The organism is Cohnella laeviribosi DSM 21336, assembly GCF_000378425.1.
In the GTDB taxonomy this organism is placed as follows: domain Bacteria; phylum Bacillota; class Bacilli; order Paenibacillales; family Paenibacillaceae; genus Cohnella; species Cohnella laeviribosi.
Genome location: NZ_KB899818.1, coordinates 1 through 57,671, shown reverse-complemented (window position 1 = coordinate 57,671; position 57,671 = coordinate 1). Strand labels below are relative to the sequence as shown.

At 59.2% G+C, this 57,671-nt stretch carries 54 protein-coding genes and 1 pseudogene (1 of these 55 running past the window's edge); 51 read left to right on the top strand and 4 right to left on the bottom strand.

What is annotated here, in order from left to right; translation table 11 throughout:
* The 36 genes from F560_RS0109115 to F560_RS0108935 form a co-directional block, all read left to right on the top strand.
* A protein-coding gene (locus tag F560_RS0109115) for an RNA polymerase sigma factor (RefSeq protein WP_019005422.1) crosses the window boundary here: on the top strand, positions 1-332 show its 3' portion. 235 nt of this gene lie to the left of the window's left edge; only the last 332 of its 567 coding nucleotides appear in the window; its start codon lies beyond the left edge, outside the window; the stop codon is at positions 330-332.
* On the top strand, positions 316-1,539 hold the full coding sequence (locus F560_RS0109110) for a hypothetical protein (RefSeq protein ID WP_019005421.1): 1,224 nt from the start codon (positions 316-318) through the stop codon (positions 1,537-1,539). The genes F560_RS0109115 and F560_RS0109110 overlap by 17 nt, the downstream gene beginning before the upstream one ends.
* A gap of 483 nt (positions 1,540-2,022) precedes the next feature.
* The gene (locus F560_RS0109105; protein ID WP_019005420.1) at positions 2,023-2,895 is read left to right on the top strand and encodes a 3-hydroxyacyl-CoA dehydrogenase family protein; all 873 of its coding nucleotides are present in this window, start codon (positions 2,023-2,025) and stop codon (positions 2,893-2,895) included.
* A complete protein-coding gene (locus F560_RS0109100) occupies positions 2,892-4,121 on the top strand; it encodes an acetate kinase (protein ID WP_019005419.1) in 1,230 nt (409 codons plus the stop codon). Before F560_RS0109105 ends, F560_RS0109100 begins: the two co-directional genes overlap by 4 nt.
* A 70-nt stretch (positions 4,122-4,191) precedes the next feature.
* Positions 4,192-4,917 (top strand): DnaD domain-containing protein, encoded by a 726-nt coding sequence (locus F560_RS0109095; RefSeq protein WP_019005418.1) that lies wholly within the window; start codon positions 4,192-4,194, stop codon positions 4,915-4,917.
* A gap of 238 nt (positions 4,918-5,155) precedes the next feature.
* The gene (gene dpsA / locus F560_RS0109085) at positions 5,156-6,055 is read left to right on the top strand and encodes a dipicolinate synthase subunit DpsA (RefSeq protein ID WP_019005416.1); all 900 of its coding nucleotides are present in this window, start codon (positions 5,156-5,158) and stop codon (positions 6,053-6,055) included.
* Positions 6,052-6,648: a dipicolinate synthase subunit B gene (locus F560_RS0109080; protein ID WP_019005415.1), complete on the top strand. Its 597-nt coding sequence runs from the start codon at positions 6,052-6,054 to the stop codon at positions 6,646-6,648. The genes dpsA and F560_RS0109080 overlap by 4 nt, the downstream gene beginning before the upstream one ends.
* Positions 6,649-6,685: 37 nt before the next feature.
* The gene (locus F560_RS0109075; protein WP_019005414.1) at positions 6,686-7,732 is read left to right on the top strand and encodes an aspartate-semialdehyde dehydrogenase; all 1,047 of its coding nucleotides are present in this window, start codon (positions 6,686-6,688) and stop codon (positions 7,730-7,732) included.
* A gap of 87 nt (positions 7,733-7,819) precedes the next feature.
* The gene (gene dapG / locus F560_RS0109070) at positions 7,820-9,109 is read left to right on the top strand and encodes an aspartate kinase (protein WP_019005413.1); all 1,290 of its coding nucleotides are present in this window, start codon (positions 7,820-7,822) and stop codon (positions 9,107-9,109) included.
* A gap of 4 nt (positions 9,110-9,113) precedes the next feature.
* On the top strand, positions 9,114-9,989 hold the full coding sequence (dapA, locus tag F560_RS0109065; RefSeq protein ID WP_019005412.1) for a 4-hydroxy-tetrahydrodipicolinate synthase: 876 nt from the start codon (positions 9,114-9,116) through the stop codon (positions 9,987-9,989).
* Positions 9,990-10,225: 236 nt separating this feature from the next.
* On the top strand, positions 10,226-11,905 hold the full coding sequence (locus F560_RS0109060; protein WP_019005411.1) for a ribonuclease J: 1,680 nt from the start codon (positions 10,226-10,228) through the stop codon (positions 11,903-11,905).
* 167 nt (positions 11,906-12,072) lie between these two features.
* Complete coding sequence (locus F560_RS0109055) at positions 12,073-12,819, top strand: ClpP family protease (RefSeq protein ID WP_019005410.1); 747 nt, start codon at positions 12,073-12,075, stop codon at positions 12,817-12,819.
* Complete coding sequence (locus F560_RS22895) at positions 12,816-13,094, top strand: YlzJ-like family protein (RefSeq protein WP_019005409.1); 279 nt, start codon at positions 12,816-12,818, stop codon at positions 13,092-13,094. Before F560_RS0109055 ends, F560_RS22895 begins: the two co-directional genes overlap by 4 nt.
* A gap of 4 nt (positions 13,095-13,098) precedes the next feature.
* Positions 13,099-15,777, top strand: a complete 2,679-nt coding sequence (locus F560_RS0109045) for an FtsK/SpoIIIE family DNA translocase (protein WP_156828939.1) — start codon at positions 13,099-13,101, stop codon at positions 15,775-15,777.
* 176 nt (positions 15,778-15,953) lie between these two features.
* A complete protein-coding gene (gene sleB, locus F560_RS0109040) occupies positions 15,954-16,721 on the top strand; it encodes a spore cortex-lytic enzyme (RefSeq protein ID WP_019005407.1) in 768 nt (255 codons plus the stop codon).
* A gap of 95 nt (positions 16,722-16,816) precedes the next feature.
* A complete protein-coding gene (gene yfmF / locus F560_RS0109035) occupies positions 16,817-18,112 on the top strand; it encodes an EF-P 5-aminopentanol modification-associated protein YfmF (protein WP_019005406.1) in 1,296 nt (431 codons plus the stop codon).
* Positions 18,102-19,388: an EF-P 5-aminopentanol modification-associated protein YfmH gene (yfmH, locus tag F560_RS0109030; RefSeq protein WP_019005405.1), complete on the top strand. Its 1,287-nt coding sequence runs from the start codon at positions 18,102-18,104 to the stop codon at positions 19,386-19,388. The genes yfmF and yfmH overlap by 11 nt, the downstream gene beginning before the upstream one ends.
* Entirely contained in the window at positions 19,385-20,158 is a 774-nt protein-coding gene (ymfI, locus tag F560_RS0109025) for an elongation factor P 5-aminopentanone reductase (RefSeq protein WP_019005404.1), read from the top strand. Before yfmH ends, ymfI begins: the two co-directional genes overlap by 4 nt.
* Before the next feature lie 94 nt (positions 20,159-20,252).
* Positions 20,253-20,504, top strand: a complete 252-nt coding sequence (locus tag F560_RS0109020; RefSeq protein WP_019005403.1) for a DUF3243 domain-containing protein — start codon at positions 20,253-20,255, stop codon at positions 20,502-20,504.
* Positions 20,505-20,745: 241 nt separating this feature from the next.
* Positions 20,746-21,516: a DUF3388 domain-containing protein gene (locus F560_RS0109015; protein ID WP_019005402.1), complete on the top strand. Its 771-nt coding sequence runs from the start codon at positions 20,746-20,748 to the stop codon at positions 21,514-21,516.
* 56 nt (positions 21,517-21,572) lie between these two features.
* Positions 21,573-22,448, top strand: coding sequence for a RodZ domain-containing protein (locus F560_RS24565; protein WP_019005401.1), 876 nt, complete (start codon positions 21,573-21,575; stop codon positions 22,446-22,448).
* Positions 22,449-22,553: 105 nt separating this feature from the next.
* On the top strand, positions 22,554-22,721 hold the full coding sequence (locus tag F560_RS25915) for a hypothetical protein (RefSeq protein WP_019005400.1): 168 nt from the start codon (positions 22,554-22,556) through the stop codon (positions 22,719-22,721).
* Positions 22,722-22,838: 117 nt separating this feature from the next.
* The gene (locus F560_RS0109000) at positions 22,839-23,330 is read left to right on the top strand and encodes a YajQ family cyclic di-GMP-binding protein (RefSeq protein WP_019005399.1); all 492 of its coding nucleotides are present in this window, start codon (positions 22,839-22,841) and stop codon (positions 23,328-23,330) included.
* Between the two features lie 215 nt (positions 23,331-23,545).
* Positions 23,546-24,172 carry a CDP-diacylglycerol--glycerol-3-phosphate 3-phosphatidyltransferase gene (gene pgsA, locus F560_RS0108995; protein WP_019005398.1) on the top strand — a complete coding sequence of 209 codons (627 nt, stop codon included), beginning with the start codon at positions 23,546-23,548 and terminating at the stop codon, positions 24,170-24,172.
* Positions 24,169-25,422, top strand: a complete 1,254-nt coding sequence (locus tag F560_RS0108990) for a competence/damage-inducible protein A (protein WP_019005397.1) — start codon at positions 24,169-24,171, stop codon at positions 25,420-25,422. The genes pgsA and F560_RS0108990 overlap by 4 nt, the downstream gene beginning before the upstream one ends.
* Before the next feature lie 257 nt (positions 25,423-25,679).
* Positions 25,680-26,741, top strand: coding sequence for a recombinase RecA (gene recA, locus F560_RS0108985; RefSeq protein WP_019005396.1), 1,062 nt, complete (start codon positions 25,680-25,682; stop codon positions 26,739-26,741).
* 87 nt (positions 26,742-26,828) lie between these two features.
* Entirely contained in the window at positions 26,829-27,614 is a 786-nt protein-coding gene (locus tag F560_RS0108980; RefSeq protein ID WP_019005395.1) for a regulatory protein RecX, read from the top strand.
* A 340-nt stretch (positions 27,615-27,954) separates the two neighbouring features.
* Positions 27,955-29,496, top strand: a complete 1,542-nt coding sequence (gene rny, locus F560_RS0108975; protein WP_019005394.1) for a ribonuclease Y — start codon at positions 27,955-27,957, stop codon at positions 29,494-29,496.
* 117 nt (positions 29,497-29,613) lie between these two features.
* The gene (locus F560_RS0108970) at positions 29,614-30,408 is read left to right on the top strand and encodes a TIGR00282 family metallophosphoesterase (RefSeq protein WP_019005393.1); all 795 of its coding nucleotides are present in this window, start codon (positions 29,614-29,616) and stop codon (positions 30,406-30,408) included.
* A 187-nt stretch (positions 30,409-30,595) separates the two neighbouring features.
* Positions 30,596-30,856 carry a stage V sporulation protein S gene (locus tag F560_RS0108965; RefSeq protein WP_019005392.1) on the top strand — a complete coding sequence of 87 codons (261 nt, stop codon included), beginning with the start codon at positions 30,596-30,598 and terminating at the stop codon, positions 30,854-30,856.
* Positions 30,857-31,042: 186 nt separating this feature from the next.
* Positions 31,043-31,984 carry a dipeptidase gene (locus F560_RS0108960; protein ID WP_019005391.1) on the top strand — a complete coding sequence of 314 codons (942 nt, stop codon included), beginning with the start codon at positions 31,043-31,045 and terminating at the stop codon, positions 31,982-31,984.
* Between the two features lie 209 nt (positions 31,985-32,193).
* The gene (locus tag F560_RS0108955) at positions 32,194-33,930 is read left to right on the top strand and encodes a 2-oxoacid:acceptor oxidoreductase subunit alpha (protein WP_019005390.1); all 1,737 of its coding nucleotides are present in this window, start codon (positions 32,194-32,196) and stop codon (positions 33,928-33,930) included.
* A 2-nt stretch (positions 33,931-33,932) separates the two neighbouring features.
* Positions 33,933-34,799, top strand: coding sequence for a 2-oxoacid:ferredoxin oxidoreductase subunit beta (locus F560_RS0108950; protein WP_019005389.1), 867 nt, complete (start codon positions 33,933-33,935; stop codon positions 34,797-34,799).
* A 113-nt stretch (positions 34,800-34,912) separates the two neighbouring features.
* Positions 34,913-35,491 (top strand): phosphate propanoyltransferase, encoded by a 579-nt coding sequence (gene pduL, locus F560_RS0108945; protein WP_019005388.1) that lies wholly within the window; start codon positions 34,913-34,915, stop codon positions 35,489-35,491.
* Between the two features lie 163 nt (positions 35,492-35,654).
* Positions 35,655-37,253 carry a tRNA (N6-isopentenyl adenosine(37)-C2)-methylthiotransferase MiaB gene (gene miaB, locus F560_RS0108940; RefSeq protein ID WP_019005387.1) on the top strand — a complete coding sequence of 533 codons (1,599 nt, stop codon included), beginning with the start codon at positions 35,655-35,657 and terminating at the stop codon, positions 37,251-37,253.
* Between the two features lie 25 nt (positions 37,254-37,278).
* On the top strand, positions 37,279-37,770 hold the full coding sequence (locus F560_RS0108935) for a YlbF/YmcA family competence regulator (protein WP_019005386.1): 492 nt from the start codon (positions 37,279-37,281) through the stop codon (positions 37,768-37,770).
* 349 nt (positions 37,771-38,119) lie between these two features.
* Here F560_RS0108935 and F560_RS0108925 read toward each other — a convergent pair whose 3' ends face one another.
* Entirely contained in the window at positions 38,120-38,740 is a 621-nt protein-coding gene (locus F560_RS0108925) for a biotin transporter BioY (RefSeq protein WP_019005384.1), read from the bottom strand.
* Positions 38,741-38,838: 98 nt separating this feature from the next.
* Here F560_RS0108925 and F560_RS22885 point away from each other — a divergent pair, with 98 nt between their 5' ends.
* The 3 genes from F560_RS22885 to F560_RS25545 all read left to right on the top strand — a co-directional run bounded on the left by F560_RS22885 (position 38,839) and on the right by F560_RS25545 (position 42,123).
* Positions 38,839-39,855, top strand: coding sequence for an energy-coupling factor ABC transporter ATP-binding protein (locus F560_RS22885; protein WP_019005383.1), 1,017 nt, complete (start codon positions 38,839-38,841; stop codon positions 39,853-39,855).
* Positions 39,836-41,656, top strand: a complete 1,821-nt coding sequence (locus tag F560_RS24560) for an ATP-binding cassette domain-containing protein (RefSeq protein WP_019005382.1) — start codon at positions 39,836-39,838, stop codon at positions 41,654-41,656. The genes F560_RS22885 and F560_RS24560 overlap by 20 nt, the downstream gene beginning before the upstream one ends.
* Positions 41,657-41,892: 236 nt before the next feature.
* The gene (locus tag F560_RS25545; protein WP_156828938.1) at positions 41,893-42,123 is read left to right on the top strand and encodes a hypothetical protein; all 231 of its coding nucleotides are present in this window, start codon (positions 41,893-41,895) and stop codon (positions 42,121-42,123) included.
* 143 nt (positions 42,124-42,266) lie between these two features.
* Here the strand turns inward: F560_RS25545 and F560_RS0108910 are convergent, their stop codons facing one another.
* On the bottom strand, positions 42,267-43,286 hold the full coding sequence (locus F560_RS0108910; RefSeq protein ID WP_019005381.1) for an iron-hydroxamate ABC transporter substrate-binding protein: 1,020 nt from the start codon (positions 43,284-43,286) through the stop codon (positions 42,267-42,269).
* A gap of 296 nt (positions 43,287-43,582) precedes the next feature.
* Positions 43,583-44,818, bottom strand: coding sequence for a helix-turn-helix domain-containing protein (locus tag F560_RS0108905; protein ID WP_019005380.1), 1,236 nt, complete (start codon positions 44,816-44,818; stop codon positions 43,583-43,585).
* 187 nt (positions 44,819-45,005) lie between these two features.
* On the opposite strand from F560_RS0108905, the gene F560_RS0108900 reads away from it, so the two are divergent.
* The 6 genes and pseudogenes from F560_RS0108900 to F560_RS0108875 all read left to right on the top strand — a co-directional run bounded on the left by F560_RS0108900 (position 45,006) and on the right by F560_RS0108875 (position 51,284).
* On the top strand, positions 45,006-46,061 hold the full coding sequence (locus F560_RS0108900) for an ABC transporter substrate-binding protein (protein WP_019005379.1): 1,056 nt from the start codon (positions 45,006-45,008) through the stop codon (positions 46,059-46,061).
* Entirely contained in the window at positions 46,058-46,936 is an 879-nt protein-coding gene (locus F560_RS0108895; RefSeq protein WP_019005378.1) for an ABC transporter ATP-binding protein, read from the top strand. Before F560_RS0108900 ends, F560_RS0108895 begins: the two co-directional genes overlap by 4 nt.
* Positions 46,929-47,765 carry an ABC transporter permease gene (locus F560_RS0108890; protein ID WP_019005377.1) on the top strand — a complete coding sequence of 279 codons (837 nt, stop codon included), beginning with the start codon at positions 46,929-46,931 and terminating at the stop codon, positions 47,763-47,765. Before F560_RS0108895 ends, F560_RS0108890 begins: the two co-directional genes overlap by 8 nt.
* Positions 47,766-47,789: 24 nt before the next feature.
* Positions 47,790-49,145 (top strand): annotated as a pseudogene (locus F560_RS24175) (LLM class flavin-dependent oxidoreductase).
* Positions 49,146-49,185: 40 nt separating this feature from the next.
* Positions 49,186-50,157: a TauD/TfdA dioxygenase family protein gene (locus F560_RS0108880; protein WP_019005374.1), complete on the top strand. Its 972-nt coding sequence runs from the start codon at positions 49,186-49,188 to the stop codon at positions 50,155-50,157.
* 212 nt (positions 50,158-50,369) lie between these two features.
* Entirely contained in the window at positions 50,370-51,284 is a 915-nt protein-coding gene (locus F560_RS0108875; RefSeq protein ID WP_019005373.1) for a glycerophosphodiester phosphodiesterase, read from the top strand.
* Between the two features lie 51 nt (positions 51,285-51,335).
* Here the strand turns inward: F560_RS0108875 and F560_RS0108870 are convergent, their stop codons facing one another.
* Positions 51,336-51,668, bottom strand: coding sequence for a winged helix-turn-helix transcriptional regulator (locus F560_RS0108870; RefSeq protein ID WP_019005372.1), 333 nt, complete (start codon positions 51,666-51,668; stop codon positions 51,336-51,338).
* Between the two features lie 192 nt (positions 51,669-51,860).
* Here F560_RS0108870 and F560_RS0108865 point away from each other — a divergent pair, with 192 nt between their 5' ends.
* The 6 genes from F560_RS0108865 to fur all read left to right on the top strand — a co-directional run bounded on the left by F560_RS0108865 (position 51,861) and on the right by fur (position 57,150).
* Positions 51,861-52,799 carry an aldo/keto reductase family protein gene (locus F560_RS0108865; protein WP_019005371.1) on the top strand — a complete coding sequence of 313 codons (939 nt, stop codon included), beginning with the start codon at positions 51,861-51,863 and terminating at the stop codon, positions 52,797-52,799.
* A gap of 27 nt (positions 52,800-52,826) precedes the next feature.
* A complete protein-coding gene (locus F560_RS0108860) occupies positions 52,827-53,678 on the top strand; it encodes an NAD-dependent epimerase/dehydratase family protein (protein WP_019005370.1) in 852 nt (283 codons plus the stop codon).
* A gap of 100 nt (positions 53,679-53,778) precedes the next feature.
* The gene (locus F560_RS0108855) at positions 53,779-54,108 is read left to right on the top strand and encodes an ArsR/SmtB family transcription factor (RefSeq protein WP_019005369.1); all 330 of its coding nucleotides are present in this window, start codon (positions 53,779-53,781) and stop codon (positions 54,106-54,108) included.
* 147 nt (positions 54,109-54,255) lie between these two features.
* On the top strand, positions 54,256-55,986 hold the full coding sequence (locus F560_RS0108850) for a SulP family inorganic anion transporter (RefSeq protein WP_019005368.1): 1,731 nt from the start codon (positions 54,256-54,258) through the stop codon (positions 55,984-55,986).
* Between the two features lie 103 nt (positions 55,987-56,089).
* Entirely contained in the window at positions 56,090-56,521 is a 432-nt protein-coding gene (locus F560_RS0108845; protein WP_019005367.1) for an NUDIX hydrolase, read from the top strand.
* 158 nt (positions 56,522-56,679) lie between these two features.
* Positions 56,680-57,150, top strand: a complete 471-nt coding sequence (gene fur, locus F560_RS0108840; protein ID WP_156828942.1) for a ferric iron uptake transcriptional regulator — start codon at positions 56,680-56,682, stop codon at positions 57,148-57,150.
* Positions 57,151-57,671 lie beyond the last annotated feature (521 nt).

The following is a 57,671-nucleotide window of genomic DNA, read 5'->3' as shown; positions in this document are numbered from 1 at the left end:
TCACGAGGAACACCGCCATCGATTTCAAGCGGTCGGCGTTTTTGCGAAAGGTTACCCTTACGGATCGGATCGGCGATTCCGGCGGGGTTCGTCCTTCGGCCGAGCATGAGGCGGTCGAGGAGCTGGCCGCGAGCGAGATGTGGAAGCTGGTGCTTCAGCTTCCGGTCAAATACCGGGAAGTCCTGATTCTATACGCTCATTATCAACTGTCGCTGAAAGAAATCGCGGACATGCTCGGGGTGACCGAAGGCACGGTCAAGTCGCGCATGTTTCACGCCCGCCGAAAATTATCGAAGATGAAGGGGCGACTCGGCTATGGATCTGATGGATAAAGAACTCAAAGACCAACTGGCTCGCGATCCGTTTAAGAGACATGGTTTCGACGATCGCCTGCGAAGGCAAATCGAAGAGCGGCTGGACGAACCCGTCCGCAAGCGGCGCGGCGTGTTCCGCCTGGGCTGGAGAAGCTCGGGCATTGCGCTTGCGGCTATGCTTCTGGTTCTGGCCGCCGTCTGGGCATGGAAAGGACCCGATATCCGGCCGCTTGCGGGCGACGGAGAAGAGTCCTTGCTCGTGACGGCGTCCGGAGAGCAGACGGAGCCGGCGCCGCTGGAAGCGGGCGAGGCGGTCGCGTCGGCGCTGCTTGTCGGTCTGCGCAACGATGCGGAGGAAAGCGGCGGCAACGGCAGTTCGTACCGCACCGTGCTGATCGCTCCCGATCGCGGCAAGCTTGCGGTCGTCGCGGAAGGCGGCGGGATCTTGATGCCGTACAAGCAGGATTTCTGGAAAATCGAACCGGTGAAGACCCGCAGCGGCGGCTCGCTGCGGCTGATCGCCTACAACGCCGAGAACGGCTCCGCGCCGAAGTCGGCGGAATCGCTCTCAGCGGAGCGGTCGTCCGTGAACGAAAAGCTGCTCTATGTCGGGAATCAATACGTTTCGCTGGCGCAACTGCGCGGGTCCGAAGACGGTTCGGCGGCCCGGGAATACCGGTTTGTCAAAACCGTCGAGCAGCTGGCCGCGGATTCGCTTCGTCCCGAGTCCGATCCGGCGGCGGAATCGCACGTGGCGTTCGAGGAGCTGTTTGCCGGCCGCAAGGTCGGGAAAGGAGCCGACGCCCTGCGGCAGGCGCAAACGGAGCAATGGTCGATCGTCCGGCAACCCGGCCGATGGGTCGGCGTCAAATTCGCCGGCTCCTCGTCGCTTAAACCGGTGGACGCCGCCTCCACGGAGCCGATCGGAACGGAGCTTCCCGAAACGGTCGTCAAAAGCGACCGGCTTGCGGTATCCTGGGAAGACATTTTGCGGCTCGAGCCTGCCGCGGAGGACGCGTTTACTTCCCCGAACGGGGATTTGCTGGCGGTTGTCCTGCAGAACGCAATCGACATTTACCCGTACAAGCAAAAGGACGCCGCGCAACAGAAGTTGACGCTGGAGCTTGCGCCGGCGGAATCGGTGATTATGGTGCAGTGGGCGGCTTCGGAAAGCTATGTGGAATCGTGGAAAGAACGGGTTTCGGCGATTTTGGAGGGCAGCTAAGCCGGGCGTAACGATTGAATACGGAGCGGCTTTGAAATGCGGTTCGCTCAAGCGCAAGCGGTTCGCCGGATATTCCGGAGACCGCTTGTTTGGTGGTTTAAAACTTTACTCCAATACAGAATTAACGTATTATATAAATACAGCAATAAAGGATCGGGAGAGGGGATGTTCCATGAACCACGCTGATGGGCGCCGGCACGGATCAACCGGGAGCTTCTTCAGCGGGGCATCATTCTCCGTCCGGGCCGGGGCTGGGGATACCCGGAATACGTCCGGATATCGGTCGGCAGCGAGGCGGAGAACGAGGCGCTGCTTCGCGCGCTGTCCGAATTGTGGCGAAATTTTGGAGAACGGCTCGAAGGATGTTAACCGTTTTGCCACGAGTCGTCGGTTTCGGCAACGTTTCGGGTATGTTAATATGGTATAGGTTGCGATTTTTGCAAGAAGAAAGAGATAAACGGATCTGTTGGAGGGACATACGTCATGTTTCGCAGCGTCGGTGTGGTGGGAGCGGGCACGATGGGCCAGAGCATCGCCGAGATGCTTGCCGTCAAAGGACTGGACGTGCATCTGGCCGAGAAAACGCCCGACCGTCTGCACAATGCGTTGAATGCGATCGAGATGAGCTTGGACAAGCAAATCGAGAAATGGGCAATCACGCAAGCGGAGAAAAAATTGATTCTCAATCGTATACATACAGAGCCTTCGCTGGGGCATCTGGCGAACTGCGATCTGATCATTGAAACGATCAGCGAGGATTTGGACAGCAAGCTGGACGTGTTTGCGCAGCTCGATGCCATTTTGCCGGAAGAGACGATCATGGCCAGCAACACGTCGACGCTGAGCTTGACGGAGCTGGCGGGGGCGACCCGGCGGCCGGAGCGGGTGATCGGCATGCACTTTGTCTATCCGGCGATGCGGGTGGACGTGGTGGAAATCATCCTCGGGCTGCAAACGTCGGACGACACGTTCCGGAAAACGAAAGATTTTATCGAAAACGTCTTGCACAAAAAAGGCATCATGGTGTACGAATCCCCGGGCTTCGTCACGACGCGGCTCATCTGCCTGCTGATCAACGAAGCGCTTCATCTGCTGGAGGAAGGGGTCGCGTCCGCCGAAGATATCGACAGCGCCATGCGCATCGGCTACCAGTTCCAGCACGGACCGCTGGAGATGGCGGACCGCTTCGGGCTGGACTCCATTCTTGCCGCCCTGGACCGGATGTTCCGCGAATACGGGGAACTGAAATACAGACCGTCGATTTTGCTGAAAAAGAAAGTGCGCGCAGGGCAGCTCGGCGTCAAGACAGGACGGGGATTTTTCACTTACGACAAGGACGGTGACCGGATTCAATGAACGTATTGGTCATCAATGCGGGCAGTTCTTCGCTCAAGTACCAGTTATACGACATGTCGACCGAGCGCGTTCTGGCCAAAGGACTGGTCGAGCGGATCGGCATGGATTCTTCGATTTTGACGCACGAGGTGGAAGGACAGCCGGAGGTTCGCGAAGTCAGCGAAATTCTCGAGCATACGACCGCCGTGCGCAAAGTGCTGGATATGCTCACGCACCGGAAATTCGGCGTAATCGATAGCGTCGACGAGATCCAGGCGGTCGGGCACCGGGTCGTTCACGGCGGCGAAACGTTCCGCGAATCGGTGCTGATCGATGCGAACGTCAAGCTGGAAATCCGCAAGCTGTTCGATCTGGCGCCGCTTCACAATCCCGCCCATATGATGGGCATTGTCGCGGTCGAGACGAATTTGCCGGACGTGCCGCAGGCGGTCGTGTTCGATACGGCGTTCCATCAGACGATGCCCCCGACATCGTATCTGTACGCGATTCCGATGGTGCTTTACCGCAAGCACAAAATCCGCCGCTACGGCTTTCACGGCACCTCGCACGATTACGTCAGCCAAACGGCCGCGGAGTTTCTGGGCCGGCCGCTGGAAAGCCTGAAGATGGTGAGCTGCCACATCGGCAACGGCGCAAGCTGCACGGCCATCCTGCACGGCAAATCGTACGACACGAGCATGGGCATGACGCCGCTTGAAGGGCTGATGATGGGAACGCGGAGCGGCGACTTGGATCCGGCGGTGGTTCCCTTTACGATTAATAAAGAAGATCTTACGCTCAATGAAGTCAATTCGATGCTGAACAAGCACAGCGGCCTGCTCGCGGTATCCGGCGTCAGCAGCGACATGCGCGAAGTGGTGCAGGCGATGAACGAAGGCAACGAATCGGCAAGGCTTGCGTTCGAGATGTATGCCTACCGCATCCGCAAGTATATCGGCGCGTACGCGGCCGCGATGAACGGGCTGGACGTGATCGTGTTTACCGCGGGCATCGGCGAGAATTCCGACCTGCTGCGCAAAAAAGTGTGCGAAGGATTGACGTTTCTGGGGCTCGAGCTGGACGAGGAGCGCAATCAGGCGCGCTCGAAACAGACGCGCCGCATTACGACGGACAGCTCGAAGGTGGACGTGCTGGTCGTGCCGACCAACGAAGAGCTGCTGATCGCCCGCGATACGTACCGGCTGGTGCAAAAAGCGGCGATGGCAAAATCCGAAACCCCGTCGTAAAAGCCGCGAAGGCTCCGGACCGACGGGCGACCGGGATGGATCGTGAAGGATCGGAAAGGAGGAGGCTTGAATGAGCGAACGCGCTGCGCTGGCCCGCGGGCTGGCGGAAGCTTATATGGACGGAGCGGTAAGCCTGCCGTACGCGCTGCTGCGAAGCTACCGGATGCTGGGTTTGACCGATACGGAATGCATGCTGCTGATTCAGTTGCTGGCGTACCGCCAATTGGAACAGAACGAGTTTCCGACGATGGAGCAGCTGCAGGAACGGCTCGGGATGTCCCAAGCGGAAGTGGGCAAAACGATGCAAAGGCTGCTGAAAATGGGCTTTATCGCCATCGACGATGTCGTCGATCCGATTTCCGGCGTGCAATCCGAGCGGTACAATCTGGCCGGCTTGTTCAGCCGGATCGCAGACTTGCTGTCGTCCGGGGAACTCCCCTTGCGGGCCGGAACGGCGTCCGAACGCCCGGGCGGCCCGCAGCCTGCCGTCCGCGGCTCGGCTTTGGGCGCCGGCCCGGCGAACCGCCCCGGCGGCGAGACCGATTTGTACAGCGTATTCGAGCAGGAATTCGGCCGGCCCTTGACGCCGATGGAGTGCGAGACGATCGCCAATTGGTACGATCAGGACGGGTACCCGGCCGAATTGATTTTGTTTGCGCTGAAAGAGGCGGTATTCGCCGGCAAGCTGCATTTTCGTTACATCGACCGGATTCTGCTCGAGTGGAGCCGCAACCGCGTCGAGAGCGTCGACGACGCCCGCGCCCACGTGCAGAAGTTCCGCAGCGGCAAAGGCTGATGCCGGGCCGATTCCGCTAGTCCCCGCAAAGCTGGTTTGCGGGGAATTTTTTTTGCGGCGAGAACCTTTCTTTCCCGTGTTTCCGTTTATGCCCATCCTTTTGCTTTTCCTTTCCGAACCTTCGAAAATAACGGACGGCCGCGCCCAAAAGCGCGGCCGTTTCCCTTGGCAGGCACCCGGTTTTAGGCGGCTGCATACTATGTGCTGTGCAAGGGTAGCGGAAAGGAGGGATGACGTCATGCTTACGGGGGTGGAGGTCGTTCTGGCCGGCGGAGACGCCCGGCAGCTGGAAGTGATCCAGAAGCTGACGGAGATGGACGCAAGCGTTTCGATCGTCGGATTCGACCGGCTGGACACACCGTTTCCGGGCGTCTCCAAAGCGGAATGGACGCCCGAACTGCTCCGGGCGGCCGATGCACTGCTGCTGCCGGCGGTCGGGACCGACGACGACGGAACGATCGCGGCCGTTTTTACCGATCGGGAGCTGAAGCTGTCCGATCCTTTTTTGGAGGCGATGCCCAAATGGGGCAAGGTGTATACCGGCATGGCGAAGCCGTATTTGCGGCGATTGTGCGAGAAGCACCAAATCGGCTTGGTCGAGCTGTTCGAACGCGACGACGTGGCCATCTACAACTCGATTCCGACCGCCGAAGGCGCCGTCATGATGGCGATCCAGAACACGGACATTACGATTCACGGATCGACTTGCATCGTGCTCGGCTTGGGGCGGACGGGGATGACGCTGGCGCGGACGCTGCAAGGGCTCGGCGCCAAGGTAAAGGCGGGAGTCCGGCGCGAGGAGACGTTCGCGCGGGCGTTCGAGATGGGCTACGAGCCTTTCTACATCGCGGATTTGGCGCGTCAGGCCGAAGGATGCGACTTGCTTTTTAACACGATTCCGAATATGATAATCACAGCGCAAGTGATCTCCCGACTTCCCTTGAACGCGGTGATTATCGATCTGGCCTCGAAGCCTGGCGGAACCGATTTCCGCTTTGCCGAGAAGCGCGGCATCAAGGCGATGCTGGCGCCCGGATTGCCGGGAATCGTCGCTCCGAAGACGGCCGGACGCATCATCGCCAACGGGCTCATTCAGATGATTCTGGAGGACAGCCGACAACGGGGGGAACAGCCATGAATTGGCAGGGAATCACTTTAGGTTACGCTTTGACCGGATCTCATTGCACGTTGCCGGAAGTCGTGCCGCTAATCCGGCGGTTCAAGGACGCGGGGGCGGATGTCGTTCCGATCGCCTCGCAGGCGGTCATGACGACCGATACGAGATTCGGCACCTCGGCGCATTGGCAATCGGAATTGCGCAATTTGACCGGAAACGAAATCATCAGCACCATCGTCGACGCGGAACCGCTTGGTCCCTCCAAGCGGCTTGACATTTTGCTCATCGCGCCCTGTACGGGGAATACGACGAGCAAGCTGGCGAACGCGATCACGGACAGTCCGGTGCTTATGGCCGCGAAAGCGCAGATGCGGAACGGCCGCCCCATCGTGCTCGCGATTTCGACGAACGACGGACTCGGCCTGAATGCCGCGAATATTGCGAAGCTGCTGGTGACGAAAAACATTTACTTCGTGCCGTTCGGCCAGGATAATCCGCAGGCGAAGCCGAATTCCCTGGTGGCGAGAATGGATTTGGCGCTGGAAGCTTGCGAGGCTGCCCTGCAGGGGAAGCAGTTACAGCCGATGCTCATTGAGCGTTACCTTTACGCATGAGATATAAACGCAGTACCGAAGAGGGGAGAAATACACCATGTCCAATCCAACTTCGTTCAACGTTGCCGTCGTGGGAGCGACCGGCGCCGTTGGAGAACAGATTATCCGACTGCTCGCAGAACGAAACTTCCCGATCAAGAGCCTGAAGCTGCTGTCTTCCGCTCGTTCCGCAGGGACCCAAATCGAGTTCAAGGGCAAGACGTACACCGTCGAGGAGGCGAAGCCGGAAAGCTTTGACGGCGTCGAAATCGCGCTGTTCAGCGCGGGCGGAGACGTCAGCAAGGCGCTGATTCCGGAAGCCGTCGCCCGCGGCGCGGTGTGCATCGACAACACCAACGCCTACCGGATGGATCCCGATACGCCGCTTGTCGTCCCGGAAGTGAACATTCACAAGGTCGCCGAGCACAAAGGCATCATCTCGAACCCGAACTGCTCCACGATTCAAATGGTCGTGGCGCTGAAGCCGCTGTACGACCGCTACGGCATTTCCCGGATCATCGTTTCCACCTATCAAGCGGTTTCCGGAGCGGGCGCGCGGGCGATCAACGAACTGCTTCGTCAGTCCCGCGCGGTGCTTAACGGAGACGACGTGAACCCGGATATTTTGCCCGTCGCTTCTTTGCCCGTCAAGCATCAAATCGCGTTCAACGCCATCCCGCAGATCGACAAATTCCAGGACAACGGCTTTACCTTGGAAGAAATGAAAATGATCCGCGAGACGAAGAAGATCATGGGCGACGATTCGATCGACGTGACCGCAACCTGCGTTCGCATTCCGGTCGTTTACGGCCATTCCGAGTCCGTTTATGTCGAGCTGAAGCAGGATTTCGACCTTGAAGAAGTGAAATCGCTGCTTGCAAACGCTCCGGGCGTCGTCCTTCAGGACGATCCCGCCAATCAGGTGTATCCGCTGGCGACGGAAGCGGCAGGCAAGAACGAGACGTTCGTCGGGCGCGTGCGCCGCGACCTGTCCAATCCGCGCGCGCTCAACATGTGGATCGTATCGGACAATTTGCTGAAGGGCGCCGCTTGGAACGCCGTGCAAATCGCCGAGCATATCGCCGCGTCCCGCAGCAACGGATAAGCGCTATAAGCCCCATCGTTCGCACCGCACGCCTTTGCAAGCTTCGAAGCACGCCATCCCAATCGGGACGGAGGGAAGGGCTGCGTCATGATATTGGTGCAAAAATTCGGAGGGACGTCGCTGTCTGACGAACAAGGTCGACGCAACGTCCTCCGCCATATTTTGAGGGAAAAGTCGGCCGGGCGGCAGCTTGTCGTCGTGGTGTCGGCCATGGGACGAAAAGGCGAGCCTTATGCGACCGATACGCTGCTCGATTGGATCGGCAGCAACGGAGGGGCGCTTTCGGACCGGGAAAAAGACCTTTTGCTCAGCTGCGGAGAGATCATATCCGCGGCCACTTTGTGCAGCCTGCTGAACGAAGCCGGTTCTCCCAGCGTCGTTCTGACCGGAGGCCAGGCGGGAATCCGGACCGACGGCCGCTTCGGCGCCGCCCGGATCGTCCATATCGATCCCGGCCGGATCAACCGGCACCTGGCGGAAGGCCGCATCGTCATCGTCGCCGGATTTCAAGGCGTTACGGAAGACGGCGAGATTACCACGCTTGGCCGGGGTGGGAGCGATACGACGGCGACGGCGCTCGGCGCGGCGCTTCGCGCTTCCGTCGTCGACATCTATACGGACGTCGACGGCATTCTGACTGCCGATCCGCGGCTGGTCGCCCATGCGCGGCAGCTTGAATGCGTAAGCTATGAGGAAATTTGCAACATGGCCTACAACGGGGCGAAGGTCATTCATCCGCGGGCCGTCGAAATCGCCATGAAAGCCGGCATTCCCGTCCGGGTGCGGTCGACCTTTTCCGATGGGGAAGGAACGCTTGTCACGCACGCGGAATCCGTCCGCAGCCGGAAAGGCTGGAGCGACCGGACCGTTACGGGCCTGGCCCATGTCGGGGGCGTAACCCAGCTTTCGGTTCAAACGCCCGAAGGACCTTCGGACGTGCAGGCCCGCATCTTCCGGGCGATGGCGGCAAACGGCATCAGCGTCGATTTCATCAGCGTCACGCCGGCGGGCGTCGTTTACACCGTGGCGGGCGCGGAAGAGCGCAAGGCGGTGAACCTGCTCCGGGAGATGGGTTTTCATCCGAAAGTTCGTCCCGGATGCGCCAAAGTGTCCGTAATCGGCGGCGGGATGAACGGGGAGCCCGGCGTGATGGCCCGCATTGTGGAAGCGCTGACCGATCGAAATATTCCGATTTTGCAATCTGCAGACTCCAACACGACGATATGGGTGTTGGTGGCTGAAGACGATATGGTGCCTGCCCTGCAGGCGTTGCATTCTGCTTTCGGCCTGCATCTGGCATCCGGAGCGAACCTTGACGCTTTCGAACGTCCGGAGCGGGCCGGCGCCGAACACGGCGCATATACCGGAGGAGGATAAGAACATGAGCTTTGGCCGGTTAATTACGGCGATGGTGACTCCGTTCAACGAACAGCTGGAAATCGACTGGAACGTGACGGGCAGGCTGATCGACTATCTCATCGAAGAACAAAAATCGGACAGCCTTGTCGTTTGCGGAACGACCGGGGAATCCCCGACGCTTTCCGAGGAGGAGAAGGAGGCGCTCTTCCGGTTTGCGGTGGAACGGGCGGCCGGACGCTGCAAGATCATTGCCGGAACGGGCAGCAACGACACGCGGCATTCCATCCATTTGACCCAGATTGCGGAGCAATCGGGCGTGGACGGCGTTCTTCTTGTCGCTCCGTATTACAACAAGCCGAGCCAGGAAGGATTGTACCGGCATTTTAAAGCCGTTGCCGAATCGACATCCTTGCCTGTCATGTTGTATAACGTTCCCGGTCGGACAGGCGTCAGCATTTCCGCGGAAACGACGCTCCGGCTGGCGCAAATCCCGAACATCGTCGCGACGAAGGAGTGCGCTTCGGTGGAGCAAATCACCGAAATCGTCAGCGGCGCTCCGGATTCGTTCGTCGTCTACAGCGGAGACGATGCCATTACCTTGCCCGCGCTGGCCGTAGGCGGATACGGGATTGTCAGCGTGGCCAGCCATATTATCGGAGCGGACATGAAGCGGCTGATCGAAGCGTATACGGAAGGGCGGACGGCCGAGGCGGCGCAAATCAACGCGCGCTGCTACCCCGTTTTCAAAGGGCTGTTCCATTGCCCTCATCCGGTGCCGAATCCGGTTGCCGTCAAGGCCGCGCTTCGCCTGAAGGGGCTGCCGGTCGGCGGCGTGCGGCTGCCGCTTGTCGACGCGAACGAGCAGGAAACGGCGTTTATTCGCAATCTGATCGGCTGACAACCGGAACGTATGCCTCCTGAAACGGCTTGATCCCGCACCTAAGATAAGCATCGGCAAAGCGGCTTGGGGAAACAATAACGCCCGACGGCAAGCCGGCGATAAGCGTTGCCTTGAATTCCACAAATTGCTTCATGTATAATTAAGTTGAGTGATTGGGTGCGGCTATTTTCTTTTGCAGCTTGACAATTCCATAATGAGCGGGATCGTCGACTTATCGTAGGAGGTACTAGACTTTGTCCAAAAAGAACAACCAAGATAAATTGCTCATTTTCGCACTGGGCGGCGTCGGCGAGATCGGCAAGAATATGTACGTCATCCAGTATGCAAACGACATCGTCGTCGTCGATTCGGGATTGAAATTTCCCGAGGAAGAAATGCTCGGCATCGATGTCGTCATTCCGGATATTACGTACTTGACCGATAATCGCGACAAAGTGCGGGCGATCCTGCTTACTCACGGACATGAAGACCATATCGGCGGTCTGCCTTATGTCCTGAAACATCTTAACGTTCCGGTTTACGGAACCCGGCTGACGCTGGGGCTCGTCGAGAACAAGCTGAAGGAAGCCGGACTGCTCGGCGATACGAAACGCCATGTCATTACAGCGGATTCCGAATTGCAGTTCGGCACGATCAAGGCGAGTTTCTTCCGCACGAACCACAGCATACCCGACTCGGTCGGCATCTGCCTCGAGACGCCGGAAGGCGTCGTTGTGCATACCGGCGACTTCAAATTCGACCATACGCCGGTTAACGAGCAATTCGCGGATTTGCAGCGGATGGCCGAAATCGGCAAGCGCGGCGTCATCGCGCTGCTGTCGGACAGCACCAATGCCGAGCGGCCGGGCTTTACGCCTTCCGAGAGCAATATCGGCAAGGAGCTGGAAGACATTTTCCGGAGCGCGAAGCAGCGCGTCGTAGTCGCAACCTTTGCTTCCAACGTGCATCGGATTCAGCAAATCATCAACGCGGCGATGGAGACCCGCCGCAAGTTGACCGTTATCGGCCGAAGCATGGTGAACGTCGTCACGATCGCTTCGGAGCTCGGATATTTGCAAATTCCGGAAGGCATGCTGATCGAACCGGAAGAGGTGAACAAGCTTCCCGCAGACCGGGTCGTCATTCTGTCGACGGGCAGCCAGGGCGAACCGATGTCGGCTTTGACCCGCATGGCCCGCTCGACCCACCGCAAGGTAGACATTCTGCCGGGCGATACCGTCGTCATTTCGGCGACGCCGATTCCGGGCAACGAGAAGTTTGTCGGCCGTACGGTTGACGAACTGATGCGGCTCGGAGCCCACGTGATCTACGGGCCTGGATCCGTCTCCGGCGTTCACGTATCCGGACACGGAAGCCAGGAAGAATTGAAGCTGATGCTCAACCTGATGCGTCCGCAGTATTTCATTCCGATTCACGGCGAATACCGGATGCTCAAGCATCACGCGATGCTGGGCGAAGCGGTAGGCATTGACAAGGAGAATATTTTCCTGATCGATATCGGAGATACGGTGGAAATTCAGAACGGCGTGGCGCGCAAAGGCGGCAAGGTGCCATCGGGCAACGTCCTGATCGACGGGCTCGGCGTCGGCGACGTGGGCAACATCGTCCTGCGCGACCGGAAGCTGCTGTCCCAGGACGGCATCCTGGTTGTGGTCGTCACGCTGTCGAAGCAGGATGGCTCGATTTTGTCCGGACCGGATATTATATCCCGAGGCTTCGTTTACGTTCGCGAATCCGAAGGATTGCTCGAAGAAGCGAACCGAATCGTATCCGGAACGCTGCAGAAACTGATGAACGAGAACGTGAACGAATGGGCGTCGCTCAAAACGAACGTCAAGGAAGCGCTTGGCCGTTTCCTCTATGAACAAACAAGAAGAAGACCGATGATCCTCCCGATCATTATGGAAGTATAAACGGCGCTTCAACCCTCACTCACTCCAGCATTCCCCTTGCCTTTGCGGCAGGGGGATTGTTTTTTCCGGCGCAAGCCGAGCGGTTCGGCGTTGTCCGCATATTCGCGTCCGGTTGGCCCATACTATGTCAAGCCCCGCATGACGGCGGTCCTTTAAGGAGGCAAGCCATGAGCGACAAGGGAAAACCGGAAACGACGGCGGAACAGCCCGCCCAAGGCCAGGAAGAACGTCCGCCGCAGCCGACGGACAGCCTGGTGCAGCTTGGCCAGACCGCGGTTCCGGCAGCCGAATCGAACGTTTTTTGCCTGACCATCATCGGCCAGGTGGAGGGGCACATGATGCTCCCGCCGCAAAACAAGACGACAAAATACGAGCATGTGATTCCGCAATTGGTCGCGGCCGAGCAAAATCCGAAAATCGAAGGGCTTCTGATCGTGCTCAACACGGTCGGCGGAGACGTTGAAGCGGGACTTGCGATCGCCGAGATGATCGCTTCCCTGTCCAAGCCGAAAGTGGCCGTCGTTCTGGGCGGAGGGCATTCGATCGGGGTGCCGATCGCGGTCTCGGCGGATTATACGTTTATCGCGGAGACGGCCACGATGACCATTCATCCGATCCGTCTGAACGGAATGATCATCGGAGTGCCGCAGACGTTCGAGTATTTGGAGAAAATGCAGGAAAGAGTCGTCCGCTTTGTCACGAAGCATTCCCGGATCCAGGAGGAGACCTTCAAGGAGCTCATGTTCCGAACGGGAGAACTGACGCGGGACATCGGAACGACGGTGATCGGATCGGAAGCGGTGCGCAACGGTTTGATCGACGAGGTCGGCGGCATCGGCGCCGCGCTGCAGGAGTTGAAACGGCGGATCGCGGACCGCAAGGCGGCCGCGTCCGGAGGAGGCGCGAACCCATGATTTTGTATACCTGCATGCCGGCCGAACTGGTGCTGGAAGGCCTTCATTCTCCGCCCAAGCCGATGATTGAAGTGACGGTTGGGGATCTGATCATGCTGGTCGCTCCCGTCGCTCCCGGAATCGGCCGCATCGTGCGGCTGGTGTCGGCTCCGCTCGACGCCTATCTGCGGCCGGACTTGGCGCCGGGACAAACGATTCATTTTGCGGCGGCGGGAAAAGAGGCGGGGGCGGCGGCTTCCTCCTCCGGTTCGACTGAAAACCCCGGACAACTGTGATATAATGGTGTACCGGGAGGTGGCGCGCTTGGCCAAACGCAAACGCAAAAAGGCCTCGTTCGGAGCGACCTTGAAATATGAAATTTACGGAATCATTCTGATCACGCTTTCGGTAATTGCTTTGTACGGAGAAGCGGCCGGCGGCCGTTCGTTGTCCAAGCTGTTCGCCTACCTGCTTGGACAGTTTTATTTTCTGCTTGCTCTTGTCGGCATATGGTTGGGTTTGCATGTCATGATAAAACGAAAGTGGCCGCGCGGGTGGACCGCCCGCCGGACCGGGTTCGTGCTGCTGTCGCTCGCTTTCGCGCTGTGGAGCGCAATGGGCTTTGCCGACTCCCGCTTGGGTCCGGTGGATGCCGTCAGTCCTTCCACCATCATGAGCCAGTCGATGAGTCAGCTATACGAGCAAATTTGGCAAGCCCCGATCGAGCCGGAAGTGCGGATCTGGGAAAAGGACGTCGGAGGCGGACTGCTCGGCGCGCTGCAGTATTCCATCCTGTACTGGCTGTTCGGCTATTACGGCTCCAAGTTCGTGCTGCTGGTCGAATTCGCCATTTCGCTGATGCTGATCACCAACCGCTCGTTCGTGGAAATGGCGCAGGCCGTGCGCGCCTTCTTGCAGCGGTTCGCCCCTCTTTTTGCGGCCCGCTTGTCTTCCGGCAGAAAAGCGCTGAGGGCGAAAGCGGTGCCGGTGAAAGAAAAGAAAAAAACGCCTGCGCCGCTTGTCGACGAGCCGCTGCAGGACGAACCGCCGCTTGAGTCCAAGCCGGGGAAAAAGCCGATCTTTTTCCAGCTGTTCCACGGCGACGAGGAACGCGAGCCGTTTCGGTACGAGGAGGACGACGACGAACCGATCGTGTATCCGGCCGCGGGTCCTAAGGTGAACTTTCAAGCCAAGCAGCCGCAAGATTTCGGACAGCAGGATGAGGGGATCGGCCGCCTGTTCCCCGACAAAGGAGCGGCTTCGGAAGGCGCGTTTCAGCCGCAAGCCGCATATGGGCGGCAGGAGGACGGCGACGGCGGGGAAGGTTACGATTCCCGCGATGAGGATGCGGCGAGCGAACGGCTGGGTTCGTTCTCGGACCTTCCCGAGGACGAAAGAGATGAAGAATGGGAGCCGAATGTCAGCGATGCCGACGCATACGACGATCCTGACGAAGAAGAAGGCTCGGGCGCGGAGCGGGCCGACGGCGAAAGCGCCGGCGCGGCCGCCTCGTCCGGAGCCCCGAAACCGCTACATAAACCGAAAAAACCGTACCGCATTCCGCCGTTGCATTTGCTGAACAAGCCGCAGGGCGGCGGCAGGGGGGGCAGCGCGGCGGATACGCGCGAAACCGCGCGCAAGCTGGAAGCCACGCTGGAAAGCTTCGGCGTAAGGGCCAGAGTGCTCGACGTCGCCCGCGGTCCGGCCGTCACCCGCTACGAGCTGCAGCCCGATGTCGGGGTCAAGGTCAGCCGCATCGTCAATCTGACCGACGATATCGCACTGGCTTTGGCCGCCAAAGACATCCGCATGGAAGCGCCGATCCCCGGCAAGTCGGCGATCGGCATCGAAGTGCCGAATTCCGAAGTCAGCATCGTTACGCTGCGCGAAGTGCTGGAGTCGCAGGAATTCCGGGACGCGCAGAGCAAGCTGTCCATTGCGTTAGGACGGGATATTTCCGGCACCCCGATCATCGGCAATCTGGCGCGGATGCCTCACCTGCTTGTCGCCGGGGCGACCGGATCGGGCAAATCGGTCTGCATCAACGGGATTATCGCCAGCATTTTGTACAAGGCGAAGCCGGACGAAGTGAAATTCCTGATGATCGACCCGAAGATGGTCGAGCTGAACGTTTACAACGGAATTCCCCATCTGCTCGCCCCCGTGGTAACCGATCCGCGCAGGGCGGCGCTTGCGCTGAAAAAAATCGTCGTGGAAATGGAAAAGCGCTACGAGAAATTTTCCAAGTCCGGCACGCGGAACATCGAGGGCTACAATGCGTTGATGCTGAACGGCGACAATCCCGACGCGGTTCTGCCTTACTACGTCGTCATCGTGGACGAGCTGGCCGATTTGATGATGGTCGCGGCGGGAGACGTGGAAGATTCGATCATGCGGCTGGCCCAGATGGCCCGCGCCGCCGGCATCCACTTGATCATCGCCACGCAGCGGCCGTCGGTCGACGTCATCACCGGCGTCATCAAGGCCAACATCCCGAGCCGGATCGCGTTCGGCGTCTCCTCGCAGGTCGACTCCCGCACCATTCTCGATATGGCCGGGGCGGAGAAGCTGCTCGGACGCGGCGATATGCTGTTCCTGCCGATGGGCTCCTCGAAGCCGATCCGGGTGCAGGGGGCCTTCCTGTCGGACGCGGAGGTGGAGGCGGTCGTATCCCACGTTCGCAGTCAAGCGGAAGCCGAGTACAACGAGGAGCTCGTTCCCGAAATCAGCGAGGAGCAGGAGGGCGAGGAAACCGAAATCGTCGACGAGCTGTTCGATCAGGCCGTCAGCATCGTGCTGGAGGCGAAGCAGGCTTCCGTCTCGCTGCTGCAGCGGCGAATGCGGATCGGGTATACCCGCGCCGCCCGGCTGATCGACTATATGGAAGCGAAAGGCATCGTCGGCCCGTACGAAGGCAGCAAGCCCCGCGAAGTGCTGACGAGCCTCGAACAATATCAGAACAACCGCGCTTCTTCCTGAGCGCCTTCACGCAACCTTGCGGATTTTGACACCGCAGGGTTGTTTTTGTTCGGAAAAGAAGGAATCCCTCCATAGCCAGAATCGGCGTATAACCGAAGCTTCCCTTTCTCATACTAACGACAGTGAATGCGCCGTTCGCGGCAGCATCAATCGACTGGGAAAGGCGTGACTTGGTCATGGGCTATCGACTGGTGGTATTATCGCTATGCGTCGTGCTCGGCCTGCTGGGGCTGTACACGCTGGAAAACTCCAAGCACTCGGTGGATACGTTTGGAGAGGCGGTACTCAAGCAGGGCGCGTCGGGCAAGGACGTATATGAATTGCAGGGACGGCTGAAATATCTCGGCTACTACAGCGGCAAGGTGGACGGCCAGTTCGGGCCGGTAACGCTGAATTCGGTCAAATGGTTTCAATGGAAATTCGGCATGAAAGCCGACGGAATTGTCGGCGCGAAAACGAAGCTGAAGCTGTGGCAGGCGACCAAGGACTGGAAGCCGACAGCGGAGGATCTGCCCCGTTCCGCCACGGGCGGAGGAGGCAATGCGCCGGCGCGAAACGAGGATCTGCCGGCTTCCAACAATCTCGGTCTGTCCGCCAGCGATCTGAAGATTATGGCGAACGCCGTTTACGGCGAAGCCCGGGGCGAGCCGTACGAAGGCCAGGTTGCGGTTGCGGCCGTTATTTTGAACCGGGTACGGTCTCCCGAGTTTCCCAACACGGTTTCCGGCGTAATCTTTCAGCCGGGCGCTTTTACCGCGGTCGCGGACGGGCAAATTTACCTGGAACCGAACGAAACGGCCTACAAGGCGGTTAAGGACGCGGTCAGCGGCTGGGACCCGGTCGACGGCTGCCTGTATTATTTCAACCCGGCGACCGCCACTTCCAAATGGATTTGGACCCGGCCGCAGTACAAGACGATCGGGAGGCATATCTTCTGTCGATAAAAAAACGCTTTGAATCGCTGGAAAGGATTTGCTTCCAAATGGGCCATCGGTTAGAATGGGGCTGAATCGGAAAAGAGCCAAAGGGGTATGATGCCTTGTCTACGGAAAATTTCCAGCGGGGACGCTTGGGACGGCTGCGGCTTCACGTGCTGCCGACCAAACGATTCAAGACCTTTGCATTGTCGTTGTTCGTCGGAATTCCGTTAACCGAATCGAGGGTGACGCCGGTAGCGCTCACCCCTTTTGTGCTGCGCCGGGGCACCGCATCGTATCCGGAGACGATCTCCTTCCGCGAGCGGCTGGACGATCTGTACGGAGCGGGCTTCGGATTCGACATCTATAAGCGCGGCGATTTTCAGATCGTGCAGTTCAAGCTGGATATCATCAACGACCGCTTCGTGTCTTCCAGGCAGCCGCTCCTGAAGGAAGCGGTCGATTTTCTCGGCGAAGTGCTGACCTCTCCCGCGCTGGAGGAGGGACGCTTTCGTTCCCGTTACGTGGAAGCCGAAAAAACGACGGTGCGCAAGCGGATCGAAGCCATAGTCAACGATAAAATCCGCTATGCCGCCGAACGGTGCGTCGAGGAAATGTGCAAGGACGAACCGTACCGGCTCCCGGCGCTCGGACGAAAGGACGATCTGGACGGCCTCGACGCCGAAAAACTCTACGAGGCTTACCGAAACTGGTTGAACGATGCCGTGCTTGACTTGTACGTATCGGGCGACACGACGCTGGAGGAAGTCGAGCCGCTCGCGGAAGCGGCGTTCAAGCTTTCGGGCGGCTCTCCGTCGTCTTATGCGCCTCCGCGCCTCCGGAAGGCGAGAAACGAGCCGCAGACGGTTGTCGAACGGCTGGATGTCGGCCAAGGCAAACTGAATATGGGGCTTACGACCGGCATCAGCTTCGGAGACGAGCGGTACCCGGCACTGCTTATGTATAACGGGCTGCTCGGCGCTTTCCCGCACTCCAAGCTGTTTGTCAACGTACGGGAAAAAGCGAGCCTCGCCTATTACGCCTCTTCCCGTCTGGACGGGCACAAGGGGCTGCTTACGATTCAGTCCGGCATCGAGATCGGAAACTACGAGAAGGCGGTCGGCATCATTCGGGAGCAGCTCGCCTCGATGCGCCGCGGCGAAATCGGCGAAGCGGACCTGTTGCGGACGAAAGCGATGCTGGCCAACCAGCTTCGGGAACTGCAGGACTCCGCGTTCGAACGCATCTCGTTCGATTTCAACAACGTGCTCGCCGGAACCGACCGGAACGGGGACAGCCTGCTCGAAGAGCTCGAGGCGGTGACCCCGGAGCGGGTGGCCGAGGTCGCGCAAAGCGTCGAACTCGATACGATCTATTTCCTGCGGGACCGGAAAGGAGGAAGCGGCGATGGCGACTAAACGGTACGACAAGCTTCAGGAGACGCTTTATTACGAGAAGCTGGACAACGGCCTCGACGTGTTTGTGCTGCCGAAGCCCGGATTTACGAAGACGTACGCCACCTTTACGACCCGCTACGGTTCGATCGACAACCGTTTTCGTCCTGCGGGGGGCGAGGAGATCCGGGTGCCGGACGGCATCGCTCACTTCCTCGAGCATAAAATGTTTGAGGAGCCGGAAGGCGACATTTTTGCCACGTTCGCATCCCAGGGGGCTTCGGCCAACGCCTTTACGAGTTTTGACCGGACGGTGTATTTGTTCAGCGCCACCCGCAACATCGAAGCGAATCTCGCAACGCTGCTCGATTTCGTCCAGAATCCTTATTTTACCGATGCCAACGTGGAAAAAGAAAAAGGCATTATCGTGCAGGAAATCAACATGTACAGGGACAATCCGGACTGGCGCGTCTATTACGGCCTGATCGAAGCGCTGTACAGCGTCCATCCCGTCCATATCGACATTGCCGGCACGGAGCAATCGGTCCGGTCCATCACGAAGGAAATGCTGTACGACTGCTACCGGACGTTTTACCATCCGTCCAATATGACGCTTTTCGTCGTGGGCGGCGTCGACGGCGAGGCGACGCTGGAGCTGGTCAAAGCCAACCAGGCGGCCAAAACATTCCCCGAGGCCGGTCCGGTCGAGCGGATCTTCGAGGAGGAACCTCTTCAGGTGCGGGAGAAGCGGAAGGAGATCCGGCTGCCCGTTTCCCTTCCCAAATGCCTGTTCGGCTATAAGGAAGAGCCGGCTCCCCGGGACGGAAGTGGCGCGATCCGGCGGGAACTGGTGACCCGGCTGATGTTCGATATTTTGCTTGGTCCCAGTTCGTCTCTGTACCAGGAGCTGTACGAAGCGAATCTGATTTCCGACGGTTTCGGCTACGAATTCAATACGGGTTCCGGCTATTCGTTCTCCGTCATCGGCGGCGATACAAGAGATCCGGACGCCCTTGTCGCCAAAGTGACGGCAGCGCTGGAAGAAGCGGCGCAAAAGGGCGTCGCCGAAGCCGAATTCGAGCGGGCCAGACGGAAACGGATCGGCGCGTATCTCCGCATGCTGAACAGCCCCGAAGCCATCGCCAACGAGTTTACGCGCTACCGCTTGAACGGCGGCGACTTTTTCGAGCTGGTCGGCCTGTACGAAAGCTTGACGCCGGGCGACGTGAACGCCCGTCTGCGCGAGCATGTGAACGCGGACCGGCTTGCCGTTGCCGTCGTCCGGAGCGATGCGGTGTGACCGCGGGGCAGGCGCGTTCCCTTCCGCTCGGCGCTTTGCGGACCGCGTTGGTGACGGGCTCGTCGCGCGGCATCGGGGCGGCGGTTGCGCGGCGGCTTGCGGCGGACGGCATCGACGTGGCGGTTCACTGCCGCACGGCGCTGGATTTGGCCGAGCAAGTCGCAGACGAATGCCGGCGACTGGGGGCGAAACGCTCGGCTGCCGTCCGGGCCGACGTCCGTTCCGGCGACGCGTTGAAACGGCTTAAAGACGAGCTGGAGCGGGAAGGTCTGATGCCGGACATCGTGGTGCATTGCGCCGGCACCGCTTATTACCGGTTGCTTGACGATACGGAGGAAACGGCGTGGGATGAGCTCTTTGACGTCCACCTGAAATCGGCGTATTGGCTCGCCAAGCTGTTCGGGCCCGGAATGGCGTGGAACCGGAGGGGAAGGTTCGTGTTTCTGTCCAGCATTTGGGGGATCACGGGCGCCGCCGGCGAAGTCGCCTATTCCGCCGCCAAAGGCGGCCTGAACAGCTTCGCCAAGGCGCTCGCCAGGGAAATGGCCGCGTTCGGCGTGACGGTCAACGCGGTCGCTCCCGGCGCGGTCGACACGGACATGCTCGCTTCGCTTTCGCCCGAGGAAAAGGCCGAACTGATCCGGGACATTCCGCTCGGCAGGCTGGCCCGGCCGGAGGAAGTGGCGGAGCTGGTGCGCTATCTCGTTTCGGAAGAAGCCGGTTACGTGACCGGCCAGGTGATCAGCCTCTCCGGCGGCTGGATGGTTTGACAAGTTTGCGCAGGGGATGGAGCGCATACGGGTTTGGCGCGCTGGACATATTATTCGCTGTAGCATTCATTCCAATCAGGCAGGAGGCTGAGCGATGTCGACCGTATTGAGCAACTTTGAAACCTGGAAAAAGTTTTTGGGCGACCGGGTGGAAGCCGCCAAAAATATGGGCATCAGCGAGGAAGCGATCGCGAAGCTTGCGTACGAGATCGGGGAATTTCTCGAAAGTAAGGTCGATCCGCAAAACGACGAGGAACGCGTTCTGAAGGATCTGTGGGAAGTCGGGGACGAATCCGAACGCAAGACGATCGCCCGTTTGATGGTAAAATTGGCCAACCGCAGCTAAAAATGCAACCCAAGCGGCGTTTCGTTCGTCCAAATGGATTGAACGACGAATGAGAAAGCTTCATCAACGGCTCCGCCGTCTTTCCGGCGGGGCCGTTTGGAGTTGACGTTTCAATACCCGTGAAATCTGGGACTTTAGACGCATTCTTGCCCCGGAATTTTGCAGGAGATTGACGAGTCTTGTAGAATACAAAGTAGGCGGGGGAACCCGATTTTTGCCCCGGCCGGCAGAGGTGCGCTTAATGGAAAAAAAGCAATGGTACATGGAATATAAAATTCATAAAAACCGTCCCGGACTTTTAGGAGATTTGGCCTCATTGCTGGGCATGCTCGAAGTGAACATCATTACGATCAACGGGGTTGAGGACCGCACGCGGGGATTGCTCCTGCAAACGGACGACGACGAAAAAATCGAACTGCTGGGCCGCATGCTTGCAAAGGTCGAAAACATTTCGCTCATCACGCTGCGACCGCCCCGCCTTACCGATATTTTGGCCATCCGCCACGGGCGCTACATCGAACGGGATTCGTCGGACGGCAAGACGTTTCGTTTTACGCGGGACGAGCTGGGGCTTCTCGTCGATTTTCTCGGCGAATTGTTCAAACGCGACGGCAACCAGACGATCGGTCTTCGCGGCATGCCCCGCGTCGGCAAGACGGAGTCCATCATCGCCGGCAGCGTGTGCGCGAACAAGCGCTGGACGTTCGTCTCCTCCACGCTGCTTCGCCAGACGGTGCGCAGCCAGCTTTCCGAAGAAGAGACGAATCCGAACAACGTGTTCATTATCGACGGCATCGTCAGCACGATCCGTTCGAACGAGAAGCATTACAGCCTGCTGAAGGAAATTATGGCGATGCCCTCGACCAAGGTGATCGAGCATCCGGATATTTTCGTCCGCGAGTCCGATTTCGACTACGACCTCTTCGATTGCATTATCGAGCTTCGCAATACGCCGGACGAGGAAATTACATACGAGAATTTTACGACCGCCGGATTGGACGACGGCTTCTGACAACCGGCCGGGTCAAGCGCTTGGCCGAATAAAGATCAAATAACGGAGGTGACAACATGTCGGATTTGGGACAGCTGCTGCGCAAGGCAAGAGAGCAGCACGGCTATACGCTCGATGACATTCAGGAAGCGACCAAAATCCGCAAACGATATCTGGAAGCTATCGAGGCTGGAGACTACAAAGTACTGCCGGGTTCTTTCTACGTGCGCGCTTTTGTGAAAACATACGCGGAGACGGTCGGGTTGGACGCGGAAGAAGTGCTTCGCCTGTACCATAAAGAGCTTCCGAAAACGGCTTCCCAGGAAACGGCGGCGAGCGAACCGATGCTCAAACCCAGAAGCCGATCCGTTACGCATAGCGACCGGTGGGGGAAAATCGCGGTCAATTCAGTCATGTGGCTGTTTCCCCTGCTGATCATCGCCTTGCTGTACGTATACTACGTCAACAATTCGGGCAAAGACGCGGAGGAGCGGGACAACGCGACAGACATCACGTCCGAAACCGCGCTGCCTTCGTCGACGGTTTCGCCGTCTCCCTCCGCGACCCCGACCCCGACCCAATCGGCTTCGGCCGAGCCGAGTCCGAGCGAGACGCCGTCCGCGACGACGCTGACGCTCACCAAGCAGTCGGGGAGCACCTACTATTACGACGTGTCCGGCACCGGCACGCACGTTCTTTCCTTTGCGTTTTCGGGGGATTGCTGGGTAGGCGTTCGGGAGAACGACCGCCACGGGAAATACATTTACCAAGGGACTCCCGGAAAAGACCAAACGCTGACCTTCGAAATCGACGGCCCGTTCTACGTCAATGTCGGCAGCGCCGCCAAGGTGTCGATCTCGATCGACGGCGTCGCGGTCGACGATACGGACGCGCCGAGGTCGCGCAAATTTCAATTCACTCCGGCGGCCGCCGAGACCGAACCGTCGGCATAGCGCCGCCGTCTTCGGCGCCGGAATTCGGGTTTTCATGAATGAGCGGCCATCTCCGCGGTTATGATACTAACGTATTTTCATTTTGCACCGCGGAGGTCGGGATATATGGCAACGAGTTGGGTCGTTACCGGGATCGGCGTCATCGTCAGCCTGATCGGCTGGTATTTGACGCCAAGTGCTTGGGGGAACGGAATTCTCGGTTTCGGGCTGGCCTGGATCGTGCTCGGCATTTTGGACATGTTCCGGGAGCCGGCCCGCTCGCGCTCTAGCTGAAGAAAGACGGCAAAACGAAGGGGCCCTTGGTGAAGGGGCTCTTTTGTTTTGGGTTCGTTCGCGATAACTGCTATAATAGGATACAAAGTTTGGTTTACAGGAAAGGAAGTCGAATCGATGGCGTCGGAATATTCGTTTGACATCGTATCGAAAGTGGATTTGCAGGAAGTGAACAATGCCGTTACCCAGGCGCTTAAGGAAATCGAAAACCGTTTCGATTTCAAAGGCAGCAAAAGCAGCATCAAGCTGGAGGACCGGTCGCTGGTCATCGTCTCCGACGACGAGTACAAGCTGAAAAGCGTGATCGACATTTTGCAGTCGAAGCTGATCAAGCGCGGGGTGCCGATCCGCAATCTGGAATACGGGAAAATCGAACCGGCTTCGGGAGGCACGGTCAGGCAAACGGTGACGCTCAAGCAGGGCATCGATCAGGAATCCGCGAAGAAAATCAACGTGTTGATCCGGGATTCGAAAATCAAAGTCAAAAGCCAGATCCAGGGCGACCAGATTCGCGTTTCCGGCAAAAGCAAGGACGATCTGCAGGCGGTCATCGCGCTGCTTAGGGGAGCGGATCTCCCGCTTGAGCTGCAGTTCGTCAACTACCGTTAAGCGCCTTCCATCGCGCGTCAAACGGCGCTTCCTCCGGGCCGGAGCGGCCGGCGGGAAGCGTCTGTCGCTCTTTTGACACATGTTGCGGCTTCGTTTATACTGGTTTCGAATTGAAAGGCAGAACGGCACAACAGGGGGGAAGGCATTCGGATGCGCGAGATATCGAATCGAATGAAGCTTGATTTCGGGCTCAAACGGCGGGAGGAGGAAGCGGCTTGAACCTGGCCAATCGGATTACGCTGGCACGGATTTTTCTCGTGCCGATCGTGGCGTTCTTCCTGCTGGTCAGGCTGGACGTTTCCCCGCTTACACTCGGCACCTATTCCATCTCGTACAATCAGATATTCGCGTTGCTTCTCTTTATAATCGCGGCCAGCACGGACGGGCTTGACGGATATATCGCCCGCAAGCGCAAGATTGTCACCAACCTCGGCAAGCTGCTGGATCCCCTTGCGGATAAGCTGCTCGTGGCCGCCGTTCTGATCTCGCTTGTGGAAATGGGCAAGCTTGACGCCTGGGTCGCGATCTTCATCATTGCGCGCGAGTGGGCGGTTACGGGTTTAAGGCAAGTGGCGCTGCTCGAAGGCGTGGTGCTGGCGGCCAGCAAATGGGGCAAGTGGAAGACGGCCATTCAGATTGCGATGATCGTGGTGCTGCTGCTGAACAACTTCCCGTTCGAGTTCCTACATATTCCGGTGGACACGATTATCGTCTGGGCGGCGGTGCTGATCACGATTTATTCGGGTATCGACTATTTCGTTAAAAACAAAAGCCTGCTCAATCCGCCGGCGGACCATCCGCCTGCCTCCGGAGCGGGCAAAGAGGTGCGGCGCGACGGATGAAAGCGGAAATTATCGCGGTCGGCACGGAACTGCTTCTGGGCCAGATCGTAAACACGAATGCGCAATTTCTGGCGCAGGCTTTGGCCGAATTGGGCGTGGACGTTTATTACCAGACGGTCGTCGGCGACAACGAAGCCCGCATCCGCCAAGCGATCGAAACGGCGCGCGGCAGGGCGGACCTGCTCGTCTTTACCGGAGGTCTCGGCCCGACGATGGACGATCTGACCCGGGATGCGCTCGCCTCTTATTTGGGCCGCAAAATCGTGCTGCACGAGCCGACGATGCGGAAGATCGAATCGATGTTCGCCGGGCGGGAAGCGGCGTTCGTCGAGAGCAACCGCCGCCAGGCGATGCTGATCGAGGGCGCCGTGCCGCTGCGCAACGACACCGGCCTTGCGGTCGGCAACGCGCTGTCGGCGGACGGCACGCATTACCTGCTGCTTCCGGGGCCGCCCCGCGAAATGAAGCCGATGTTCGAAAACGACGGTTCCGCCTGGTTGCGCAAGCTGCTGGGCGAAACGAACGTTTTGCGTTCGGTCGTCCTGAAATTCAGCGGCATCGGCGAATCGGCGCTGGAAGAGCTTCTGATCGACCTGATCCGGGAGCAGACGGACCCGACGATCGCGCCTTACGCCAAGGAAGGGGAAGTGGCGATCCGCGTGTCCACGAAGGCGGCGGACGCCGAAGAGGCGGCGCGCCGGATGGAGCCGACGCTGCAGGAAATCCGGCGGCGGACGGACCGCTATCTGTATGCGGAAGAGGACATCGCGCTGGAAGCCGCGGTCGTGCGGCTGCTGGCGCAGCAGCGCCGCACCGTGTCGCTCGCCGAGAGCTGCACCGGCGGCATGATCGCGGCGATGCTGACGACCGTGCCGGGCAGCGCGGACGTATTTGCCGGCGGCGTTGTCAGCTACAGCAACGCGGTGAAGCATAAGCAGCTCGGCGTGCCGCAGGAGCTGCTGGAGGGACCCGATGCGCCGGGCGCGGTCAGCGCCGAGACGGCCAAGGCGATGGCCGAGGGCATGCTTGCCGCGGCGGATACCGACCTCGCGGTATCGGTCACCGGCGTGGCGGGGCCGGCTTCGGCCGAGGGCAAGCCGGTCGGGCTCGTGTTCGTCGGCCTCGCCGAGCGCGGGCGGCCGACGAAGGTGGAGCGGCTGCAGCTGTCGGGCGACCGCGAAGGGATTCGCCTGCGCGCGTCGAAGCGCGCGTTGTACCTGCTGTGGCTGACGCTGACCGGACGCGGATAATAAGGCAAGAAGCGCCTTCATATTCCCCTTTTATCGCCATTTTGCGGCAATGCGCGACAATAAGCGCAAAAAGGGGTTGTCAGCCCGCCGCGGCTGTGGTAAATTGGTGAGTGAAAGTTGCGGAAGAACCGTAGCGAAGATGACTTTGCTGCGGTTCTTTTTTGCAACGCGAACAGAACGAATGTTCGCAAAACGCTTGGCAACGGCAGCAAAAACAGGTATGATAAAACTATTAAAACGATAAGGATGTGGGTGTGTTGTCGGATCGTCGCGCCGCATTAGAGATGGCTTTGCGCCAAATCGAGAAGCAGTTTGGCAAAGGATCGATCATGAAATTGGGCGAGCAAGCGCAGCTTCAGGTGGAAACGTATCCCAGCGGCGCGCTGGCATTGGATATCGCGCTCGGGATCGGCGGATTTCCGCGTGGGCGAATTATCGAAGTGTACGGACCCGAATCTTCCGGCAAGACGACGGTCGCGCTGCATGCGATCGCGGAAGTCCAGAAAGCGGGCGGCCAGGCGGCGTTTATCGATGCGGAGCATGCGCTGGACCCGATTTACGCGCGCAACCTCGGCGTCAACATCGACGAGCTGCTGCTCAGCCAGCCGGATACCGGCGAACAGGCGCTGGAAATCGCCGAAGCGCTGGTGCGCAGCGGCGCGGTCGATATTATCGTGGTCGACTCGGTTGCGGCCCTCGTGCCGAAGGCGGAGATCGAGGGCGACATGGGCGACTCGTTCGTCGGCCTTCAGGCCCGCCTGATGTCTCAGGCGATGCGCAAGCTGTCCGGAGCGATCAGCAAGTCGAAGGCGATCGCGATCTTTATCAACCAGCTTCGGGAAAAGGTCGGCGTCATGTTTGGCAACCCCGAAACGACGCCGGGCGGACGGGCCCTCAAATTCTATGCGAGCATCCGTCTGGACGTGCGCCGGGTGGACTCCATCAAGCAGGGCAACGATGTGGTGGGCAGCCGTACCCGCATCAAGGTGGTCAAGAACAAGGTCGCGCCGCCGTTCAAGCAGGCCGAGGTCGACATCATGTACGGGGAAGGCATTTCGAAGGAAGGCAGCATCATCGACATCGGCACGGAGCTGGATATCGTGCAGAAGAGCGGCGCTTGGTTCTCCTTTAACGGCGAACGGCTTGGCCAAGGACGGGAGAACGCGAAGCAATTCCTGAAGGATCACCCGGACATCTGCGCGGAGATCGAGCGCCAAATCCGCAGCATCAGCCTGAATTCGGACATCGTCTCGTCCGCGCTGCGTCAAGGCGGTTCCGTCGACGAAGAAGACGATATCGAATTCGCGGAACTCGACTAAGACGACGGTTAAGCCTGACCTCATGCATTCGGGAACAATCGGGACATCCGCCGCGCGCGGATGTCTTTTACTATTGGAGGAAACGGCATGGAACGGAAGGAACAAGCGGCGGCTGAAATCGTAGCGGTCCACCCGGATCCGAAAAGGCAGTCGATGTACAACGTCACCGTTCGCTTGCCGGAATCCGGGAAGGCGGAAACAACCGCGCAGGCGAAGCTTCCCGCGGAATCGGCAGAACGCATAGAGGCGCCTTCGAACGCGGATGCGGAGACGGCCGTCGTTGCCGTGCATGAAGATACGCTCGTAAGCTGGCGTCTGCTGCCGGGGAAGAAGCTGAGCGCCGGAGAGTGGGAAGCGCTGACCAAGCAGCAGGAAGTCGAGGAGGCTTACCGGGCTGCGCTCGCCATGCTGGACCGCAAGCCGAGGACGAAGCGGGAGCTGGCCGCCGCGCTGAGCCGGAAAGGCTTGTCCGCGGAAGCGGTCGCCGGCTGTTTGGAAAGACTAATCGCGTACCGGCTCGTTGACGACGCCGCATACGCGAAGCGGTATGCCGAGCAGAAGCTGAGCATCCAGCGCAAAGGCAGCCGGTTGATCCGCCAGGAGCTGCTGCAGCGGGGCGTTGCCAAGCGCGAGGCGGACGAGGCGATCAAGGAACTGGACGATGGCGCGGAGCGGCAGGCCGCCTTCGAGCTGGCGAAGAAACGGTGGCCGAACGTGAAGGGAAAAAGCTTGCGGGAACGCCAGTACAAGCTGATGGGGCTGCTGATGCGGCGGGGATTTTCCGGCGGAGTGGCCCGCGATGCGGTCCGCCATGCGATGTCCGGGGAGGAAGCGGACCCGGCCTTTCCGGAAGACGGCGGGGACGGCTTCTAAGCGGGACGATGGAAGCGGGTCAAGCCGAAATGCTTTGCTTGACAATCCATTTTCACAAAAGCTACAATGTTTCTGTATTCCATCTTCCCATTCCGAACCCTTTTTTCCTTCCAAAAAATGATTCGGAACTTGTTTTTTCGACTTTTAACGATTCGGGAAAGCGATGGGAATCCATCGCCTTTCTTGATTCGTCACCGGTAAAACGCGGCTTTCGCGCAGGGAGAAAGTGGCAGCCGTTTTACCCGCAACAAAACGAAACGGATCGGTTTGAAAGCCGGCACACAATTTTATACGTGTCCCAAGCGTTTGCCTTGGCGATGCAACGAGGAGGTGAAAGACCATGCAGGACTGGATCTGGGTCTTGATCGTCATCGTTGTTGGCGCGCTTTTCTTTGGGATCGGTTATGTTGTACGCAAGTCCTTTGCGGAAGCCAAGATTTCCAGTGCGGAACAGGCGGCTCTGCAAATTGTGGAGAATGCCCGCAAAGAAGCGGAAGCTATCCGCAAGGAAATGGTGCTGGAAGCCAAAGACGAGGTGCACAAGCTCCGTAACGAGGCCGAGCGCGATATTCGCGAACGACGCAACGAGATCGGGCGGCAGGAACGGCGGCTGGTGCAGAAGGAAGAGTCGCTTGACCGAAAGCTTGAAGCGTTGGAACGTAAAGAGGAGCAGGTTGCCAACAAAGAGAAACGTATCGAAGAGATTCAGGAGCAGATCGAGACGCTTCATAAGCAGCAGATCAGCGAATTGGAGCGGATTTCGAATTTGACGATGGAAGACGCGAAACAGTTGATTTTGACGACTGTGGAGCAGGAAATTCGCCACGAAACCGCCCAGCTGATCAAAGATATCGAACAGCAAGCGAAGGAAGAAGCCGACAAACGCGCCCGCGACATCATCTCGCTCGCCATTCAGCGCTGCGCGGCGGATCACGTTGCCGAAACGACGGTATCGGTCGTGGCGCTGCCGAACGAAGAGATGAAGGGGCGCATTATCGGTCGGGAAGGCCGCAATATCCGGGCGCTTGAGACGTTGACAGGCATCGATCTGATCATTGACGATACGCCCGAAGCGGTTATTCTATCGGGGTTCGATCCGATTCGCCGGGAGATTGCCCGCACCGCTCTCGAGAAGCTGGTGGCCGACGGAAGAATACACCCGGCCCGCATCGAAGAGATGGTGGAAAAATCCCGCAAAGAAGTGGACGAAAGAATTCGGGAATATGGGGAGCAGGCGACGTTCGAAGTCGGCGTGCACGGTCTCCATCCGGATTTGATCAAGATTTTGGGACGGTTGAAGTTTCGGACAAGTTACGGCCAGAACGTGCTGAAGCACTCGATGGAAGTAGCTTACTTGGCTGGATTGATGGCGGCGGAGCTCGGAGAAGACGTCACGCTTGCCAAACGCGCCGGCTTGCTGCACGACATCGGCAAGGCGCTCGACCACGAAGTGGAAGGTTCGCATGTCGAGATCGGCGTGGAGTTGGGCAAGAAGTACAAAGAGCATCCCGTTGTCATCAACAGCATCGCCTCCCACCATGGAGATTGCGAAGCGACGTCGGTCATCGCCATGCTCGTCGGAGCCGCGGATGCGCTCAGCGCCGCGCGCCCGGGAGCAAGGCGGGAGACACTCGAAACGTATATCAAACGCCTGGAAAAGCTGGAGGAGATTTCCGAGTCGTTCGAAGGCGTCGAAAAATCGTACGCCATCCAGGCCGGACGCGAAGTCCGCGTCATGGTACAGCCGGACAAAATCGACGACGCGGAAGCCTTTCGATTGGCCCGCGACATTACCAAGAAAATCGAAAGCGAGTTGGACTATCCGGGCCATATCAAGGTCACGGTCATCCGTGAGACTCGAGCGGTGGAGTACGCAAAATAAGTTTCGGGAAGGCTGAAGAAGTGGCTGCAGCATAGCGGCCACTTCTTCCCTTTCCGCCGTTGTTTTCTTTGTTCGCCGCATGCCAACAATTCGTGTTCAAAGCAGGGAAGGTGTCTTATGAGAGTGATTTTTATCGGGGATATCGTCGGGAGCGTCGGCAGGGAGACGGTCAAGCGTCTGCTGCCTTGGCTCAAGGACAAGTACCGGCCGCACATCATCATCGCCAACGGCGAAAATGCGGCGGGCGGACGCGGCATCAACGCCGCCATTACCCGCGAGCTGTTCGAATGGGGCGTTCACGGGATTACGATGGGCAACCATACGTGGGACAACCGCGAAATATTCGAGTTTATCGACGACGAGCCGCGGATGGTCCGCCCCGCCAATCTGCCGCCGGGGACGCCGGGGGCGGGCAGCGCCGTCATTAAGGCGGGCAACAAGGAGCTTGGGATCGTCAATCTGATCGGACGCACGTTCCTGCCGCCGGCCGATTGTCCGTTCCGCGCGGCCGACGAGATCGTAGACGAGCTCCGCCAAAAAACGAAATGCATCCTGGTCGATTTCCACGCCGAGGCGACCAGCGAGAAAATCGCCATGGGGTGGCACTTGGACGGCAGAGCTTCGCTTGTGGTGGGCACGCATACCCATGTTCAGACGAACGACGAGAGGATATTGCCGGGAGGAACCGCTTACTTGACGGATGCCGGCATGACCGGACCTCGCGACGGCGTTCTCGGGATGGAGAAGGAAGGCGTGCTTCGCAAATTCAAGACGGGACTGCCCGCAAGGTTTCAGGTCGCGGAAGGCAAATGGCATCTGCACGGCGTATTTGTCGAAATGGACGAGTCGACGGGACGGGCAACCGGCATCCAAACGATCCGGATCGACGAGGATTCCTGGATCGCTTCCTGACCGAACCGGAAAATGCCGGGTATTTGGGCCTCATGGCGCAAAATACCCGTTCTTCCCCGCGTAAATATCAGAATTTTTCGCGATTTTTGCGGCCGCTTCCTTCCAAAGAAGCAGGAATTAACGGGGCTCCTACCGAATATGTATGCCTTAGTGGGCCCATCCTTTGATCCCCGAGGAGGAACTGGTCATGGAAGTATTAAAGGTTTCTGCAAAATCCAATCCAAATTCTGTCGCAGGCGCTTTGGCGGGTGTGCTCCGAGAGAGAGGCAATGCGGAACTGCAAGCGATTGGTGCGGGAGCGCTGAATCAGGCGATCAAAGCCGTCGCGATTGCCCGGGGTTTTGTGGCGCCGAGCGGGGTGGATTTGATTTGCATCCCGGCTTTTACCGATATCGTGATTGACGGTGAAGATCGCACGGCGATCAAGCTAATCGTGGAACCTCGCTAAAGATAATGAAGAGTGATGGTAAACCTGTTCTCGGACGGTCCGGCCCGGGCTTTTTCTTGCCGGGAGGTTGGAGCGGAGAACAGGTTTTTTGTTGCGTTCGGGCGCCTGTTGGGCTTAAGCGGTATAAGCGCCCGTTCGCGTTCCGCCGGGTACGGCCGGCGGCATAAAAGGGCAGGAGGGATAAGCGTGACCGGGATCGCGGATTTGCACTGCGACGTGTTGTTCAAAATGCTGAAAGCCCCGGGTTTGGCATTCGACGGGCCGGAAAGCGCAGGATTGGACGTCACCCTGAATCGGCTGAAGGAAGGGAACGTCCGGCTTCAGGTTTTTGCCATCTACCTGCCGGAAGACGAACGGATGGAACCGGAGACGGTGCTCCGGGAGGCCGAACTTTTCTGGACGAAGGTGCTGACGGCTCCGGGAATGCGAATCGTCCGGAGCGCCGGCGACCTTCAGGCCGTTCGCGAGGGAGCATGCAGGGGCGCTCTGCTGTCGCTGGAAGGAGTCGACGGACTGCGGGAACAGTGGTGGTGCCTGAGGCTGCTGCACCTGCTCGGATTGCGGCTGCTCGGCCCGACTTGGAACCGTGCCAACTGGGCGTGCGACGGCGCGCTGGAGCCCCGCGGCGGCGGTTTGACCGGGGCGGGCAGGAGGCTGGTCAAGGAATGCGGGGAGATGGGCATTCTGATCGACGTGTCGCATCTGTCGGAAAAAGGCTTCTGGGATGTGGCCGACTGCTCGAGCCGACCTTTTTTCGCCTCCCATTCCAATGCGCGGGCGCTGCGGAACCATCCCCGCAATCTGACCGACGCGCAAATCCAAGCGATCATCCAAGCGGGCGGCATTATCGGCCTTACGTTTGTGCCGTGGTTTTTGACCGAGCGGGATTCGGCGTCCATCGACGATGTGCTGCGCCATGTCGAGCATGTATGCTCGCTCGGCGGCGAACGGCATTTGGCGTTCGGCTCGGATTTCGACGGGATCGATCGCTATGTGCAGGGGCTCGCCCACCCGGGGCAGTATCCCGCGCTGGCGGAGGCGCTTCTGAGGCGCTATCCGGAGCGGACCGTGCGGGGCATGCTCGGCGAGAACGCGTTCCGCTTTTTGCACAAATATCTTCCCCAGTAATCGCATCGATTTTGATTCATAACGGAAGCGCATCGTTTTTATCAGAAAGTGTTATCGTTTGAATTGGGCATAAAAGCTTGCTTTTTGGAATATGCAATCATAAAATTTACATTGATAATTGCTTTCATTAATATAGTTGATTTGTAATGTTTATCGCATAGCATCGTTTGCGCTCGCGCCGAAGCAGAGATTAAGAGGAGATGGACACTGTGATCAGTCAACTGTCATGGAAAATTGGCGGCCAGCAAGGGGAAGGCGTGGAGAGTACGGACCGTATTTTCTCCACCTCGCTGAATCGGCTGGGTTACTACCTTTACGGGTACCGTCACTTTTCCTCGCGGATTAAAGGCGGACACACCAACAACAAAATCCGCATCAGCACCAAACCCATCCGCGCCATTTCGGACGATTTGGATATATTGGTCGCCTTCGACCAGGAAAGCATCGATTTGAACGCTCACGAGCTGCGTCCGGGCGGCGTCATTGTCGCGGACGCGAAGTTTTCGCCGACCGTTCCGGAAGGCGTCGACGCCCGGCTGTTCGCGGTTCCGATTACGGCGATCGCCGAGGAGCTCGGCACCTCGCTGATGAAAAATATGGTTGCATCCGGCGCCTCCTGGGCGCTGCTCGGGCTTCCGCTCGAAGTGTTCAACAAGGCGGTGGAGGAGGAGTTCGGGCGGAAAGGTCCGGCCGTCGTCGAGAAAAACATCGAAGCGGTAAGGCGCGGAGCCGAGTACGTCCTGGAGCTTGCGGGCGGCCCGCTGGAGGAATTCCGGCTCGAGGAAGCCGACGGCAAGCAGAAGCTGTTCATGATCGGCAACGAGGCGTTGGGGCTGGGCGCCATCGCGGCGGGCTGCAGGCTCATGTCCGCTTATCCGATTACCCCGGCTTCGGAAATCATGGAATATTTGATCAAGAAACTGCCGAAATTCGGCGGCACCGTCGTTCAGACCGAGGATGAAATCGCGGCGGTTACGATGGCGATCGGCGCCAACTACGCCGGCGTCCGGACGATGACGGCATCCGCCGGCCCCGGGCTGTCGCTGATGATGGAAGCGATCGGCCTGTCGGGCATGACCGAAACGCCGCTCGTGATCATCGACACGCAGCGCGGCGGACCTTCGACGGGGCTGCCGACGAAGCAGGAGCAATCCGATATCAACGCGCTGATCTACGGCACGCACGGGGAAATTCCGAAAGTCGTCATCGCGCCGAGCACGATCGAAGAGTGCTTCTACGATATGATCGAAGCGTTCAACCTGGCGGAACAATACCAAGTTCCGGTCATCGTGGCGACCGACCTGCAGCTGTCGCTCGGCAAGCAGTCGTGCGAACCCCTCGATTACGACCGGATCAAGATCGAGCGCGGCAAGCTGGTGACGGGAGAGCTTCCGCCGCTTGAACCGAACCGGATGTTCAAACGGTACGAATTCACCGAAGACGGCATTTCGCCTCGCGTGTTGCCGGGGGCAAAGAACGGCATCCACCATGTGACGGGCGTAGAGCACGACCAGGAAGGCCGTCCTTCGGAAGCCGCGCCGAACCGCAAGAAAATGATGGAAAAGCGCCTCGGCAAAATCAAGCATTTGCGGATTACCGATGCGATCAAGGCGGACGCGCCGCACGAGACCCCGGATCTGCTTATCATCGGCATGGGTTCGACCGGCGGCACGATCGACGAAGCGCGCAGCCGCCTTGCGGAGCAAGGCATCCGTACGAACCATATCACCGTTCGGCAATTGCATCCGTTCCCGAGCGAACTGCTGGAGCCGCATCTGGCCCGCGCTCCCAAAGCGGTCGTCCTGGAAAACAACGGAACCGGCCAACTCGCGTCGTTGATCAAGATGAACGTCGGCTATCACGACAAGATCGAAAACCTGCTGAAATACGACGGAACGCCGTTTTTGCCTGCCGAAATCGAAAAAGCGTGCAAGGAGTTGGTCTGACGATGGCTACGTTCAAAGACTTCCGCAACAATGTGAAGCCAAACTGGTGCCCGGGCTGCGGGGATTTCTCCGTGCAAGCGGCGATTCAGCGGGCGGCGGCGAATATCGGTCTCGAGCCGGAACAGCTCGCCGTCATATCGGGCATCGGCTGCTCGGGGCGCATCTCCGGTTATATTAACGCTTACGGCTTTCACGGCATTCACGGCCGCGCGCTGCCGATCGCGCAGGGCGTCAAGCTGGCGAACCGGGAATTGACGGTCATCGCGTCCGGCGGCGACGGCGACGGCTTCGCGATCGGAATGGGGCATACGGTGCACGCGATCCGGCGCAATCTCGACATTACGTATATCGTTATGGACAACCAGATCTACGGGTTGACGAAAGGCCAAACGTCGCCGCGCAGCGCCGAAGGCTTCAAAACGAAATCGACCCCCGAAGGATCGATCGAAACGACGCTGTCGCCGCTGGAAATCGCTCTGTCGGCCGGAGCGACGTTCGTGGCGCAATCGTTCTCGAGCGACCTGAAGCAGCTCACCGCGCTGATCGAGGCGGGGCTCAAGCACAAAGGCTTCTCGCTGATCAACGTGTTCAGCCCGTGCGTCACGTTCAACAAGGTGAACACCTACGACTGGTTCAAGGAAAATATCGTCAACCTCGATCACATCGAAGGCTACGATCCGACCAACCGGATCGCGGCGATGACGAAAATTATGGAGACGAACGGCTTGCTTACGGGTCTTATTTATCAGGATACGAGCCGCAAGTCTTATGAGGATTTGGCTGTCGGGTTCAAAGAGGAGGCGCTGGCGAAGCAGGACCTTACCCTTTCCCGCGACGATTTCGACAAATTGGTGGCGGAATTTCGATAAAAGCTTTTCATCTGGCGGCACACAGGCGATCCCGTGTGCCTCTTCTTTTTTGATGCGCTATAATAGAAAGAGACAACGAACTCAGCAACTATACGACAAAGGCGGAGATACGAATGAGTGAAATCAAACAGGTCCCGATCGGCGTTTCGGCTCGCCATATCCATTTGACCCGGGAGCATGTGTCCATCTTGTTCGGCGAAGGCGCCGAACTGACCGTCATGAAGCCGCTCAGCCAGCCGGGCCAGTTCGCGGCGAACGAAACGGTGGCGGTTTACGGACCGAAGGGCTCTTTCCCCAAAGTGCGCATTCTCGGTCCGGTCCGCAAGGCTACGCAGTTGGAAGTGTCCCGTACGGACGCGTTCGTTCTCGGCCTTAATCCTCCCGTGCGCGAATCCGGAGACATCGAGAATACCCCCGGCATCCGCATCGTCGGTCCGGCCGGAGAAGTCACGATAGATAAAGGGGTTATCGTCGCGGCGAGACATATCCATTTCCATACGTCGGATGCGCAGAAATGGGGCATCGCGGACAAGCAGCGGCTCAAGGTGCGGGTCGGCGGCGAGCGCGGCGTCGTATTCGAAAACGTCATCGCCCGCGTGTCCGACGAGTTCGCTCTGGATATGCACATCGATACGGACGAAGGCAACGCTGCCGGCGTTTCGACAGGCGACATGGGGGAGATCATCGACTGACCGGCTTGACGGACAACCCTCCGGATGCGGAGGGCTTTTCTTTTTCCTGCCGGTTCGCATAGCCTTGGATCGCTTCGTTATGTTATAATGACGTAATGAACTTTCCGCGCAAGCACAATCGCAATCGATGACATAGAGACTGACCGAGGGATGTGATCACACCATGACGCAAGGAAATCGCGGTCCGGCGAATCCGAAACCGGACACGGGAAAGGACTACTCCAAGTACTTCGACTTTTCCGACGCGAAGATCGTCAAGGAAGAGAACGGCAAGACGACCTACCGGATCAAGGGCCGGGACATTACGATCAACGCCATGCCTTCCTACAAGGACGAGAAGAAGCGGGGCAAGGAAGAAATCCGGGTCCACTATGAAAATGCCGTGCCCGAAGAGCTGAAAACGCTCGGCCGGGGCAAAAAATATTTGATCTACACGTACGGCTGCCAAATGAACGAACACGACACGGAAGTGATGCGCGGTCTGTTCGAGGAGATGGGCTTCGCCCCGACGACGGAACGAACCGAAGCGGACGTCATTCTTCTCAACACGTGCGCGGTTCGCGAAAACGCGGAAGATAAAGTGTTCGGCGAGCTGGGCCATCTGAAATCGCTCAAGCTGGAAAAGCCGGAGCTGATTCTCGGCGTATGCGGCTGCATGTCGCAGGAAGCCGCCGTCGTCGGCCGGATCATGCAAAAGCATGCGTACGTCGATCTGATCTTCGGAACGCACAACATTCACAGGCTGCCGCATTTGCTGCAAGAAGCCTACTTCGGCAAGGAAATGGTGGTCGAGGTTTGGTCCAAGGAAGGCGACATCATCGAGAATTTGCCGAAAAAGCGCGAAGGGCTCAGGGCGTGGGTGAACATCATGTACGGGTGCGACAAGTTCTGCACGTACTGCATCGTTCCCTATACGCGGGGCAAGGAGCGGAGCCGGCTGCCGGAGGACGTGATCGCCGAGGTGCGCGAACTGGCGCGGCAAGGTTTTAAGGAAATTACGCTGCTTGGGCAAAACGTGAACGCTTACGGCAAAGATTTTACGGACCGCAACTACCGCTTTGCCGATCTGATGGACGACATCCGGAAAATCGACATTCCGCGCGTCCGCTTTACGACTTCGCATCCGCGCGACTTTGACGATCGCCTGATCGAAGTGCTCGCCAAGGGCGGCAACCTGGTGGAGCATATTCATTTACCGGTGCAATCGGGCAGCAGCGAAATCCTGAAGCGGATGAGCCGGAAATATTCGCGCGAGCACTTTCTGGATTTGGTTCGCCGCATTCGGGAGGCGATTCCGAACGTGGTGCTGACCACCGACATCATCGTCGGCTTCCCGGGCGAGACCGAGGAGCAGTTCGAAGAAACGCTCTCGCTCGTGCGCGAAGCGAAGTTCGCCTCGGCGTTTACGTTCATCTATTCGCCGCGCGAAGGAACGCCGGCCGCCGAAATGGAAGACAACGTTCCGTACGAAGTGAAGCAGAAGCGCCTGGAACGCTTGAACGCGCTGATTGCGGAGCTAAGCCTGGAAAGCAACCTGCAGCTTAAAGGGCAAACGGTCGAGGTGCTCGTCGAAGGCGTCAGCAAAAACAACCCGAACGTTCTGTCCGGCCGGACGCGTTCGAACAAGCTCATTCATTTCGAAGGACCGCAGGAATGGATCGGCCAGTTCGTGAAGGTCAAAGTCACGGCTCCGCAAACGTGGTACATTCGCGGGGAAGCGGCGGACGTTCCGGTTCAGGCGGCGCTGTCGCACGGCGCTTAATCCCATCAACGGAGGAATCAAGTTTATGTCGGCTACCGAACACGCTCATGGGCACCAACACGACTGCGGCTGCCTGCACGAGGAAGGCCTTGCCATACCGGAGTTTGACAACCGGGAGTTGATCGTGCGCGAAGATATTTTGGCCAAGGCTAAGGAACTGGCGCATCTGATTACGACGACCGAGGAGGTCGTCCTGTACCAGCAGGCGGAGAAGCAAATCCAAAAGCACGAGAAGGTGCAAGGCCTGATCGCGCAAATCAAGAAAAAGCAAAAGGAACTCGTCGCATTCCAGACGACGTTCAAGAATGAAAAGATGGCCGCCAAAATCGAAAACGAAATCGCCGAGCTTCAGGACGAGCTCGACAACATCCCGATCGTGCAGCAATTTCAGCAAAGCCAGACCGATGTGAACTACTTGCTGCAATCGATCGTCAGCATCATCCGCGATACGGTTGCCGAGAAGCTCGATGTCGAGGCCGCAACGCGCATCGAGCAGCCGGAGACGTGCAGCGATTGACGGCGGCCGGGCGACAGCCGCTTGGCGCGGCGAGGAATAAAGGGCAAGGGCGGGCCGCAACCTAAGCATGCGTACGTTCACGACGCGACATGCGAAGGAGGTCGGCGCGATGACGGAAGGCATTCCCAACTCGCAGACGCGGGCGCCCAAACCTGACGATCCGAAGAAGCAGGGGCGTTCCGCCGCCAAGAAAAAATCGAAATAAAACAAGCGGGCGGCGATTCCGAATCGGTTATCGGAATCGCCGCCCGCTGCCGTTTGCCGTCAGATTGCCGTCTTGTCGGCCTTCAGCTTGCGGTATGGGAACGGAAACCAAGCTTTCAAAGCGGCGGCGGGAACGGGCCGAAGGTTAGCCGCGTCCGCGCAGGCCGGGAAGCAGAGGCCGCAGCAGGGCGATAATCGCCACAGCCGCCACACCCTTGATCGTATCTCCGGGGATGAACGGATAGCAGCCGGCAGCCATGGCCTTCGCGAAGGACATGTCCAGCTTGTAGGCCAGCCAGGGCACGCCCGCCACATACGGGAACACGACGCCGAACAACGCGATCGCGGCGGCGAGAACGGCGATGCGCCATGCGTTCAGCCGCCCTGAGCCGCGGAACAGCCGGTCGCTGACGAAGCCGATCAGCAGGGCGGAGATCGGGAACATCCAGATATAGCCGCCCGTCGGACCGAAGACGGTAGACAGACCGCCGCGTCCTTCCAGCAGCGGCAGACCGACGGCGGTCAGCAGGACGACGATGGCGATGCTCCAGAATCCGTATGTAGCGCCCAGCAGGCCTCCTGCGAGCATAACGGCAAGCGTCTGCAGCGTAACCGGCACCGGCGAGAAGCCGAGCGGAATTTGAACCCAGCTGAACGCGATGAACAGCGCGGCGAACAGGGCCGTGTACACGATGCCCCGAAGGCGATGGATCGGTTGGGTCGCGCCCGGATTGGGCGATGTCGAGGATTCGGTGGAATACGGCATTGTCAAAACCCCTTTCGAAATGTTAACCTAATTTTTGAATCGTGGTTAACATTTCGAATTGTAGCACGAGAGCTTGCGATTGGGAAGAGGGAAATGGCATGAACGGGGAAAATCACGAAGGCCCCCTGCGGTTGGTCGATGTGTCCGTCTACGGAACCGGCGAGACGAGGCCGATCGCCCTCGGACTGAACTTGACGGTACATAAGGGCGAATGGTTGTATGTCGTCGGGGCGAACGGCAGCGGCAAATCGACATTGGGACGGCTTGCCGCCGGACTGTCGGCGGGAGAAGTCCGCGGAACGGTCGAGCGCGGCTTTGCCGGGTTTTATCCGGCGGCCTATGTCATGCAGCAGCCGGACGCTCAACTGTTCGGGCAAACGCCACGCGAGGAACTGGCTTTTGCGCTTGAATGGCTCGGCTTGCCGCAGGAGGAGGCGGAGCGGAAAGCCGAGCGGGCGCTGCATCTTGCCGGGCTGAGCGAGGCGGCGGATTTGCCCTGGAGCCGGCTGTCCGGAGGGCAGCGGCAAATGGCGGCCATTGCCGCCGCGTATGCGGGAGAGCCGGATTTGATCGTGTTCGACGAAGCGACTTCGATGCTGGACGATGCGGCGCGCCGCCGGGTCCGCGCAATGGCCGGGCAGTTGGAGGCGCGCGGCGCGGCGGTTATCTGGATCACCCAACGGCTGGACGAGCTGGGGCCCGATCGCCGCGTTATCGCGCTGTCCGGGGGACGCATCCGCTACGACGGCAATGTCCGGAATTTTTTCTACGGGGAGCCGGGAAGCGGCGTTTCTCCGTGCGCCGAATGCGGCCTTCGGCTGCCTTATTTGGCAAGGCTGGCCCTGGAGCTGGGCCGTGCCGGCAAGCTTGCGCATCCGCTGCCCGTATCGTTGGAAGAGTGGCAGGCGGCGAAGCTGCGTCCGGATCCGGCGAAGGCGCACTCGGAAAGAGAGCATCCGAGAAAGGAACATCCGGAGGCGCATCCTATCGAGGCGAATCCGGGTGAGGCGCAGATGAGAGATACGGATATGAGAGAAGCGCATCCGAAAGAGGCGAATCCAAAAGAGGCGCGTTCGGGAAAGGCGGGAGAACGGCGTGTCGAAATCGGTCCATGAACGTTGGGACTTGTCGGTAACGGAGAACGGCCGGCGTTGGCAATTTAAGCCGGGCACGATTACGGTCGTATTCGGACCCAGCGGCGCGGGCAAAACCTTTTGGCTGGAGCAGTTGGCCGGTTTGCGGTTTTCGGAAGGCGTTGGCGTCGCTTACGGGCCGTCCGATCTGTGGACGGCGGACTTGCGGCTTCGCCCCAGGCAAAACCCGGCGGCGCTGATGGCTTATGCCTATGCCAGCCAGGCTCCGGAGGAGCAGCTGGCGGCGCGCACGGTCGCGGCCGAACTGGAGTATGCGCTGCGGCCTTACGGGCTGGCGAAGGAAGAGCGGCTGCGCCGGCAAACCGAGGCGCTGGCGGCGGTCGGTTGGGATTCCGCCTGGTTGGAGCGCGACCCGTTCCGCATGAGCGGGGGCGAACGCAGACGTCTCGCGCTGGCCTGTCTGCTCGCCGTACCGGCGCGATGGCTGCTGCTGGACGAGCCGACGGCGGGCCTTGACGCCGAAGGGCATGCGCTGCTCGCCGAGCGGCTGATCCATGCGGCGCGGGAAGGCCGGGGCGTGGTGGTGGTTTCGCACGACACGGAATGGGCGCTGCCGCTTGCCGACCAGGTGTTGCTGATCGCGTCCTCGGGCGCCAAACGGCTGTGCGGACGGGACGAGCTGCTCGCTTGCCCCGAACTGTGGGCCGAAGCGGGCATGGAAGTGCCGGAATGGCTGCGGCTTGCGGGAGACTGGCTTAAGGAAGGCGCAACGCCGGAAGCGGTCTGGGATGTCTCCGCGCTGGCAAAGGAGCTGGCGAGTCCGGAAGAAGATGACCCGTTGCGTTTTTCGCCGGAGTCAAGCGCCCCGAATGGGGAATCCGCGCGCTTGACGCCGATAGAAGCCGGCAGCATGCCGTACGGCCCCTTTCTGCCGACCGCCGAACGGGGAACTTTGCGCGCGGACGCGGGACTTTCGGCGCATGAACAAAGTGCGATCGGACGCGCCGTTTCCGAAGCCGGCGTCTTCAAACGTCCGGCTTCCGCCCCGGAGCCCGACGGCCTGCGGCAATCGAGGCTGGCCGGGTACGATCCGCGGGCCGTGTGGCTTGCCTATATCGTCATGTCGGCTGCGATTTTTACCGTCCGGGACTGGACGGGGCTCGGGATCGGCGCGGCGATCGTGCTGTTTACGATCGTCTGGGCCCGCATTCCGCTGCGCAGATGGCGGGGGGCGATTATCGCGTTCTGTGTCTTTTCCGTGGCAGTATCCTTGGCGGCAGGGACGGGGGCGGGCGGCTCGAGCCTGTTGAACGCGGAAGCGACGCTTACCGCCCTGCATTCCATGGGACGCACGCTGCTCGTCATGCTGATCGGGCTTGGAATGACGCTGGTCATCACGCCGCTGCGGCTGCGGAAATCGCTTGAGCAGCTGTTGGCAAGAAGGGGGTGCGTCGGTCGGCGCGCGCAAAACTTTATTTTGACCGTCACGCTGCTCATGCGGTTTATTCCGGTTCTGCTCGGGGAGTGGGAACGGTTCGAACGGCTGGCCGTCGCCAGGGGCAAAACCGGCCGCATGACGGCCAGGAATGCGATCGCAAGGCTTAAGGATACGGCAATCCCCTTTTTGCTGGCGCTGTTTCGGCTGGGCGATCAAGCGGCGCTCGCGCTGGAAAGCCGCGGCGTCGGCCGCCGGCCGTACCCCGAAGTTCGCCCGGCGCTGCGATGGAGCCGGCGCGACAGCCTATTGCTCGCGGCCGCATGCCTGTGCGCGGCCCTGCTCGTCTGGTGGGCGCTCAAAGGGGCCGCTTACGGTCCCGGCTGACGCCGTCGGATGCCGGTCCGGGCGATCGCGGTGTCCCCACATCCTCTCTTCGATTAGAAGCTTAAGCACGAATGTGAAGATTGAGGATTTCAGCCCCGTCCATCCGACAGGCCGGAGGGCAAGATGCCCGATTTTAATTGCCTTTTTGGCACTTCAATCGGGGGATCGCGCGAAAACGGGCTCTGCAGTTGCGGTTACGGCAACTGCAGCCTCGCCCGGCCGGTCGGATGGGGGAGATGACGGATTTAATTGCCTTTTTGGCACTTCAATCGGGGGATCGCGCGAAAACGGGTTCTGCAGTTGCGGTTATGGCAACTGCAGTTCCTCCCGGCTGTTCGGATGTCAAGAAAGCGTCAATAGAACAGACCGGAAGCAAAAAAAACGACGATGCAGGGGTAACCCCCTTGCACCGCCATTTCCTCATTTTTGCATGTTTTTCTCTTCAGTTGCCTGTCCGTCACACGTGAACAGATTTTTCGAGGACAGCCTTCTTTTTCAAGGACGATCCCAGGTCTCCTTGCCGCAGCGGTCAGGCAGCCGAACGCGCAGGGCGCCGGGCTTCCGAACGGCGTTGCAGCAAAAAGACAATCTACCGGGCGCGGAAACGCAGTTACTTGGCGACGCTTGCGATCACGTCGTCGATAATCTGGCTGTTCGCGATCGCGCCGGAATACAGCCAGCTGTGGGTGCTGTCGAACTCGTACACATGCCCGTTTTTGACGGCAGGAATGTTTTTCCAGATCGGATCCTTAAGCGCTTCGGAGCCCGTCGACTTGTCGCTGTTGACGAGGAAAATGTGATCCGCGTCCAGTTCGGCCAGCTTTTCGAGCGAAATCGGGTTCCAGCTTGCCGTGCCGCTTGCGGAAATTTCCTTGACGACTTCGGGCACCTTCAGGCCCAGATCGCCGTACAATACGGCGCCGCTGGACAGTTTATCGCTGACGATGTAAAACTGCTTCTGAATGAGCCAGAGAACGGCGGCGGATTCGTTTCCGATCGTTTGCTGCAGCTTCTCTTTCGCTTCCTTGGCTTTAGCCTCGTATTCGTCCAGCGCCTTTTGCGCTTCTTCGCTTTTGTTCAGCACTTCCCCGATTTTCAGCAAAGCCTTCCGCCAATCGTTGTTGATTTCGTCGCCAAGGACGTAGGTCGGCGCGATTTTGGAATATTGAGCGTATTTGTCGCCTTCGACCGTCGAGGACGACCCGATGATGATCAAGTCCGGCGAGAAGCTCGAGACCGCTTCGTAAGGCAGATCGTAGGAGATCGTCGGAATGCCTTTCAGTTCGGTTTGCAAATAATCCTGGATGCCGTTAGCGACCGACCATTGGGCGACGGGCTTCACACCGAGCGCGACCAGATGGTCTTCCAAATAGGAGGCGATAATGCGCTGCGGGTTGGCCGGCACCTTCACTTCATGGCCAAGGCCGTCCGTCAACGTTCTTTCGGCCGAAGCGTCGGGCGTTTCGGATGCGCCGGCAGTTGCTTGGCTCTCGGACGGGCTCGACGCCGGCGCGCTGGGCGAACCGCTAGCAGCGTTGTTGGACGCATTGCCGCCGCAGGCCGCAAGAACCAGGGACAAGATCATTAAGCTGACAAGTACGAATGTGAATTTGGTTTTGCTGTGTGACACGTTGTTGCTCCCCCTCATGGTTTCGTCGTGTTTGATAGAGTGATCAAAACAGAGATAATGATAACAATTCTCATTTTCATTGTCAACAGGAAAAGGCCGCATTCAAGCGCGCCGGGCTGCATTGTGCGTCGGCGGCAAGCGGCAGCCGGTAAGAGGAGAGCAGGTCGAGCATGCGCGGGCAGAGGCGCCAGTGGTTCTATAGTAGCCGTTAGGCGCCAGCCGTCCGGCACCGGAACGCCGGGACGCCGCCGGAAGCCGGTTCGCGCCGTCATGGCTTTCCCGCGGCCCGCGCGCCTTCAATAATGCTGCTCATCCGACCAGTCCCCTTGCACCGGGCGCGCGCCGGGGTCCGGCAGCTTCAAGGCTTCGACCGCCCGGCGAAAATATTCGGACATAGGCGAATAGTCCGTTCCGCCCGCGTCCCGGGGCGCATCAGCCGCTCCGGCCTCCTTCGTCGCGGCCTCCTCCGGCATGAGCCGGCTGAGCGTCCGCAGGTCTTTGTCGTAGACCGACGCGTCCCACCTGACTTTGGCGATGATGCGGGCGGCCGTCTCCGCGGGTATGCCGCTTAGGCGGGAGATGATGCGGGAAGCCACATGGACGTCGCCGCGCAGCAGATGGTGGACGCGGATGTGCGCCTTCACGTAAGCCGCGGCCGCTTCCGGATGCTGGCGAGCCCAATTTTCCTCCGCGACGATGCCGGTCAGGAAGTCCTCTCCGAATCCCTCCTTGAAAAAGATTTTCCCTTCTCCGCGCTGTTCCATCAAGGTTACATGCGGTTCCCACATGACGCTTCCGGCGATTTCGCCCTGTCTAAGTGCCGCCGCGCTTTCCGCTATGTCTTTATGTACGAGCCGTTCCTCGCCGTAACCGAGCGAGCGCAGCCACTTGGCCAGCCGCCGCCCCGCGCTGGATTGCGGGACGGTCGCAAGGGGCAGACCGGCCAGTTCGGATGCGCAGCGAATGACGAGATCTTTCCGCGCCACGAGGGAGATGCCTCTGCCGCCGGCCGTTTTGCCGTCGAAGGCGAGCAGGACGGGGCGAAAGGCGGGCAGCGACCGGCTGAGCGAAAAGCCGAGCATGATCGGATAATCGCCGAGCGAGGCGATTTGGATGCTGCCGCCGATCAGGCCTTGCAGCAGGGACGGACCGTTGGCCGCGTCGATCCATCTTACGGACGCCTGCGGGCAGACGCGGGCCAGCTCTTCCTCGAACCAGCCAAGCTCTTTCATCAGCAGCGCCGTCCACATATGCGCCGATCCGCTCTGGTAGCCGACGGCGACGGTCATTCGCCCGGACGAAGGGCGAAGGTCGGACGCCGGAACCGAAGGCTTTTGCGCGTCCGGACGGGAAGAGGAGTGATGGCGGACCCATTGCTCCAGCTCGTTTTTGTCGATCCAGATTTCTTTGCCGATCTTGATGACGGGCAGCCGCTTCTGCTTGCGCCAGCGGTCGAAGGTCGAACGGCTGACGCCGAGCAAATCGATCGCCTCGTGCAGCGTAAGGAACGGTTCGAATCGGTTAACGGACATCGAAATAGCGCCTCCTTCCCGGGCCAATCGGAAGTGTGGTGATCATTCGTCGTCATTCGCCTTCATGTGTTGCCATTTTATTGACGCGTCATGGAGCCGATAGTACATTCCATTATAGAAACAAAAGCATATCAAGTCTATGGGAATTATGAGCTTAAAGAAACGGAGTCAAATGGGAGGTTGGATGATGGGAAACCGGTGGTTAAAGCGCATCGGCGCCGTATTGGCTCCTGCGGTCGCTTCGGCGATCGTATTGTCCGGGTGCGGAGCGAAAGAGCCGTCCTCCGCGCATGCAGCCAATCCGGAAGGGCTTGAAGTGACGGAACTGCGCTACCAGGGAAGCGTCGGGGCGGTGACGTTCCCCGAACTGGCCGAAGATCTCGGCTACTTGGCGCCGCTGAAGCTGAAATTTATCGGCAATACGATCAGCGGCCCGCAGGATATTCAAGCGGTCGTGACCGGCGACACGGATTTCGGCGGCGCCTTCAACGGGGCGATCGTCAAGCTGCTGGCGGCCAAGGCGGCCGTTACGCCGGTCATTTCGTATTACGGCGTCGACGAAAACACTTGGACGGGCTATTACGTGCTCGACGACAGCCCGATTCGGACGGCCAAAGACCTGATCGGCAAGAAGATTGCCGTCAACACGCTGGGCGCGCATCACGAATTCGTCATCAAGGAGTATTTGCACCGGGAAGGGCTGACGCCCAAGGAGATCGAGCAGGTGACGCTTGTCGTGGTGCCGCCGGTCACGTCGGAGCAGACGCTCAGAGCCCATCAGGTGGACGTCGCCACGCTTGGCGGCCTGCTTCGCGACAAGGCGCTGGAGCGGGGCGGCATTCGGCCGCTGTTCCGGGACATCGACCTGTTCGGCACCTTCAGCGCCGGAACATACGTGCTGACGGACAAGTTCATCAAGGAAAATCCGAACGCGACGCGCAAGTTTGTGGAGGCGACGGCGAAAGCGATCGAGTGGGCGCGCACGACGCCGCGGGAGGAAGTGATCGCCCGCTTTGAAAAAATCATCGCCGAACGGGGAAGGAAGGAGGACGCGTCGGCCGTTAAATACTGGAAAAGCACAGGCGTCGTGGGCAAAGGGGGGCTCATTGCCGAGTCCGAATTCCAGACGTGGATCGATTGGCTGGTGGCGGAAGGGACGCTGAAGGAAGGCCAGCTCAAAGCGGCAGACTTGTACACGAACGAATTCAATCCGTACCGCGCGGAGGAAGGAGCGGCGCCATGACGGCCAAAATCAGCATTCAGCATGTGTACAAATCGTTCCGGGTCCAGCGGAATTTAGGCCATCTCAAGGAGGAATTCCACCCGATATCCGCGCTGCAGGACATTCATCTGGACGTGCGGCAGGGGGAATTCATGGTCATCGTCGGCCCGAGCGGCTGCGGCAAGTCCACCTTGCTCGATCTGCTGGCCGGGCTGTCGAAGCCAAGCAGCGGCCGCATCCTGCTTGACGGCAAGCCGATCGAAGGCCCGAACCTGGACCGCGGCATCGTGTTTCAGCAGTATGCGCTGTTTCCGTGGAAGACGGCGCTCGCGAACGTCGAATTCGGACTGGAGGCCAAAGGGATCGGCCGAAGGCAGAGAAGAAAAATCGCGAAAGAGTTCCTCGAGCTGGTCGGCCTCGCCGGGTTCGAGAACCGGTATCCGCACGAGCTGTCGGGCGGGATGCGGCAGCGGGTCGCCATCGCGCGCAGCTTGGCTTACGATCCGGACGTGCTGCTGATGGACGAACCGTTTGCCGCGCTGGATGCGCAGACGCGCGAGACGCTGCAGAGCGAACTTCTGCGCATTTGGGAAGCGACGGGCAAAACCGTCATTTTTATCACGCACGGCATCGACGAGGCGGTCTATCTCGGCCAACGGGTCGCCGTCATGACGTCCCGCCCGGGACGCATCAAGCGGATCGTCGACATTCCCTTCGCCTCCCGCAGCGGAGAGGAAGACTTCAGATCGGATTCGGCGTTCGTCAAGCTGCGGCATGAAGTGTGGGATTTGCTCAAGGACGAAGTAAGCAAGGCGCAGGAGCAGGAGAAAAGCAATAGCCTCGAGGCCTTTCCGGGCGGAAGGTCTCCATTGAAAGGAGCGGTTGCGGATGGCTGACGGGGGAGTGGGAAGGACGCTTGTTCTTCGTGAAAAAAGCGGCTTCGGCCCGCCGGGACGGCTTTTGGCGAGGCTTGGCAAGCTGCTGAAAAACACGGTTGTGATCGCCGCCTTCCTCGCCTTATGGGAGATTGCGCCGCGCGCCGGACTGGTCGACGGAACCTTTTTGCCGCCGCTTTCGGAGGTGGCCGAAGCTTGGTGGCGGCTGCTGCTGTCCGGCGATCTGGCCGATCACGCGCTGGCCAGCCTGAGCCGCTCGGCGGGCGGATTTTTCCTGGCGATTGCGGTCAGCATCCCGCTCGGCCTGGCGATCGGCTGGTGGAAGCCGGTGTCCGAATATTTGAACCCGATGCTCGAGCTGCTGCGCAATACGGCGGCGCTGGCGATTTTGCCCGTGTTTATCCTGCTGCTCGGTCTTGGCGAAACGTCGAAAGTCGCGATCGTTTTTTACGCCTGCTTCTTCCCGCTGCTCATCAACACGATCAGCGGCGTCCGCAACGTCGATCCGCTGCTGATCAAGTCGGCCCGCTCGATGGGGCTGTCGTCCGTCCGCCTGTTCCGCAAGGTCATGATCCCGGCTTCGATTCCGACCATCTTTGTCGGCATCCGGCAGGCGGCCGCAAGCTCCATTCTCGTCCTGGTCGCAGCGGAGATGGTCGGCGCGAAATCCGGCCTCGGCTATTTGATCCAGTATGCGCAGTTCAGCTTTCTCATCCCGGACATGTACGCGGGGATCATCACCATCTCGGCGATCGGCCTGATCGCCAACTACGCGCTGGTCGCTTTGGAACGGCGGCTGACCGGCTGGAAGCAGACGTACAACGAATAAAAAACGAGAGGAGTGTCGGGACGAATGGGAAAAACAAAGCGCCAGCTTCACCTGAATCTGTTTATCATGAACGTCGGCCATCATGAAGCGGCATGGCGGCGCCCGGACGCGGAACCGCACCGCATCACCGATATCCGCTATTTCGAGCGGCTCGCCCGCATCGCCGAGGAGGCCAAATTCGATTCGCTGTTCCTCGCGGACGGCTTGGCCGTCAACAAAAACATCCGCCACGGCGGCTCCGTCGGGCTCGAGCCGTTTACGCTGCTGTCCGCGCTGTCGGCGGTCACCCGCCATATCGGGCTGATCGGCACCGTTTCGACGACCTACAACGAGCCGTTTCACGTGGCGCGCAAGTTCGCCTCGCTCGATCATATCAGCGGCGGACGCGCGGGCTGGAATATCGTCACGTCCGCAAGCCCGTTCGAAGCGCTGAATTTCAATCGGGATGCGCACCTTGAGCACGGCAAACGCTACGAGCGCGCGAGGGAGTTCCTGCAGGTGGCGAAGGGACTGTGGGACAGCTGGGAGGACGACGCCCTGGTGCTCGACAAGGCGTCGGGGATCTTTGCCGACGACCGCAAGGTGCGGGAGATCCAGCATGCCGGCGAGTCGTTCAAGGTTCGCGGGCCGCTCAACGTGCCGACATCCCCGCAAGGCTATCCGGTGCTCGTTCAGGCCGGCTCTTCCGAAGACGGCAAGGAATTCGCCGCGCAGCACGCCGAGGCCATCTTTACCGCGCAGCAGACGCTGGAGGAGGCTCAGCGGTTTTACGCCGACGTGTAGGCAAGGGCGGCGCGGTTCGGCCGCAACCCCGAAGAGCTGAAGATATTGCCGGGCATCTGCGCGGTGATCGGCGAGACCGAATCGGAGGCGATCGAGAAGGAGCGGGAGCTGAACGAGCTTACGGTGCCGGAGTACGGTCTGCACCAGCTCTCCAACATGCTCGGCGTCGATTTGTACACGTATCCGCTCGACGGGCCGCTGCCGGAATTGCCGCCGGCGGAGACCATCAACGGCAACCGAAGCCGGTTTCAGCTCGTCGTCGATCTCGCCCAACGCGAAAAGTTGACGATTCGGCAGCTGCTGCATCGCCTTGCCGGCGGACGCGGCCATCGGACCTTTGCCGGAACGGCGGTCCAGGTTGCCGACCAATTGGAAGCGTGGTTTGTGAGCGGCGGCAGCGACGGTTTTAACGTCATGCCTCCGTATTTGCCGGGCGGGCTGGAAGAGTTTGCGCGGCTCGTCATCCCCGAGCTGCAGCGGCGCGGGCTGTTCCGCACCGAGTATGCCGGCCGGACGCTGCGCGAGCATCTGGGCCTGCCCAGACCCGCCAATTCGTTTTCCGAGGTTACAACATCCCGGTCCATCGCCGGGCTCTAAAATCATATCGCCCGAATCGGGCGGACATGGAGGGATTATGATGAGCAAGCAAGAGGCCGGAATACCGGCGGTAGAGGAACGGTTCGAAGCGGTCCCGGTAGCGGGCCGGATCGGCGCGGAAGTGAGAGGCGTTCGTCTAAGCGGCGATCTGGACGCGGACACGCTGGCCGCCATTCGCGGGGCGCTGCTGAAGCACAAGGTGTTGTTTTTCCGGGGACAGCACCATCTGGACGATGCGGGTCAGGAGGCGTTCGCACGGCTGCTCGGGGAGCCGGTCGCCCATCCGACGGTGCCGGTCAAGCAGGGGACGAATTATTTGCTGGAGCTCAACTCCTCTGCCCATGGCGGCCGCGCGGATTCCTGGCATACGGACGTGACGTTCGTCGACGCCTACCCGCAGGCGTCCGTCTTGCGCGCGGTCGTCGTACCGGAAGCGGGCGGCGACACGGTTTGGGCGAATGCGGCCGCCGCCTACCAGGATCTCCCGTCGGAATTGCGCGAGCTGGCCGACCGGCTGTGGGCGCTGCATACGAACGATTACGATTACGCGGCGCAGCGGACCCGGGTGTCGGATGAAAGTCTGCGCCATCATCGGGAGGTCTTTACGTCGACGCTGTACGAGACCGAGCACCCGGTCGTCCGGGTGCATCCGGAAACCGGGGAGCGGTCGCTCTTGCTGGGCCACTTTGTCAAGAAAATCATCGGGCTGTCGAAGGCGGATTCGGACCGGCTGCTATCCCTGCTTCAAAGCCATGTGACCAGGCTGGAAAATACGGTTCGGTGGCGCTGGTCGGCAGGTGATGTCGTCATCTGGGACAATCGCGCCACGCAGCATTACGCCATTAACGATTACGGCGACCGGCAGCGCGTTGTCCGCAGAGTGACGATCGCCGGGGACGTTCCGGTCGGCGTGGACGGACGGCGGAGCGTAACCCGCCGGAAAGAAGCGGTCTTGCCGCAGCGCCTTGACGATTCCGCTTCCGCTTCGCAAAGCGCGGACAAATCCGCCTGATTCGAACGCAAGATGAGCCCGTTTTCCGCCAGACCGGAAAACGGGCTCTTCTCTGTTGCGCGTTTGTTGAATACACTGCTCTCAAAGGGAACGCGAAACACTCCCGATTGAATCGTCTCTGTCCAGTAATTTTGGGCTTCATTCTCATGAAGATTTCGGGAAACGCGGGAGCACGGAAGAACGGCAGCCGAGCGATTGCGGGAGGGCTTGATTTGCGCAAAATCCAGGTGTCATCTTTATACTTTTATACGCTTCACTCGCTGCTGATCGCGGCCGCAGCCGCTTTGCTGTTTTTATGGCCTTCAAGCCGGGACGTTCTGCTGACACTGTTTGCGCCCGAAGCGAAGGTCGCCATGATCGCGCACCGAGGCGCTTCGGGCTACGCGCCGGAAAATACGCTGTCCGCGTTCCAAACGGCGGTCCGGATGAACGCGGACTATCTGGAGATCGACTTGCAGATGACCCGGGACGGCCACTTGATCGCCATGCACGACGAGACGGTGAACCGCACGACGAACGGCTCCGGGCGGGTCGGCAGCATGACGCTTGCGGAGATCAAACGGCTGGACGCGGGGTCCTGGTTCAACCGGCAGCACCCGATGTACGCCCGGGACGAATACGCCGGCGAGAAGGTGCCGACGCTGCGGGAGATTTTCGAGACGTTCAGGGGCGAAACCAACTATTTGCTGGAGACGAAATCGCCGGACGTCTACCCCGGACTCGAGGAAGAATTGGTCGCGCTGGTCGAGGAATTCAAGCTGAAGCGCCATGTGGCGGTTCAGTCGTTCAGCAAGGCCAGCCTGTTGAAAATCCGTTCGCTGAACGGAGACATTCCGCTGTTTCAGCTGCTGTGGTACAACGCGCCCGCTTCCATCTCCGATTCTTCGCTGGCGGACATCAAGCGCTACGCCGCCGGCATCGGCGCCAATTTTCAACGTCTGAACGCGCCGTACGTGCAAAAAGTCAAGCAAGCCGGACTTCTTATGTATCCGTACACGATCAATTATCAAGTGAACATGAGCAAGGCGCTGAACTGGGGCGCGGACGGCATTCATACGAACTACCCCGACCGCCTGCGGGAAGTGATCGAGGAAACGAGGCGCGCCGCGAAAAACACGGGAGGCTAGCGGCCGGGGCCGCAACGGAAGGCGGCGCTGTCCGCGGCGTTTCGTTTGCGATCAGGTCCACTTCGCGGCCCAAATCTTCATTTCTTTGACGATTTGATGCAGGTCTTGCCCTTTCGGCGTCAGCGTATACTCGACTGTTACGGGGACGGTGGGATGCACGCGGCGCTCCAGCACGCCTTTTTCCTCCAGGTGGCGAAGCGTGCTGGTGAGGGCGCGGGGGCTTACGGCCGGAATACTGCGCTGCAGTTCGCCGAACCGCTTCGTGCCGCCGAACAGCTCGCGAAGCACCAGAAACGCCCATTTGCCGCCGAGCACATCGAGCGTTTTCTCGATATTGCATTCGTAGTTGACGGGTTCTTTCGGAATATAGCTGCTTGCCGACATTTGAACCAACCTCCTTGGTATAATTGGTATAAAAAATATAGCATATATACTTGGTATAATTAAATGAAAAATAATTCACTACTTTTAATCGTATACGGAAATCCTTTACAATAAAATCGTTTCCGGGAAAAAATCCGGCGAAGCTTGAACCCTTACATAAGCTTCGAACCCGCTCAAGGAGGTTGATGAAAGATGAAATATCGGAAATTGGGAGGTTCAGGCTTAAAAGTCAGCGAAATCAGCTTGGGCAGCTGGCTGACGTACGGCGGATACGTGGAAAAGGAGAACGCCGTCAAATCGATTCAGACCGCTTACGATCTGGGCATCAACTTTTTCGATACTGCAAACGTTTACGAAAGAGGACAGGCGGAACTGGTCGTCGGCGAAACGCTGCGGGCGTATCCGCGCGATTCGTACGTGCTGGCCACCAAAGTGTTCTGGCCGATGGGCGACGGTCCGAACGACCGCGGCCTGTCCCGCAAGCACGTGACCGAGCAGTGCCACGCCAGCCTGAAGCGTCTGGGAACCGATTATGTGGACATTTATTATTGCCACCGTTTCGATCCCGAGACGCCGCTTGAGGAAACGCTGCGCGCGCTGGACGATCTCGTCAGGCAGGGCAAGGTGCTCTACGTCGGCGTCAGCGAATGGACGGCCGCGCAAATGGCGGAAGCGCTGGCGATCGCGGACCGCTATCTGCTCGACCGCATCATCGTCAATCAACCGATCTACAATATGTTCGAGCGGTATATCGAGAAAGAAATCATTCCGCTCGGCGAACGGAAAGGCATCGGCCAGGTCGTCTTTTCGCCGCTGGCGCAAGGGCTGCTGACGGGCAAATACGCGTCCGCGGACAACATTCCCCGGGACAGCCGCGCCGCGAAGAACGACAATATGCGGAAACAGATTACCGAAGACAAAATCGCCAAGGTGCGGAAGCTGGGCGAAATCGCTTCGGAGCTCGGCATCACGGTCGGCCAGTTGGCGCTGGCCTGGGTATTGCGCCAGCCGAACGTGGCCAGCGCGCTGGTCGGGGCAAGCCGTCCGGAGCAGGTGAAGGAAAATGCGGGCGCTTCGGGCATCGAGCTGTCCAGCGACGTGCTGGACCGGATCGAAAGCATTCTCGCCTAATCCAAACAGAGGAGACGGGACGACGCGATGGCAAAAGTCGTGATTACCGGCGGCAGCGGGAAGCTGGGCCGTTGGGTGGTTAAACATTTCGTCGAGCAAGGTTACGACGTGGTCAATGCCGACGTTCGGCTGCCGGACGAACCGCTTTGCCCGACCCTGCTTGTCGACCTCAATCGGTTGGGCGAAGCCTACGGCGTGCTGGCCGGCGCGGATGCCGTCGTTCATCTGGCGGCGATTCCCGCCGCGCACATCAAGCCGAGCGAGGTCACTTTTCAAAACAATGTCGTAACGACCTACAACATATTGGAAGCGTCGGCGGGGCTCGGCATCCGCAAGGCGGTCATCGCCTCCAGCGAATCGTCGTACGGGATCGTGTTCGCGGTCAACCGCTTCGGCCCGCAGTACGTGCCGGTCGACGAGGAGCACCCGCAGCTGCCGCAGGACAGCTACGGCCTGTCCAAGGTCGTGAACGAGCAGACGGCGGACATGTTTCACCGCCGGACCGGGATGCAGGTCGTTTCGTTTCGGATCGGCAATGTGATCGAGCCCGGCGACTACGCGAAGTTCCCTTCGTTTATCCGCGACCCCGCGCAGCGGGACCGGATTCTGTGGAGCTACGTGGATACCCGGGACATCGCGGAAGCCTGCAGGCTGGCGATCGAAGCGGAGGGGCTCGGCTCGGTCGCGCTCAACTTGGCGGCGGACGATACGAGCATGGCCATTCCAAGCCGCGAGCTTCTTGCCGCGCGCTATCCGGAAGTGAGCGATATTCGCGCACCGCTGAGCGGCTACGAGACGCTGCTCAGCAACGCCAAGGCGAAGAAGCTGCTGGGCTGGCAGCCCAAGCACTCCTGGCGCGATTATGTGAAGTTTGAATAAACATAAACATCGGCGCCCTATTCACCGCGCAATCGGAGAATAGGGCGCTTTGTGTTATGATAGATACGGATTAAAAGTTTAAGTCGAGGGGCTATTTGGAATGAACTCGAACCTGCAGCAATTCAAAGCCGATTTTTTCAAAGCGCTCGCCCATCCGATGCGGATACGGATTTTGGAGGTGCTCAGCGAAGGGGACCGGAACGTCAACGAACTGCAAAGCATTCTGGGCTCCGAGGGCTCGGCCGTTTCCCAGCAGCTTGCCGTTTTGCGCAACAAAAACGTCGTTTACGGCATCAAGGACGGCACCTCGGTCATCTACTCGCTGCGTGACCCGCTGATCAAAGACTTGTTGGCCATCGCCAAACGCATTTTCGACAATCATCTCGTCGACGCCATTTCGATGCTGGAAGACATTCGTAAGGAGACATAATTCGGATCTAACAAGGGAATCCTGCGGCCGAATGGAGGATTCTTTTGTTTTTTTGCGCCGAAATCGGGTTTGACGGTTCGAAGGGGCGGAAGTATGTTATAAATATTCAAATAATCAAATATATAAAATAAAGAAGGTTATGGACAAATGAAATGGACGGGAAGATTCGAGGGCTACCGGTTTTCCTGCTTGCGCAACGATTTGATTTCAGGCCTGCTGGTCGGCATTATCGCGATTCCGCTGGGGATGGCGTTCGCGATCGCCTCCGGCGTCAAACCCGAATACGGCATCTATACGACCGTGATCGCCGGCATTCTCATCTCCCTGTTCGGCGGGTCGAAATACCAGATCGGAGGGCCGACGGGCGCATTTATTCCCATCCTGCTCGCGATTGTCATGCAATACGGCTACGAAAATTTGCTGATCGCCGGCTTTATGGCCGGTATTCTTCTTGTTTTGATGGGCTTGTTCAAGCTCGGCGGGCTGATTAAATTTATCCCGCGCCCTGTAACGGTCGGATTCACCTCCGGCATCGCCGTCATCATTTTCTCCGGTCAGATCGGCAACTTTCTCGGCCTGGAAGGGATGAAGCGCCACGAGCATTTCTGGCCGAGCATGAAGGAAATCGCGATTCACCTGCCGAGCATAAACGGGTACAGCGTGCTGACGGCTTCGGTATGCCTGGCGGCGATTCTGGTTGTGCCGAAAATCGCGCCGAAAATTCCGGCTTCTCTGGTCGGGTTGGTCGTCTCCAGCCTGCTGGCGGCGTTGTTGTACCCGGGCCACGTCGCCACCATCGGTTCGGCGTACGGCGCGATTCCCAGCGCGCTGCCGCAATTCCATCTTCCGGACATCACCTGGGACCGTGTCGAAATGCTGCTGCGGCCGGCAATCGTGATCGCGCTGCTGGGCGGGATCGAATCGCTGCTGTCGGCGGTCGTGGCGGACGGCATGACAGGCAGCCGCCACAACAGCAATCGGGAACTGATCGGCCAAGGCATCGCCAACATGGTGACGCCGCTGTTCGGGGGGATTCCGGCGACCGGCGCGATCGCAAGAACGGCCACGAACATTAAGAGCGGAGCGGCATCGCCGTTGTCCGGGGTCATTCACGGGCTCGTCGTGCTGCTGGTGCTCGTTTTGTTTGCGCCTTACGCCTCCCATATTCCGCTGGCCAGCATGGCGCCGATTTTAATGGTCGTCGCGTGGAACATGAGCGAGCGGCACGAATTTATGCGCCTGCTCCGGACGAAAACGAGCGATTCGATCGTGCTGCTGCTCACCTTTGCGCTCACCGTCTTTACGGACCTGACGACCGCGGTGGAAATCGGGCTTGCGCTGACCGCCGTCCTGTTCGTGAAACGGATGAGCGAGCTGCTGGCGGTGAGCAAGGTGCTGCCGGACCCGAACGACAAGCATCACAAAGTCAAAGCCCATGTCGTCGAGGAAGGTAAGGACTGTCCGCAAATCAGCATGTATACGGTGGAAGGACCGTTATTTTTCGGAGCGGCTTCCCGGTTTGCGCGAACGGTTCTGGACAAAAGCCGGATCGGGCGGGGCGTGCTGCTGCTGCGTCTCGGCCGGGTGCCGTTTATGGATACGACCGGCGAAGCGATTCTGGCGGGCGTTGTGGACCATGTGCAAAAAAACGGCGGCCAAGTCGTCGTCTCGGGCATCCGGACGCAGCCTCGGGAAGTGCTGGCCAAAACGGGGCTGCTCAAGCGGATCGGCGAAGAGCGGTTTTTCGCGCATACGGGAGAGGCGCTGCAATATGCGCTCACGCAGCTGGATCGCGATAAATGCTTGAATTGCCGGCATTTTGCCTTCCGGGAGTGCCAGGCGCTGTCCCACCCGAGCTGCCCGCCGAGCGGAAATTGAGGGCGACAAAAGCTTGAACCGTGTGGTATATTTAGGCTGTAACGAAAGAGGCCGGTTGTAATCCGTCCTGCGCAAGCTGGAATGCGATTGATGGAGGAACACTGTGCGACAGCCGATTTTTTACGGAGCCGTTCATTTGCTGTTTTATCGGGACGATCGGGTTTTGCTGCTCAAACGGAAAAACACCGGCTTCATGGACGGATATTGGAGCGTCGTGGCCGGAAGAATCGACGGCGGCGAGGAAGTGAAGGCCGCGGCCATACGAGAAGCGAGGGAGGAAGCCGGAATCGACATCGATCCGGCGGACATTCGCATAACGGGCGTAACCCACCGGAAAAACACGAGCAGCGAGTGGATCGATTTTTATTTGAAGGTCGAAGCCTGGAAGGGCGACATTGTCAATGCCGAGCCGCACAAGTGCGAGGAGCTCAGATGGTTTCATTTAAACGAACTGCCGGAAAACATCATTCCGTATATCCGGAGCGCCATCCTCCGCGACCAGAACGAATTGTGGTTTGACAGCGTCGGCTGGTAAACGGTGCGCAGGCTTGTCCCTCTCTCTTTGCTCTCGTTGATGAAAAGCTTTGCTTTCGGACCGAATTTGCGTTAGAATTAGAATAATTCTAAATTGAATTCGACTGCAAAGCGTAACCAACTGCAGCTCATGATAAAAGAGGGGTGCTTGCCTTGACGATCGCGGAACAACTGGAGGCCATCAATTGTCGGTTGACGAGCAAAGGCTATAAAATGACCCGCCAGCGCGAAGCGACGGTTCGCGTGCTGCTCGAAAACGAGCGGGACCATTTGAGCGCCGAGGACGTGTTCATGCTCGTGAAGGAAAAGGCTTCCGACATCGGGCTGGCGACGGTGTACCGGACGCTGGAGCTGCTTGCGGAGCTTCACATCGTGGAAAAGATGAATTTCGGTGACGGGGTCGTGCGTTTCGATTTGCGCAGCAGCGATCACGAACATATGCATCATCATCTGGTTTGTTCGGAATGCGGCGCCCTGCAGGAAATCAAGGAGGATTGGCTGACCGATCTGGAGAAGAAGCTGGAACGCGAGTACGGCTTCAAGGTGACGGACCATCGGCTCGATTTTATCGGCCATTTCCACGTCTGCCAACGGAAGGAATGCAAAAGAAAATCCAAAGCGGTATCATAAGTCCCGTTACACGCCCTGGACCCCGGATTTATTCCGGATCTAGGGCGTTTTTTTTTGTTTATAATGGAAAAACCGCAATGATCCACCATAGCGGCGGTAGTGTTAAATGCATTGATAAAATTGAGTAACTATGCTAAATTAGTATAGAAACATATTTTATTATCTAAATAAAATATTATATCCCATTTTAATTGTACATCATATTTTTTCTTCAGTCAACCCCCATTTTTCATTTTTTTAAAGTCCAGCGGTAAGATGTCAAGTCCCTGATTCGTGAGAATTGGAAATTTTCTTGGCTGCAGAGCGCAGGAGTCAGGGAAAATGGCAGCACCAAACAAAACCCAGTCGAAAATCGAGTCAGTTACCAGATTTTAACTGGGAATCCGTGAAGGACTTTGGCAAAGGAGGAGTTAATCCTTCGCAGTCGTCACCTTCCTTCGAGGCGTGTAGAGTTGGCCGTTGCGTAGCAGCACATCGACCAGACGCACAAGTTTTCTTGCCGTTAAGACGAGGGCGCGTTT

What these genes read in the sequence shown, in the direction of transcription:
- F560_RS25545 (WP_156828938.1), top strand. Translation starts at nt 41,893, where the DNA reads ATGACGGATTTAATTGCCTTTTTGGCACTTCAATCGGGGGATCGCGCG.
- F560_RS0109110 (WP_019005421.1), top strand. Translation starts at nt 316, where the DNA reads ATGGATCTGATGGATAAAGAACTCAAAGACCAACTGGCTCGCGATCCG.
- sleB (WP_019005407.1), top strand. Translation starts at nt 15,954, where the DNA reads ATGGGCTATCGACTGGTGGTATTATCGCTATGCGTCGTGCTCGGCCTG.
- F560_RS0109015 (WP_019005402.1), top strand. Translation starts at nt 20,746, where the DNA reads ATGGAAAAAAAGCAATGGTACATGGAATATAAAATTCATAAAAACCGT.
- F560_RS0108895 (WP_019005378.1), top strand. Translation starts at nt 46,058, where the DNA reads ATGACGGCCAAAATCAGCATTCAGCATGTGTACAAATCGTTCCGGGTC.
- miaB (WP_019005387.1), top strand. Translation starts at nt 35,655, where the DNA reads ATGACGCAAGGAAATCGCGGTCCGGCGAATCCGAAACCGGACACGGGA.
- F560_RS0108870 (WP_019005372.1), bottom strand. Translation starts at nt 51,668, where the DNA reads ATGTCGGCAAGCAGCTATATTCCGAAAGAACCCGTCAACTACGAATGC.
- F560_RS0109000 (WP_019005399.1), top strand. Translation starts at nt 22,839, where the DNA reads ATGGCGTCGGAATATTCGTTTGACATCGTATCGAAAGTGGATTTGCAG.
- F560_RS0109105 (WP_019005420.1), top strand. Translation starts at nt 2,023, where the DNA reads ATGTTTCGCAGCGTCGGTGTGGTGGGAGCGGGCACGATGGGCCAGAGC.
- F560_RS0108990 (WP_019005397.1), top strand. Translation starts at nt 24,169, where the DNA reads ATGAAAGCGGAAATTATCGCGGTCGGCACGGAACTGCTTCTGGGCCAG.
- F560_RS0109080 (WP_019005415.1), top strand. Translation starts at nt 6,052, where the DNA reads ATGAATTGGCAGGGAATCACTTTAGGTTACGCTTTGACCGGATCTCAT.
- rny (WP_019005394.1), top strand. Translation starts at nt 27,955, where the DNA reads ATGCAGGACTGGATCTGGGTCTTGATCGTCATCGTTGTTGGCGCGCTT.
- F560_RS0108900 (WP_019005379.1), top strand. Translation starts at nt 45,006, where the DNA reads ATGGGAAACCGGTGGTTAAAGCGCATCGGCGCCGTATTGGCTCCTGCG.
- F560_RS0108970 (WP_019005393.1), top strand. Translation starts at nt 29,614, where the DNA reads ATGAGAGTGATTTTTATCGGGGATATCGTCGGGAGCGTCGGCAGGGAG.
- F560_RS0109095 (WP_019005418.1), top strand. Translation starts at nt 4,192, where the DNA reads ATGAGCGAACGCGCTGCGCTGGCCCGCGGGCTGGCGGAAGCTTATATG.
- F560_RS0108965 (WP_019005392.1), top strand. Translation starts at nt 30,596, where the DNA reads ATGGAAGTATTAAAGGTTTCTGCAAAATCCAATCCAAATTCTGTCGCA.
- F560_RS0109020 (WP_019005403.1), top strand. Translation starts at nt 20,253, where the DNA reads ATGTCGACCGTATTGAGCAACTTTGAAACCTGGAAAAAGTTTTTGGGC.
- F560_RS0108860 (WP_019005370.1), top strand. Translation starts at nt 52,827, where the DNA reads ATGGCAAAAGTCGTGATTACCGGCGGCAGCGGGAAGCTGGGCCGTTGG.
- F560_RS22895 (WP_019005409.1), top strand. Translation starts at nt 12,816, where the DNA reads ATGATTTTGTATACCTGCATGCCGGCCGAACTGGTGCTGGAAGGCCTT.
- F560_RS0108950 (WP_019005389.1), top strand. Translation starts at nt 33,933, where the DNA reads ATGGCTACGTTCAAAGACTTCCGCAACAATGTGAAGCCAAACTGGTGC.
- F560_RS0109100 (WP_019005419.1), top strand. Translation starts at nt 2,892, where the DNA reads ATGAACGTATTGGTCATCAATGCGGGCAGTTCTTCGCTCAAGTACCAG.
- F560_RS0108855 (WP_019005369.1), top strand. Translation starts at nt 53,779, where the DNA reads ATGAACTCGAACCTGCAGCAATTCAAAGCCGATTTTTTCAAAGCGCTC.
- F560_RS0109055 (WP_019005410.1), top strand. Translation starts at nt 12,073, where the DNA reads ATGAGCGACAAGGGAAAACCGGAAACGACGGCGGAACAGCCCGCCCAA.
- F560_RS24565 (WP_019005401.1), top strand. Translation starts at nt 21,573, where the DNA reads ATGTCGGATTTGGGACAGCTGCTGCGCAAGGCAAGAGAGCAGCACGGC.
- F560_RS0108890 (WP_019005377.1), top strand. Translation starts at nt 46,929, where the DNA reads ATGGCTGACGGGGGAGTGGGAAGGACGCTTGTTCTTCGTGAAAAAAGC.
- F560_RS0108980 (WP_019005395.1), top strand. Translation starts at nt 26,829, where the DNA reads ATGGAACGGAAGGAACAAGCGGCGGCTGAAATCGTAGCGGTCCACCCG.
- F560_RS0108925 (WP_019005384.1), bottom strand. Translation starts at nt 38,740, where the DNA reads ATGCCGTATTCCACCGAATCCTCGACATCGCCCAATCCGGGCGCGACC.
- yfmH (WP_019005405.1), top strand. Translation starts at nt 18,102, where the DNA reads ATGGCGACTAAACGGTACGACAAGCTTCAGGAGACGCTTTATTACGAG.
- F560_RS0108865 (WP_019005371.1), top strand. Translation starts at nt 51,861, where the DNA reads ATGAAATATCGGAAATTGGGAGGTTCAGGCTTAAAAGTCAGCGAAATC.
- F560_RS0108850 (WP_019005368.1), top strand. Translation starts at nt 54,256, where the DNA reads ATGAAATGGACGGGAAGATTCGAGGGCTACCGGTTTTCCTGCTTGCGC.
- F560_RS25915 (WP_019005400.1), top strand. Translation starts at nt 22,554, where the DNA reads ATGGCAACGAGTTGGGTCGTTACCGGGATCGGCGTCATCGTCAGCCTG.
- F560_RS0109045 (WP_156828939.1), top strand. Translation starts at nt 13,099, where the DNA reads ATGGTGTACCGGGAGGTGGCGCGCTTGGCCAAACGCAAACGCAAAAAG.
- F560_RS0108935 (WP_019005386.1), top strand. Translation starts at nt 37,279, where the DNA reads ATGTCGGCTACCGAACACGCTCATGGGCACCAACACGACTGCGGCTGC.
- dapA (WP_019005412.1), top strand. Translation starts at nt 9,114, where the DNA reads ATGAGCTTTGGCCGGTTAATTACGGCGATGGTGACTCCGTTCAACGAA.
- F560_RS0108905 (WP_019005380.1), bottom strand. Translation starts at nt 44,818, where the DNA reads ATGTCCGTTAACCGATTCGAACCGTTCCTTACGCTGCACGAGGCGATC.
- F560_RS0109075 (WP_019005414.1), top strand. Translation starts at nt 6,686, where the DNA reads ATGTCCAATCCAACTTCGTTCAACGTTGCCGTCGTGGGAGCGACCGGC.
- F560_RS0108880 (WP_019005374.1), top strand. Translation starts at nt 49,186, where the DNA reads ATGAGCAAGCAAGAGGCCGGAATACCGGCGGTAGAGGAACGGTTCGAA.
- pduL (WP_019005388.1), top strand. Translation starts at nt 34,913, where the DNA reads ATGAGTGAAATCAAACAGGTCCCGATCGGCGTTTCGGCTCGCCATATC.
- dapG (WP_019005413.1), top strand. Translation starts at nt 7,820, where the DNA reads ATGATATTGGTGCAAAAATTCGGAGGGACGTCGCTGTCTGACGAACAA.
- F560_RS22885 (WP_019005383.1), top strand. Translation starts at nt 38,839, where the DNA reads ATGAACGGGGAAAATCACGAAGGCCCCCTGCGGTTGGTCGATGTGTCC.
- dpsA (WP_019005416.1), top strand. Translation starts at nt 5,156, where the DNA reads ATGCTTACGGGGGTGGAGGTCGTTCTGGCCGGCGGAGACGCCCGGCAG.